Below are 56797 nucleotides of genomic sequence, written 5' to 3'. Positions count from 1 at the left end.
CATCTCAAACTGCTTCAGCTCATCGCGGGAGTAGATAACCAGGCGCTTCACATTTGGGAACCGCTCGTATACCATCTCCACAAACTTTTTCCCAAAAGAGCCTGTGCCGCCCGTAACCAGTATAGCCTTGTTGTTAAGGTCTAATGCCATTTCTTAATTTTTTGCTTTATACGCCGGGCACAAAATAGTCACCCAATCGTGCTGCAAGATACTTATTTTAACGTAAGGGTGCACGGGGCGTTTTAGCTGAGTTGCGCGCAGCAACAAATAAAGGCAGCCTGTATATAGACTGCCTTTGTATGATGGTATTTATACTTGCTGCCGGCCGCTACAGCCCCAGCTCCTTGGCCGAGATCTCCCGCATTTCTATCTGCCTGACCTTACCAGTAACAGTCATAGGGAACTCATCCACAAATTTCCAGTATTTCGGGATCTTGAAGGTGGCAATTTTGCCTTTGCAATACTCACGGATTTCTTCCGGTAAAGGACTGTGCCCGTCCCGCAGCTTAACCCAGGCCATTACTTCTTCGCCATACTTGGCATCCGGCACTCCAATTACCTGTACATCTACGATGGCCCTGTGCGTCATCAAAAACTCTTCTATCTCGCGCGGCGCTATGTTTTCGCCTCCCCTGATGATCAGGTCCTTTATGCGGCCCACAATCTGCACGTAGCCCTCTTCATCCATTACCGCCAGATCGCCGGTGTGCATCCAGCCGTTGCGAATGGCACGGGCAGTGGCCTCGGGCATGTCCCAGTAACCCAGCATGACGGAGTAGCCACGGGTGCAGAGTTCTCCGCGCTGCCCACGCGGCACTACTTGGTCCGTTTCCGGGTCTACGATTTTTACCTCGAGGTGCGGGTGCACGGTGCCGACGGTAGCGACACGTTTCTCCAGCGGGTCGTCTGTGCGGCTTTGGAGCGATACAGGGCTCGTTTCGGTCATGCCGTAGCACACCGTCACCTCGCGCATGTTCATTTTCTGCTGCACTTTTTTCATGGTATCTATCGGGCAGTTCGATCCGGCCATCACGCCGGTGCGCAGTGTGGAGAAATCATACTTGTGGAAGCCCGGGTGGTCCAGCTCCGCAATGAACATGGTGGGCACGCCATACAGGGAGGTGCATTTTTCATCCTGCACGGTTTGCATCACAACCTCAGGGTCGAAGCTCTCGCCGGTTATCACCATGCAGGCGCCGTGTGTGATACAGGCTAAATTGCCGATCACCATGCCGAAGCAATGGTAAAAAGGCACCGGGATGCATACCTTGTCCTGTTCGGTGTACCTCAGGATTTGCCCGATAAAAAAGCCGTTGTTCAGGATGTTGTGGTGCGAGAGCGTGGCGCCCTTCGGAAAGCCGGTAGTGCCGGAGGTGTATTGGATGTTGATCGGGTCGTCGAACTGCAGCGTTTGCTCCCGCTCTTCCAGATCTGCGGTTCTAATGCTGTGGCCTGCACGGAGAAAAGCCTCCCAGTCGCGCTCCAGGATAACCGTCTGCTCCGGGTACTCGCAGTGCGGGCGCACCTGGTCCAGCATCTCCACATAATTGGTGTGGCGGAAGTTGGGGGCGGCAATAAGCAGCTTTATCTGGCTCTGGCGCAGGGCGTACTGCAGGTCCTGTGTTTTGTAGGCCGGGTTGATGTTCACGAGGATGGCGCCCACACGGGCGGTGGCGAACTGGACCAGCACCCACTCATAGCGGTTCGGGGACCAGATGCCGACACGGTCGCCCTTCTGGATGCCGTAGGCGAGGAGGCTTTTCGCCACCTGCTCTACCTGCTCCCAAAGCTCCTGGTAAGTGGCGCGGTAGTTTTGCGTCACCATCACGAGCGCTTCACGGGCTCCGTGCTTTTCAACTGTGTTTCGCAGGCTCTGGCCAATGGTTTCGCCACGGAGAGGCGTGGTGCTGACGCCGTGGCTATAGGAAAGCGTATTCATCATTTAGGTACTGTCGTTATAAACCGTAAATGTTGAAACAATATGCAAATCACTCCACGGAGACAAAGGAAGCCCTACGACTTCAAACTTTTGAGCTGGCCCCTTTGCGAGGGGCAGGCATCCGTGCTAGCCGCTAACAGTCAAAAGGTAACGGAAGGGGTGATTTGCGCCTTTTTACGATTTCAAAGCGAAGTCGGCCAAGCCGGGGCGGGAGGTGCCGTAAAAAAGAAGGCAGGCAGCGCTACTGCGGGTGCAGTAAAGCGCGGCCTGCCAAGTATGTGCTATGGCGTGCCGTAAGTTAGCGCACCAGTTGCTTTACAATTGCGGCCAGTTCCTGCGTGAGCGCCTCCCGGGAGAAGCGGGAGTGGTTGATATACGGCAGGTCCAGGTTCGGGTTAATCTTCCATGCTTTGCTCCACTGGTTCATGTGGTCCAGCATCAGGTCATAGGCGGTGTAGTGAAACAGCCGGCCGGCTCCGCACTCATCTATAATGCGGTCCATGTCTGAGTGAACCGGCCCGAGGGCGACGATCGGCTTGTTGGAGGCCAGGTACTCAAACAGCTTACCCGGTACGTTGGCGTACACATTCTCCACATCGGCGATAGCCAGGAAGAGCACCGTGCTCTCCATCATATACTTAATAGATTCCTGGTGCGGCACATACGGCACAAACTCGGTAATGCCCAGCACCCCCGCCTTCTCGATGCGCTTTTTCATGCCCTCCGATACCTTGCCCACAAACCGCAGCTTATAGTTGATCTCGCTGTGCAGCGATAGCAGGTGCGCCAGTACCTTCAGGAAGACATCAATGTTATAGTTCTCGGTTATCGTGCCGGTGTACGTAATAAGAAACTCATCCTTCGGCGGCTTGCTCTGGAAGGTAAAGTCCGCCGCGTCATACCCGTTCGGGATCACGTGGATTTTGTCCACCGCTATACTTGCCGGCTTGTTCAGGAAGAGGCGCTTGGTGTCCTCGCTTGTCACGATAATGGCGTCGGCCTGCTCCAGCACCTGCCGCTCGTACTTTTCGTCGAGGCGTTTGGCCAGCGCGGTGTGGTACAGCTGGTCGTAGTAGTGGATGTTCGTCCAGGGGTCGCGCAGGTCCGCAATCCAGGGCAGGTTGTACTTCTTCTTTAACTTGAGGCCAATGAGCTGCGTAGAGTGTGGCGGGCTGGTGGTGACAATGGCTTTATACTTGCCGCTCTGCAGCAGCTCGTCCGCCTTCCGCAGCGCATGCTTGTTCCAGCCTACGCGGGCATCGGGTATAAACAGGTTGCCGCGCACGAACTTAAACAGCTTGTCCACCAGGTTGTCCTTTGTTTGCTGGTTGGCAAAACCGCTGTAGGGGATCTCCTTTTTGCCGGAGAGCTTTTTATAGTACTCAAACGGCTCCGAGGTGGCGGTGCGGTGCACCGGCAGCCCTTCCGGCACCTCCTGCACGAAGGTCTCGTCCAGAAGCGGGTAGGAGGCTTGCTTTTCATCAACGGTGAGCACGGTGGGCTGCACGCCAAACTGCGGGAGGTACTTGCAGAACTTCAGCCCACGCTGAACACCCGGCCCCCCGGAAGGCGGCCAGTAATAAGATATATAAAGTAAATCGGTCAGGTCTGTTTCTTTCAAAGCGATTGGCAATAAGCGTTCGTTCTCAAATATAGCGAATAATTGATTTCAATAGAGGATTTACGGGGCAAAGTGGCTGCTGTTGTATTATACTTTGCCCGGAACCAATACCAATCCTGTTTATGTCGTACATTTGAGTAGTAAGTTTGCTGATAATCCGTATTTTTGTAGGTAAATCCAGAAAAAGAGATGTTCGATAATTTAAGTAACAAGTTAGACCGAGCCTTCAAAACGCTGAAAGGCCAGGGAAACATTACCGAGATAAACGTAGCCACAACCATCAAAGAGGTGCGACGCGCCCTGGTAGATGCCGACGTAAACTATAAAGTTGCCAAATCTGTCACCGATAACATCAAAGAGAAGGCGCTGGGCCGTGATGTACTGATCGCGGTGTCGCCGGGCCAGCTGATGGTGAAGATCATGCACGAGGAGCTGACCGAACTGATGGGCGGCGAGAAAAAGGACGTTAACCTGAAAGGTGATCCGGCTGTCATCCTTATTTCCGGTCTTCAGGGTTCTGGTAAGACAACCTTTACCGGCAAACTGGCCAACTACATTAAAAAGCAGGGCCGTTCTGTAATGGTGGCCGCCTGCGACGTGTACCGCCCGGCGGCGATCAACCAGCTGCAGGTGCTGGCCGAGCAGGTAGGGGTAGAGGCCTATACCGAACTGGAGAACAAAAATCCGGTGCAGATTGCCCTGAACGCAATTGAGCACGCCAAGAAAACACATAAGAAAGTCGTTATCATTGACACCGCCGGTCGTCTGGCTGTGGATGAGGCGATGATGAACGAGATCGCCGAGATAAAAAAGGCCATCAACCCAACCGAAACCCTGTTTGTGGTGGACTCCATGACAGGCCAGGATGCGGTGAACACGGCCAAAACCTTTAACGAGCGCATCAACTTCGACGGCGTGGTGCTGACGAAGCTCGACGGTGACTCGCGCGGTGGTGCGGCCCTTTCCATCCGTGCCGTAGTAGAGAAGCCTATCAAGTTTATCTCTACCGGTGAGAAGATGGAGGCCCTCGACCTGTTCTACCCAGACCGTATGGCGCAGCGTATCCTCGGCATGGGTGACGTGATCTCCCTGGTGGAGCGCGCGCAGCAGGCCTTCGATGAGGACGAGGCGAAACGCATCAACAAGAAGATTCGCAAGAACCAGTTTAACTTCGATGACTTCCTGACGCAGCTGGAGCAGATCAAGAAAATGGGTGACATCAAAGACCTGGTAGGTATGATACCGGGTGTTGGTAAGGCCCTGAAGGATGTGGAGATCGATGAAAACGCCTTTAAGCCTATCGAAGCGATTATTAAATCGATGACGAAGGAAGAGCGCGAGAACCCGGACATGATCAGCGGAAGCCGCCGTGCCCGTATCGCCAAAGGAAGCGGAACGGATATTCAGCAGGTGAACAATCTGATGAAGCAGTTCAACGACATGCGCAAAATGATGCGCTCGATGAACAAAATGGCCGGTAAGCGCGGAGGCCTGAGCAACATGGCCAACCTGATGAAGCGCTAAACTTCGGGCTATACGTTAAAAGGCGCGGGCCATACTTCCATGAAGTATGGCCCGCGCCTTTTTTGCCCTTACCGGCAGGTTGTTGAGCGAGGGCCGTTTAAACCTGCGCCGAGAGCTGCATGCGCTCGTTCTCCAGCAGCGCAACCGTTTCCTGGCAATCGGAGATAACCTGTAGCACGAGGGTTTCTACCAGTGCTGCATCCTGGCAGCTGATAGCTTCTTTCAGGCTTTTCAGCCTTCCCAGAAGCGGCTGTGCGGCCACAACAGACACGCTGTCAAAAAGGTCTGCCACAATGTTGGGCAGCAGCTGTAGCTCCCCGCTTTTGAGGCTGTGCTTTAGCTGCTCCACAGCCAGCAGGGTGTTGTGCAGGCAAAGGGTTAGGAGTTCGGCCAGAAAGCCGTTGCGGTCGCTGACCAGCCGTAGCAGGGGCTCCAGGTTTATACCTGGGGCAGCATCTGAGGGTAAAACAATGGCTGTGCTACACTGCGTGAGCCTGTAAATGGTGTCGTAGAGATACTCCGGCTCAAATGGCTTCGATACGTAGGCGTCGGCCCCGGCTGCCAGGCACTTTTCGATCTCGCCTGTTGTGGCGTGGGCCGTGAGAGCGATAATGGGCGTGCGGGCCTTTGGGCCATCCATTTCCCGGATACGGCGCGTGGCCTCATACCCGTCCATCTCCGGCATTTGCATGTCCATCAGGATGAGGTCATACTCCTGCTGCTCGAAAAGCTGGAGCGCCTCCAGCCCGTTAAACACCGTATCCAGGGTAACGCCCCAATCCGACAGCACTGTATATATAAGCAGCTGGTTAATCTCGTTGTCCTCGGCCAGCAGAATGCGCAGCTCCCCGAGAGCGCCTGCCGGTTCGCTTAGAGGCTGCTCCTCGCTTTCCGGCGCCTGTTCCGGAAGCGGTTGCTGCACGCCGAAGGGCAGGGAGAAGGTGAAGGCGCTGCCCACCTTCGGGTGGCTCCGAACGGCCATCGTACCGCCCTGCATCTCCACCAGGTGCTTCGAAATTGAGAGGCCCAGACCGGTGCCGCCATACTTGCGGGTCGTGTCGTTGCTGCCTTGGTTAAAGCTTTCGAAGATTACCTGCAGCTTATCCTCCGCAATACCGATGCCGGTGTCCTCAACCGTGAACTCCAGCATGAGCTTTTCGTCTTTCTGGCCAATTGAGTGGATAAGCAGCTTTATCTCGCCCTGGTCTGTAAACTTGATGGCATTGCCCACCAGGTTCAGCAGCACCTGCTTCAGGCGGAGCGGGTCGCCTATCAACTGCTGCGGAACGCTGGCATCCAGATAGGTCGAGAGCCTGTTGCCCCGCTCTGAGGCGCGCGTTTCCATCAGCAGCACGATGTCCTGCACCAGCTCGGGCAGGCAGAAGGCAATGTGCTCAAAGGTGAATTGCTGCGAGGTGATCTTCGAGAAGTCCAGCAGGTCGTTTATGATCTGCATCAGGTTGTTGGCCGATGTCTGTATCGCCTTCAGGAATTTATGCTGCTCGTCATTGAGCTGCGTTTTCTGCAGCACATTCGTCAAACCGATGATGCCGTTCATGGGCGTGCGTATCTCGTGGCTCATGTTGGCCAGGAACTGCTCCTTCACGCGCACAGACTTTTCGGCTACCTCCTTTGCCTGTGTCAGCTCGCGCTCGTTCTGGATTCGTTCGGTAATATCCAGGGCAAAGCCGGTGACGCCCATCATGCGGCCCGCCGCGTCGTACACCGGTATGTAGTGGGCCTTCAGAAAGTAGCCGTTCGTTTCGTCTACCGACTGGATGGTCTCCCCGTTGAGCGCACGCTTAAAGCGGTTCACGATGCGCGGGTAGTGCTGGAACAGCTCATAGTAGGGCCGCCCGATTAGCTCCTCCTGCTTTACACCGATCAGGTCGTAGGCACGGCCTTGGGCAAAAAGCACCTCTCCGGCAGCATTCGTGCTGTAGAAGGCCATCGGCGAGTTAGAGATAATCAGGTCGAGCTGGTACTGCGTGTCGCGCAGCCGCTGCTCCGACTCCATGCGCTTTAGTTCGGCTTTGCGGAGGCGGATGGCGGAGCGTATGCTGTGGGATACGTTCTGCGGCGTCAGCATGCTTTTCGGCAGGTAGTCTGCGGCGCCCAACCGCATGGCCTGGGCGGCTATTCTTTCATCCCCGTGGGAGGTAACCACCAAAACAGGGGCACTCAACTCTAGTTTACTGATGTGCTCCATCAGCTCCAGGCCGTCCATGTCGGGCAGCATGAAGTCGATAAAGATGCAGTCGAAGGTTTGCGCCAGCAACAGCCTTAAACCGGCCTGCGCGGTATTTGCGGTGTAGGTCTGGGTGCTTAGCCCGGACTTCTGCAGCGATCGCATCAGGGCCATCTGATCTACCTTGTCATCGTCGATGATCAGAATGCTTAATTGCTCCGGGAGGGCGTCTTGTAGTTGGGTAAACGTTTGCACTGCGCTCAGGGTCACTAAGGGTAAAAGAGAGACAAGTATACTTGTACGGTGAAGCTATGGCCGCTCGCAGAGCTTCCAGTAATTGTTCAGGGTGGCGACGGAGGCTATGAACTTCTCGAAGGAGAGGGGTTTTAATATATAGCCTGCCACATTAAAGTTGTAGGCGTTAATCTTGTCGCTGTCCTGGTTAGAGGTGGTCATGACAAAAACACTGGCGCTCTTGAACTTCTCATCCGACCGCAGCTCGCGCAGGAACTCGATGCCGTTCATTTTCGGCATGTTAATGTCCAGGATGATGATGTGGGGAAACGGTACCTGGCCACCGCGCAGCATTTCCAGCGCCTCCTGCCCGTTATGGGCAATAAACAGGGGGTTGGTGATGGTGTTCTTCTTAAAGGCGCGCTGCACGTTCATAATATCTACTTCATCGTCCTCAACGAGCAGGATGTTGATTAGCTTTTCACTCATATGATAATTATTCATGGTAATGTAAATCCTGTTGGTCCGGTTCCGATACTTTGGGCCACGTAAAGCGGACGGTGGTGCCTTTACGGGCGTTTGTCTCCGCTTTGATGGTGCCGCCCGCAAATTGGACGATTTTTTTCGAAATAGCTAAGCCTGCCCCAATAGTATCTACCGAATCTTTGGGTGAGACAGTGTAAAAGAGATTAAACACGCTGCCCAGTGCCTCTTCCGGAATGCCGCAGCCGTCGTCCTCCACCTCGAACACCAGCTGCTGTGCCTGCTCCTGCACACGGACCACAATAGTCGGGTAGTCCTTGTCTGTGAAGGTGGCGGCGTTTTGCAGCAGGCTGCGTAGCACCTGGCGCAGTTTGGCCTTATAGGTAAGCAGCACCGGCAGGCTTGTCGGAAGCTCGAGCTGCACGTGCGCCGGCAACTCATCCTGCAGCTCCTGTAGCAGGCGGGTCAGGTCCGTTACCACCACCTCCAGCTCCATGCGGGTTACGCGGGAGTACTGAAGCAGGGCCTCTATCATGCGCTCCATCCGGGTGGTGCGGTTGCGCAGCAAGTCAATGTTCTGTTTTACATCCGGCGCCAGGTCCGAGCCCAGGTCCTCCTCAATCCAGCTGGAGAGGTTAGAAATGGCGCGTACGGGGGCCTTTAGATCGTGGGAGACAATGTAGGCAAACTCGTCAAACTCTTTCTGTAGCTGTGCGAGCTGCTCAGGGCAGGAGAGGGGCTGGTGTTCCATATGAATAGGGTGTTCTTTTAAACTGGCAAGGCCTGCGGGGCTTTGGTCTTTAACTGCTGGGTTTCTTTTGGCCAGGTAAACACAAACCGGCTTCCTGTCCCTTCCCCGGACTCTACCCGGACACTGCCGCCTTTCTCATCCAAGATCTTTTTTACAATGGCCAGGCCAACGCCTGTGCTCTCTTTGGTGTCGCGGGCTTCCATGGTCTGAAAGATGCCGAAGATCTTCTGGTGATACTCCCGCGCGATGCCGGGGCCGTTATCCTCCACCCAGAACTCGTAGCGGTCAGCCAAGGCACGGCCACCGATGGTTACTTCCGGGTGAGGCTTATCGTTATACTTAATGGCGTTGCTGATCAGGTTGGCGAACACCTGCTGCAGCAGGATGTGCTCAGCCGTGAGCGCTGGCAGCGAGTCTGAAATGTTGACCTGCACATGGCTGGCAGGGGCAAGCGAATCCACCAGCTCCGAAACCAGCTGGAAAGTGGAGAAGTGCTGCTTGGGCAACTCCTGCCGCCCGATGCGGGAGTAATCCAGGATGCCGTTGATGAGGTTTTCCATACGGAGCACGCGCCCGCGCATCAGTTCCAGGTTGCGCAGCACGTCAGGCTCCAGGTCCGTGCCCAGGTCCTCCTCAATCCACTCGGCCAGGCTGTTGATGGCACGCAGGGGCGCTTTCAGGTCGTGCGATACCACGTAGGCAAACTGGTCCAGTTCGCTGTTTGTCTTCTTTAGGTTGTTGAAGCTTGTCTCCAGGTGCTGCGCCATTACGTTCAGCGAGCTCGAAACGATAGAGATCTCGTCGTTGCGCTCATCCTGGATTCTAACGCTGAAGTCCCCTTCAGAAATCTCAGATGCCATGTTGGCCATCGTCAGCAAGCGCTGCCGGATTGCCTTTACCAGCACCTGAATGATGAAGAACCCCACAATGAGGCAGACGACGGTCAGGGCGATGGATAGGTTCTCGGTTAAGCGCAGCGAGCTGTTCATTTCCTTCATCCGGGCTTCCTTCAGGTAGGTCTCCTGTTTCTCAAAGGTAGCTATTTGCTCCCGTACGTTGTCCATGATCTTCCGCCCGATGCCCGCCCGCACCACATTTACACGGAAAGCCTCATAAGCGGCATCTCCTTCCCGCGACAGCAGTGCTTGCCGCTGCAGCTCGATAGCCTGGTAGGCAAAACTGTTGAGCCAGTGGTCGAAGGTCGTGTCGATCGCTGTCAGCCTTTCGACTTGGGTCTGGGTCCGCACGAGCGCCATGAGTTGGGGATAGGTTGCCTCATAGTCACGCTGCCCCTTGTAGAATGGCTCCAGGAAAGCTTCGTTATCTGAAATCTGGAAACCCCGCACACCCGTTTCTGCGTCGATGATGGCCTTTTCAATCACCTCGGAGAGGCGGAGTATTTCGGCTGAATCTATGGCATGGGTAACATCCTCTTTTACTATGGAGGACTGAAGCATAAAAGAGGCCGTGACAAATGTTAAGACTAGCATGATAAAGCCAAAGGCCAGGTAAATTTTGGTAACGAGCTTCATAGAAGTGTGTAAGCGGGAAAACCTTTACAGCCGGGGCGAAGGATGAACCAAGCCTCCGATACCTGTAAAAGCAGTGCAATATAGATTATTGTACTTTTTTTACCAATACCACCTGTTGCAAAAAGCTTTAATAGTGCCCTCTGTTTTCTTTTGCGGCCCATGCGTCAAAGGCTTTCTTCGCCTCCTGCGGGAGTAGTTGCTCTGCCGGAATCCGGCGCGCTTCTGTGGGTTTCTCCAGCTCTTCGTAAATAAAGGCGTCGTCAAAGCCAATGCGGGCGGCATCCTGGTGGGTGTTGCCATAGTATATCTTCTGCAGCCGGGCCCAGTAGATAGCCCCCAGGCACATGGGGCAGGGTTCACAGCTGGTGTAGATGGAGCAGCTGGACAGGTCGTGGGTGCCAAGCACCTGCGAGGCCTTCCGGATGGCGTCCACCTCGGCGTGGGCGGTGGGGTCGTGGCTGGCCAGCACATTGTTAAAGCCGCGTGCTATCACCTCTCCGTCGCGGACTACCACTGCGCCAAAAGGCCCTCCGTGGCCCTCCTGCATTTTCTCTAGCGAAAGGCGGATGGCCTCCCTCATAAACGCCTGCTGCTGCTCTTTTTGCGGTTCCATTGTTTCTTGCAAGATAAATATCTAAATAGTTGAATATGCGTAAAGTATAGCTATGGTTCAATGATACTTCAGCTATGTTGTCCACACTACTCTTGATTCTGACTCTTACTGCGGTTCCAGCCCCAAAGGTTACCGCTATTTTACCTTCAGCAGCCTTGCTGCAGGCCGACTCAGCCTCGCTGCTTGCGAAGACCTGGGTGCTGCGCGAAACACTGCGGCAGCAGGAGGGTAAGCTGGAGCCGGTGCTGCCGGTTGAAGAGATGCGGCTGGCCTTTCGTGCAGACGGAACGTACCGGCTCAGCCGCATAAGCCAAGTGCCAAACGCGGTGAACGGGATAGCGTCGGTGGAAGAGGGGACGTGGACGCTGGAGGCGGAGAGGGGCCTGATCGGGATGCAGACAACACGGGTGGACGGGCGACCTATGCCCCATATGATGCTGTACCGATGGCAGGTTCAGGAGCTTACTCCTGACCAGCTGGTGTTGCAGCAAAGCCGGTTGCAGGGGCAGTACCTGGTGCTGGAGGCTGCTCCGTAAGTGCCAAAAAATAGCTTATACTTCACTTGTGCGGTGTTAATGCATACTCGAAGTATAAGCTACTGCAGTTTTGGCCTTCCGGCGGCGTATCTTGTTACTGAATCATCAGTATGTATAACTATGCAAATAAATAACAGTAACATGTGTTGCTGTTACTTTGTGTACGTGTGGCCTTTTTATTTAGTTAGCATAGGTTAAGTGGTTTGTGTACAGGTGATTAATGTTTGGGTAAGGGAGGCGCATCTAAGGTTTGCTTTCTGCGGTGATACACGCGAAATATCTTATTGGCACCCGTTCCGTATCTAGGAGCTGATGTATCAAAAACTAACAATCACTATGAGAAAAACAACTGAAATAGTAGCGGCTATGCTATTGTGCCTTTGCTTTCTGGCCAGCAGTTGCTCTGCCACAAAAGAGCAGCAACTGGAGGACGAACTGGCAGATTTCAGAACGTGGGTCAGTAACACGACTTCAAATATAGCCGACCGTACTGAGGAAGACTGGGAGCGTGCCCGTGCCGATTTTAAGATGCGCACGCAGGAACTGGACCAGAAGGAAGACCAGTTTTCACAAGAGCTCAAGCAGGACTATCAGAACCTGAAGCAGGAGTTCCAATCAGCCGACGAGGAGTTTCAGCGTAACCTGGATGAGCCTGGGTTGGCGGAATGGGAGCGGGGCCTGCTGGACCGCTGGGCGGATTTCGCCACCATCAACGAAAGCAACGTGCGCGAGGCCTATATCACCTTTATGGAGAATGTGCGGGCCAAAAGCGACAGCTGGAACGACCAGGATTGGGAAATGGCGAAGCGGGTGCTAGAGGAGCTGAACCAGCGCAAGAGCGAGATCAACGGAGACATTCCGACCGATACGGAAGTCAAGATCAAGGCACTGCAGATGGAGTTCCGCACGCTGGAGACAGCTGCTGATGTCACCGATAATAACTAAACGATCACCACACCCTCCTTCGGATCACCATAAAGTATAGCTTGATGGTGAAGATGCCTATAGCTTGAATTCCATGCTAGTATTGCATCCACTTGGTGCCAGTTTGCCGGAGGGATGGGTAAAGGACAGCTAAGAAGGCCTTGCAGCGCACCCGCATAGGTGGGGAGTGCTGCAAGGCTTTTTTTGTAGCCCTGCAGGTGCGGAAACAAGAGCCTGTTGGCCTGCGAAGGATAGGTTTCCAGCACGGCAATGCCTTGCGCAGCGAGCTGGGTGCGCAGCTTTATGGCACGAGCGGTAAGCCCCCCGATAAACATCGGCGACATAGCCTGTACCTCACGGTCTGCCTGGCGGTAGAAGAAGTCAGAGGCGGTGGTAAAAGCCTCCCGGGCATAGACCTTCGGTAAGGAGAGCGGCGCATCCAGGAAGATGACCTTTGGCTGTAGTTCGGCAATCAAGTAAAGCAGCCAGCTGTCCGCGTCCTTCCCCTTTTCGCTTTGCCACAGGCGCAGTGCACCGTCGCGTACCATTGCCACCGCCGTGGTGCCCGCCAGCTTGGCGCCAAAGTCTATCCCCATATGCGTGTCATCCATAGTGCCTTTCTGTTTTTAGCAGTTGTTGAAAGTGTTACTGGGTTCATACGTTTTTATACTTCTTTTCAGCTAATTTGCCGCTTACCTACTAATGATACAGCAACAATGCCCGTACAGCCCGAATTATACCTAGTGAAAGCCTTCACGCAGACACCTGCCGGCGGAAACGCCGCTGGAGTGGTTCTTTATGCAGACTCACTGGCTCAGCACGAGAAACAGCGAATTGCTGCCAGCCTGGGGCTCTCTGAAACAGCCTTCGTGTCTAACTCTGACATAGGGGATGCGAAGGTGGAGTTCTTTACGCCAAACCGCCAGATACCGCACTGCGGACACGCTACGGTGGCGACTTTTGGCCTGTTATCTCAAAAAGGGCTGGTGAATGGCCCCGCTGCGGTAAAGGAGTCGGTGGAGGGGCCGCGTAACATTGAACTGAAAGAAGGAAAGGTGTACCAGGCGCAACTGGCGCCTCGGTACAAGGCTTTGTCCGAGACCAGTGTTTCCGTAGCGGATGTGGCGGCCTCGCTGGGTCTGGAGTCGGGGCAGGAGTTACTGGTGGAACCTGTGCTGGCCCATACGGGCGTGTGGTTTTTACTGGTGCAGGTGCGGGATGAGGGGGTGCTGAGGCAGTTGGAGCCTGTTCAGGAGATGCTGGCCCGGGTTTCGGAGGCCTTGGATCTGGTGGGCTACTACGTCTTCACTACGGCCACAGGCGCTGCCGATGCCACTACGCGAATGTTCGCACCACGCTATGGCATACCTGAAGAGTCAGCCACCGGAATGGCCGCCGGCCCGCTGGCTTGCTATCTCCGCGACGCGCTGCAATACAATAAAACAGAGTTTCTGATCCACCAGGGCTATCTTATGCAGCCGCCGTCGCCTAGCCAGCTGGAGGTGTATCTTACGGTTGATGCAAACGGAAGCATCGCTGCACTGAAAGCAGGCGGGCCAGCCGTCGTGGTGGAGCAGCTAGCGCTCCCCGCTTAGTTCTTGTTAAAGCTCCCGGCCATGTTCCGGTGGAGGGATGCGGGGCTCCAGTAGCCGCTGGCAATAATGCGCCGGATAGAATGAAGAGGTTCCTGCCTGTCCTGGGCTGCTGCAAGCTGGAAGGCGGCCGTCGTGCCCCTGCTTTTAAGCTCCGGAATAGCCTGCGGGTTCCAGAGGCCGAACGGATAGGCAAAGTAGGTAACAGGCTGCCCCACGATTTCTTCGAGTTTCTTTTTAGGCTTTTCTACCTGTGTTACCCAATCCTGCCCTTCGTAATTTTTTACGTTGTGATGATCCCAGGTGTGGCTGCCTATGGTGTGCCCGCGGTCGGCCAGCTCCCTAACCTGAGCGCTACTCATGTAGCGCGGCCTGCCCAACGAAACCGTCATAACAAAGAAAACACCCTTAAAGCCATACTTTTCTAGTTCAGGTGCAGCAACCTCATACTGAGTGAGGTTTGTGTCGTCGAACGTGAGCATGATGGGCTTTTCAGGCAAATAGGCCCCGGTCGTTAGGTAGGCCATTAGCTCATCGGGAGAGACGGTGTGGTAGCCGCTGTCGGCGAGCATTTTGATCTGCTCCCGGAAGCGTTCCTCCGGCACAATGTACGTCTTTGCTAACTCAGAGTCTGTGGCTGTCCAGTCGCGGATCTGATGGTAGCAGAGGATGGGTACTTCGGGCCGGGCTAGTATGGCGGCAGCATCGGCTGCTAGATTTATAGCCTGTGGGGCCAGTGCGGTTTCCTGAACAGGGCTGGCAGCTGTAACTGTATCGGATGGTAACACCGCCGCTGAATCAACCAGTGGTTCAGGGGCAGCGGAGGCAACGTTTGTGGCGGTAGGCTGCGCCGGGTCGCAAGCCGTAAACAGGGTAGCGGCAGCCAAAAGTTTAAGGGTGCAGCGGGTAAAGGATGTAAGCATAAACAGCGAAAGGTTGGCTGCAAAATACGTATTTCTTCGTTGCCGCTAAAATGTTAATTTTTAAATGTTGGCTGACTAAGCTTGAGAGCAACCGGCGTAAGGGCAGTGCCATTTTTAGCAATGCCCTTACACCGGTTAAAAGCAGGTGATGACTTGTCTTTACATGCCGTTTTGCTGCCCTAGCGGCCTGTGTCTTCCGGTATAGTTAAGCCTTGGCCTGGCCAGCTATGTTGCTCATATACTTCTGCCCGGAGCCCGTGTTCAGGAGCAGGATCGTTTCCTGCGGGGCAAGGACACCTGTGCTTAGCAGTTGCCTCGCAGCCATCCATACGGCGGCTCCCTCGGGTGCCACAAAGAGCCCTTCGTGGCTGCCCAACTCCCGTAAACCGTGCAGCATGTCTTCTTCTGTAATACTTACTGCCGTGCCCCCCGATTCGCGCAACACCTGCAGCATCATCTGCTCCCCAATAGGGCGGGGTACCGCCAGTCCGTTGGCAATGGTAGGCTTGCCCACATATTGCTGCGCGTTTGCCTGGTGCCCCAGGTAGGTAGCCACCAGGGGTTGGCAGTTGGCGGCCTGCACAGCTACCATGCGCGGCAGCTTCACATCCTCCTCCAGCCAACCCAGCTCCTGTAGCTCTTTAAAGGCTTTCCAGATGCCGATCAAGCCGGTTCCGCCGCCTGCCGGGTACAGGATCACGTCGGGCAACTGCCAGTTGAGTTGTTCCGCTAGCTCATACCCCATTGTTTTCTTGCCCTCCAGGCGGTACGGCTCTTTCAGCGTTGATACATCCAGGAGGTTGCCGGCTGCATTCAGCTCTTTGGCCTTGGCGGCACAATCGTTTATCAGGCCATCCACCAGTACTACCTCTGCACCATACCAGTAACATTCTTCTCTAAATGCCTCCGGTGTGTGGCGTGGCATCACCACAACGGCCTTCATGCCTGCTTTGGCACAGTAAGCCGCCATCGCTACTCCCGCGTTGCCAGCGGTAGGCACAATGCATCCCTCCGCACCTAGTTCTTTTGCCATGGAGATGGCCATGCTTAAGCCGCGCGCCTTAAAGGAGCCGGTTGGGTTTTGTCCCTCATCCTTTAAGAGCAGGTTGCTGAGGTTATACTTGCGGGCAAGGTTCTGCAGCGCCAGGATAGGGGTAAAGCCCTCCCCCAGGCTCACAATGTTTTCTTCATGCTGCACAGGCAGCAGTTCGCGGTAGCGCCACATGGTCGCCGCCCGCTTGGCAAGCACTTCTTTCGGAAAAGGCGTTTGCAGGTCGTATTGGGCTGCTAGCGGCAGCTGGCAGCAGGGCGAAAAGGTTTGCTTGGTGTGGGCAGAGTGGGTGCTGCCGCAGTTTGAGCAGCTAAGGTGCACCATGCGGCTGGTGCTTTCAGTTAGTGTCTCCATAGTTAAGGTTGTTTACGCCAAATAGCCGCTTAACTATGAATATATCAAATGGTATTTCGGAATAGGCTATTCTGTTTTGGAATAGTGCATTTTGGTGAAGCGCATAAAGTTCTTAAACAGCAGATCGTTTTCGCTGCCCTTGCGCTGGATAAAGTAGAAGGTGCGCCCAACCTGCAGGTCCTTCACCTGCAGCTCCACAAGCTCACCCGAAACCAGCTCCTTTAGCACAGCGGGGCGCGGGAGGAAGGAGAGGCAGGTGTTATCGGCACGAACAAAGTTCTTGAGTGCCTCTGTGCCCCCCAGCCGTATTTTTACGGGGATGTCGTTGAGGCGGATTCCCTTCTGCAGCAGCGCCTCCTCCAGCACGGCGAGCGTGCCGGAACCGTACTCGCGCAGGGCCAGCGGGATGTTGTACAGGTCCTGTTGGTGCAGCTGTTGGTGGCGCAGCGGGTTGCCGGCGGAACATACCGGTATCACCTCATCCTTCATGAAAGGGGTGTAGGTAACATTGCTGACTTTGTTTATGCCCTCAATGATCCCTAGGTCAATCTCATGGTCTACAAGGGCCTTGAGGATGTTCTCCGAGTTCCTGTTCTTCAGCGTGATCTGCACATTGGGGTTCTGCGCCAGGTAGGCGGAGAGCACCGGCGGCAATATATAAAGCGAGATGGTGGTGCTGGAGCCAATAACCATGCGTACCTGGGGGGAAAAGTCCGTGCTTACGCTCTTAAGCTCCTCATACAGCTCGTGCTGCAGTTGCCGGGCCAGCAGCAGCTTGCGGTACAGCAGCGTACCGGCAGGCGTCAGGCTCACGTGGTTGCCGTGCCGGTTAAAAAGCCCGACCTTATAGTACTCCTCCAGCGCCTTTACGTGTTTGCTTATGGCCGACTGGCTGATGAAAAGTGCCTGGCTGGCTTTGGTAAAGCTGAGCAGGCGGGCTACTTCAAAAAATATCTCGTGGCGTTGAGAAAGCATCTGGTGTAGAAATAACATCGGCGGCCCTCTCGCTGCAGAAGGCCGGTTGGAGAACTGGCACTGCACCCTTTCTGCCTGATAAAAGCAAACTTAAGGCGCGACAGCTTCAAAGGCAAGTGCAGTAAAAAGTAGGCGTGCTGGCAGTGGTCTTTTACCTGAACCCTCAGAGGCTGTGTTTATCTTACCAGAGCCTCTGCCTGTGCCTGCATGGCGCGCTGATGGTGGTCGAAGTGGTCCTGCAGAAAGGAGAGGGTTTGCAACATGTTGAGCGGACCCACATAAGGGTGCTTAAAGAGGCATTTGTCCACCAGGTTGGGCGGCAGCTCCGTCAGCACGTCTTCCAGGTTAAAGCGGACCGCATCCCACTGCTGGCGGAGGTGCTGTAGCTGGGCGTAGTCCGGTACAGTGGCAACAGGGGCCGGTGCCTTATACTTGCGGCCCGATATGAGCGCCAGCTTCAGTATAAAAGCTTTAACGGCACAGGAAAAGGTAGAAGGCTCCAGTGTGTCCTGCTGTTGCAGCTTGTGCTGTATGTAGCTCAGCGTTTGCTCGTCTACCAGCACCAGGTGCGCCACATGCTGGTTTATACTCCATTTCCCTTCCGCCGGGGCCGTGTTCAGCTGTTGCTCGTCCAGTGCCTCCAGCTCGTCCAGCAGGCGGTTGCGAGACGCTTCCAGGCGGAGGTATTTGTTTTCCAGTTGTGGGTTCATAAGAATGTTCAGACTATAAACGCTCTGTGTCATGTGTTTTGGCCTCTTCGTCAATACCTAAATCTACGCAACTTTGGCATATATACAATATGGCTGATATCTGGTTTTTTTATAAACGGCTGGTGCTGTGTTTTATGTGTGTTTGCCTGCTTAAATTAAAATGGTATAAGTATAAATTCAGGTTTCAACATTAGCCTTTTGTGCCGAAATTGCAGCCTTAACTTTCGTGTAGATGAACAATGACCCTATAGGCGCGGCTGTGCTGGATTACCTCGCAGGTGCCGAAAATGCCAAGATCACGGTAGAGAACAGCCTGGCAGAGGATGATGAGATGCCGGTACACTACCTTTTCCGTACGGAGGAGGAGATGCCGGAACTGGAGGTGCTTGCCCTGGAGCAGTGCCGGGGCGCAGTGTTGGACGTAGGCGCCGGCGCCGGCTGCCACACACTGGCGCTGCAGCAGCGCGGGGTGGCCGTGGCGGCCCTCGATATCTCTGCTGGCGCTGTGGAGGCAATGCGGCAGCAAGGCGTGCAGCAGGTGCTGCACCAGGATGTGTTTACGCTGGAGGGGCAGCAGTACGATACGCTGCTGATGCTCATGAACGGTATCGGCATTGCGGGCAACCTGCAGGGGCTGGAGTGCTTCCTGGAGCATGCCAAAACGCTCCTGAAACCGGGCGGGCAGATTTTGCTGGAGTCATCTGACATACTGTACATGTATGAGGATGAGGACGGCTCGGTGCTGTTGGACCTGAATGCCGGTTACTATGGCGAGGTGAAGTATAACATGGTGTACAAAGAGCAGCAGAGCGGCTGGTTTAACTGGCTTTTCATTGATCCTGCCATACTGGAGGATTACGCCGGGCTGCACGGGTATACTTTTGAGCTGTTGCTGGAGGGGGAGGCCGGCAATTTCCTGGCGCGCCTGGCGTTGCCGTAGCTTTAAGGTATCGTTGTTTTTCATGTGCCGTAAGAGTACTCTGTATACCTGCAGTTTTGGCTGCAGCTAAAGCAGAACATCAAAGCCATGAACCCGAAAGTAAAACTCACCTGGAACCTGACCAAGCGAACCTTTAAGGAGTTCGTAGACGACGCACCCCTGGACTATGCCGCCATTATCGGCTTTTATACCATCTTCTCCCTCCCGGCTGTGCTCATTATCACCATCCGCATTGCCGGGGCCGCCTTCGGAGAAGAGGCCGTGCGGGGGGAGCTGGCGAAACAGATTGGCGGCATCATAGGCCGAAGCAGCGCGCAGCAGATCCAGAGCATTGTCGAAAACGCCGACCAGTCTTCTGCCACAACGGTCGGCACCATCATAGGCGTGAGCACCATGATTTTTACGGCCACCACGGTTTTCGTGGCGCTGCAGGACTCCCTGAACAAGATATGGGAAGTAAAGGCAAAGCCGGAGCGGGGCTGGGTAAAGCTGGTTGTTGAGCGGGTGCTGTCGCTTGCCATGGTGGTTAGCCTGGGCTTTTTGCTGTTGGTGTCGCTGGCTGTGGATGTGGTGATGGGGCTGATAAACGATTACCTCCGGGAGCAGTTTTCGGGCGTGGCGGTATACCTGATCACAGCAGGAAACGTGGTGGTGTCGGTACTCATCAGCATCGCGATATTTGCCGCTATCTTCAAAGTGCTGCCCGATGCCAAGATCAGGTGGCCCAACGTGTGGGTGGGGGCTACGGTAACGGCTGTGCTGTTTGTGCTGGGCAAGTACGTCCTCAACATCTACTTCCAGCACAACCCGCTTGCCGATACCTACGGGGCCGCTGGCTCCCTGGTGCTGATCCTGGTCTGGGTGTACTATGCCTCTATTATTTTCCTGCTGGGGGCTGAGTTTACCCAGGTTTTCTCAAGGGAGCACGACCGGGGCATCCAGCCGCAGGACAATGCCGTGAAAGTAGAGACGCATGAGGTAGAGAAGGAAGGGTAGGCTACAGCAGCTATGTTTGGTTTCGGTGCAGCAGCAGGTAGAGCTGCCGGGCCTGTAGGAAGTATAAAACGAAAAGCCGCAGCGCTGCACGGGGGCAGGGCTGCGGCTTTTATAGTTTTTGCGCAGGCAGCGGTTACTGCTTCACAAACTGCATTTCGGTATCGATTGCGTTGCCGCCTGTAAAAAGCTGGATCAGTGCCGGGTCAACCCCGAAGATCTCCGCCAGAATGGCGATCTCGCTTGTTTCGAGGGTGGTGGTAACCTCCAGGTCCTCTTCTGTCAGTGTTTCAACGTCCAGCTCGCCAAAGGTGTCAAGCGTGATTTTGCTCTGGTCGCTGTTAAGCTCCCAGGTGCCGTCAAAGCTTTGGGGCTGGCCGCCCGCTGTGAAATTGGCTGTGTAGGTGTTGTCTTCCTCAAAGTCCAGGACCAGCGTCTGGAACGCGTTGGCGTTGTTGCCGATACCGGGTATGTTAGCCGGGTTGGTGCCATTCAGCCTAATTTGGTCTCCCCTCCACTCGCCCGACACAAGCATGTCTGTTTTGTTGGGTGTAGTGTCTTCATCGTCGTCATCATCGCAGGATACGAGCAGGTTCACGCTCAATAAGAGTGAAAAGTACAGGAGGTATTTTCTCAGATGCATGGGATTGATAAGTTTTAAGTATAGCAGGTATAGCGCAGCAACAGCAAAATGGTTTAGGCATTCGGAAACATTTTTGCCCTGGTGCCCGCGGGTTGCTATATTATGTTCACTTCGGGGTGCAGCCTGATGCCGAACTTGTCTTCCACGGACTGGATGACGTCGAAAGCCAGTTGCTGAATGTCTGCGCCCCTGGCCCCACCGTAGTTTACCAGTACCAGTGCCTGGTTTTTATGCACGCCGTAGTTCCCGATTACTTTTCCTTTCCAGCCGCACTGCTCGATCAGCCACCCGGCCGGCACTTTTACTGTGGTGTCGGAAACAGGGTAGGAGGGCATGGCAGGGTACTGCTTTTGCAGCGCCTGGTACTGGGTGAGCTGTATTTCCGGGTTTTTGAAAAAGCTTCCGGCGTTGCCGATTTGCTTTGGGTCCGGGAGCTTGCTCTGGCGGATGTGGCACACTGCCGCGCTGATGTCCTGGATGCTGGGTTGTTGCACCTGCATTTCCTCCAGCGTACTTGAAATAGCGCCGTAGGAGGTGTTCGGCTTGTGGTGCTTGTGCAGCTTAAACGTGACGTGGGTAACGATAAACTGCCCTTTTAGGTCATTCTTAAAGACGCTCTCGCGGTAGCCGAAACGGCAGGCACTGGTGTCAAAAAGCCGTACCTCACCTGTTTCGATGTGCACGGCCTCCAGTTCTTCAAATACATCCTTCAGTTCCACTCCATAGGCGCCGATGTTCTGCAGGGGCGCAGCGCCGACAGTGCCCGGTATCAGCGACAGGTTTTCGATGCCGCCCAGGTTCAGGCGCAACGTGTGCAGAACAAAGTCGTGCCATACTTCGCCGCCGCCAGCCTGCAGGTACACAAAGTCCTCATCCTCGCGCTGCTTCACAATGCCTTTGATGCCGTTCTGCAGTACCACGCCCTCATAGTCTTTGGTCAGGAGCAAATTGCTGCCGCCGCCAAGTATAAGCTTTGGCTCCTGCTGTAGCTCCGGCATTTGCAGCAGCTCCTGCAGTTCCTGCACCGTCTCGAAGCGGGCGAAGAACTTTGCTTTTGCGTCCATGCCAAAGGTGTTGAAGGGCTTTAGAGAGATATTTGTCTGCAGTTTCATAAGCGGGTGTTTTGCTGCAAAGATAGGCTTTTGCGTTTCGAGTTCCGAATGATGCTCGCAGTGCTGCAACGGAGATGCGCTGATTTTTCTACAAACCCTTTAGCTGTACCCCTAAAAAGAGAAATCCCCTCTTGGAGGGGATTTCTCTTTTTAAGATATGTTTCGGGGGCCTTAGTCATCGAAGAATTTCACACGCTTCGACATCACGATCATCACCACCAACGCCACCACGGCTGAAACAAGCCACATGGCAAAGCGCGGGTAGTTCTGGAAGATAAGGTCGCCGATAAGGAAAAGCGTTGAGTAAACCATTACCACGGCGGCAATCCAGGCTACCAGCAGGTGGTATACTTTGGTCTTCGGCTTGGGTAGCCCCAGCGATTTGCGAACAGGCGCCCAGGCACCGTCCGGCTGAATCTTCTCATAAAATGCCTGCAGTTTCTCCTTCGGCGTCGGGCGCGTCACGTATGTGGCCACAATCCAGGCAACCGTGGTAAAGCCCACCGTCAGGAAGAAGCTGTCCGGGAACTCCCAACCGATCACGTACTTTGCCACACCGTAGCCGATGAAAGGGGCAATGGTGGCGGCAATTTCGCTCCAGGCGTTGATGCGCCACCAGTACCAGCGCAGGATAAGCACGAGGCCAAGACCGGCACCCGCCTCCATGATAAACTTCCAGACGGCGGCAATAGAGGTAATCTGCGTGGTTACAGCCAGCGACACGATCATAAGCAGCAGCGTTGTGATACGGGAAGCGGTTACCAGCTCTTTCTGGCCGGCATCCGGCTTAATAAAGCGGGCGTAGAAGTCGTTGATAATATAGCTGGCTCCCCAGTTAAGCTGTGTGGAGATGGTGCTCATGTAGGCGGCAAAGAACGCCACCAGCAGCAGCCCTTTCAGCCCCGGAGGGAGAAAGTCTTTCATGGCCATAACATAGCCCAGCTTTTCGTTTCCGGGCCCCAGGTTAGGGTAAAGCACGACAGCAGCCAGCGCCACCAAAATCCATGGCCAAGGGCGGATGCAGTAGTGGCCGATCTGGAAGAACAGCGTGGCGTACAGGGCATGCTTCTCGTTTTTCGTACTCATCATTCGCTGCGCGATATAACCGCCGCCGCCAGGCTCGTTGCCCGGGTACCAGCTGGCCCACCACTGTGCCGTCGTGAAGGCCAGGAAAGCCCCCAGCGAGAGGGTAAGCGTTTGCCCTATCTCACTGCCGGAGCCTACGTTCGGGAAGTAGTCCAGGGTGGCAGGCGGGAGTTTTTCCTTCAGGCCGGCTATGCCGCCGATCTGCTCAGAATCTATAACCAGGTACGCCAGGATGATACAGCCTACAATAGCGATCACAAACTGGATAACGTCAGTTATCGCCACGCCCAGCAAACCGGACATAGAGGAGTAGGCCACTACGATAACCATGGCAATGCCAACGTAGATCAGCTGCTCTCCCTTTGGTACTTCAAAAAACACCTCAATAATAGACATCAGGGCCACGTTTACCCAGCCAATGATGAGGCTGTTCATGAATATGCCCAGGTAAATGGAGCGAAAGCCGCGCAAAAACGAAGCGGGCTTGCCGGAGTAGCGCAGCTCAATAAACTCCAGGTCGGTAATGATACCGGCACGGCGCCAGAGGCGGGCAAAAAAGAACGTGGTAAGCAGGCCGCCGAGCAGCATGTTCCACCAAAGCCAGTTGCCGGAGATACCGCTTTGCGCTACAAGCTCTGTTACGGCAAGCGGGGTGTCGGCGGCAAAAGTGGTGGCCACCATGGAGGTGCCGGCAATCCACCAGGGCAGGTTACGGCCGCCAAGGAAGAAGTTGGCCATACTGCCACTGGCCTTGCCTGTGTAGCTAATACCAATTACAAGGGTAATGAGGGCGAAAGCGCCCATCACGATCCAGTCAATCAGGTCGAGGTGCATGAGAGTGTTTTAAGGGTGAATATTTTGCGGGCCGCTACTTAACACAGCCTGCTAAAGGCGCACAAAATAAGAAAAGCTCGATATAGTTGAAAGTGAATGGTCAAAGTTATCACGATGAAATAAAAATAGTTTGGGCGGCAGCTGAAAGAAAGCCCTGTGCCATACCGCACGAAATGCTAACTTTGTGGCTTTAGAAAGTAGAAAGTATGGCGAAGAACATTTCGAAAGAGAACTTTAACATCACGGTTACCACACTGGCTGGTTTAGAGGAGGTGCTGGCAGAGGAGCTGCAAGCGCTGGATATGGAGTTTATCAAGGTGGGGAACCGCGCTGTTTCCTGCTCCGGCAACCTGCGTCAGCTTTACGAGGCAAACCTCTGGTGCCGCACCGCGATCCGCGTGCTCAAGCCCATCCGCAACTTTAAGGCCCGCGATGAGAAAGATCTTTACGAGCAGGTGCAAAAAACAGACTGGACCGAGATCATGGACCTGGGCATGACCTTCGCCATCGATGCGGTGGTGAGCCATTCTACTTTCGAGCACTCGCTGTATGTGTCGCAGCTTGCTAAGGATGCCATCGTGGACCAGTTCCGCAAGAAAACGGGCGAGCGCCCCTCCGTGGACCGTGTTCGGCCTGACGTGCGCCTGAACCTGCACATGCACGAGAACATGGTTACGCTGTCGCTGGACTCCTCCGGCGACTCGCTGCACCGGCGCGGTTACCGCCTGCAGACGAACGTAGCACCCCTGAACGAGGTGTTGGCTGCCGGTATCATCGCGCTTTCGGGCTGGGACCGCAAGTCCACGTTTATCGACCCGATGTGCGGCTCCGGTACTTTCCTGATCGAGGCGGCGCTGATGGCGCAGAACATGGCCCCCGGCCTTTTCCGCCGCGACCCCTATGGCTTTGAGAAGTGGAAAGACTACAATGAGGCCCTTTTCGAAATGGTTTGGACCACGGCCGAGGCCAAGGCGAAAACTGTAGCACAGGCCGAGATTATCGGGTATGACCTGGATGCGGATTACATAGAAGCAGCCCGCGGAAACATTGAAAACGCCGGCCTGCAAAACATCATCAAACTGGAGCAGGCTAACTTTTTCCAGACCAGCTCTCCTTCAGAGCAGGGCGTTGTGGTGATGAACCCGCCTTACAACGAGCGTATACAATCCGACGATATCAACCTGCTTTACAAAAACATAGGCGATACGCTTAAGCAGAACTACCAGGGGTACGATGCCTTTGTGTTTACAGGCAACCTGGAGGCCGCCAAAAATGTGGGCCTGCGCACCTCGCGCCGTGTGCCGCTTTACAATGGCTCTATTGAGTGCCGTTTGCTGAAGTATGAACTATACAGGGGCAGCCGCAAAGGAGGGGAGAAGTAAGGTTTCAATCTTGTTTTAAGACGGCTGTGCCTCTTGTTTGGTGGCCTGTTTGTTTCGCCGAAGCCCGCAGTAAAGCGAGGGCTGGGCGGAGCATTGCTTAAACCAAGTAGATGGAGCGTGCCAAGGGTAAATGTTTCGTAGCTGTACTTGCAGGCACTACTTTTTCGCTTTGCTCAGGCTGTTTAGCTTTATATAATACTCGTCGAGCAAATCATAGATCGCCTTCTGGTCTTTGCCAGAGAATTTAGTATCCCAATCGGTGTTTACTATAAAGTATCGGCCCATTCTTCTGTCTTTGAAAAACCAAATCACAGAGAACATGCCTGGGTCGCCGCCGGTGTGCCCGAAGTTTCCTGTAGAACCGAAGCCCATCGTAATGCCCATGTTGTACTCGTCACTGTACTCACTGGTACTCCTGTCAATGAAGTTCTCTGCCGCAAGCTGTGGTGTAAAGTACTCTTTGTAGCTCTGCCGGGAAAGGATGGTTCCCTTGCCAAAGTACCCTTTCAGGAGTTCCAGAACGTACTTGCTCATGTCTGAACCCGTGGTTAGCAATCCGCCGTCAGGGTAACCAATAAGAGAGTAGTAGGGGTAGGGGGTTGTTTTGTTCTGATAAGTGGGGGAGTAGGAAGAGAAATCAATGGCCTTGAAACTCCAGCCCGATGAATGCATCTCCAAAGGGCGTAAGATGTACTGTGTCGTAAAGGCATCATAAGTCATACCTGTCGCTTTCTCCAAGACCAATGCGGCGAGTGAGGTCCCAACATTTGAGTACGCATACAAGCTCCCGGGTTTACTGTTGGAGAACCCTTCTCTGGCGTACCAGTCTCCATCGGTAGCAAGCAGGTGTTTCAGGAAGTCTTCTAAGGAGGTTTTAGCTGATGGAGGGTTAAACCTTGTTGGCGAAATATCGATGTTAAGATTGCGAGCCAGGTTTACGGTGTCTTTCAGGACCACGTTTCTGGAAAGGTAATCTTCTGTATCTACAATAGAAGACGTATGCGTGACCAGGTGCCGGATGGTGATGGGTACGTCTGGGTATTCTGGATTGCTTACGTTGAAGGAGAGAAAGGTATTGACCGGATCATCTAAGGTGAGTTTGCCTAGTTCCTGCGCTTTGAGAATGGCAAGACCAAGGACGGTCTTAGAGACAGAGGCAACATTTTGAACGGTGTTTTCTGTGTACTTGGCGTTTGTGTTGCTATTCGTAACCCCGAATCCGTTTTGGTACAGCACTTCTTCGTCGTTTACTAAAGCTACGCCAAAGCCGTTAAAACTTGCTGTTTTACTTATCTGAGTCAACTTTTCCGTTAACTCATTTTGGGTTTGCACAAACTCCTCTGAATGTAAGTTCTTCGTTGTACTGCAGGAGCTAAGTATAAAAGCAACAAGTCCAAGTGAAAGTAATCTCTTCATATTCTACGGCTTACTAAACATTTTATTTTGAATTAAACCCTTTTGGGTGCTGTGCCTAAAGGTAGCTGTGCAATGAAAGTATTTTCATTTTCTTAACGGCAAACGGCTAGTACAACCAATGGGTGAAACCATTGGCCGAAGGGTGGTGATTAGCTGCTACTTTCACTAGTTTATCTTCTTGGTCCAGTAAAGGGTTAACATTTTCTAATTTCCCCTTTCACATTGCTGTGAACGTTTTTGCTAAAGAGTGCGCAAATGAGCTTTAGGCTTTTAGAATAGTTAATGCCTTAGCAGTTAGATACATGTTGCGAACTTATGCAGGCTGTGACTTCACCAGTTTTCCTGAAGCCACTTGGGATAAATAAATTCCACGGAAAGATGAGTACATAGAACAGCTAAAAAGCTCAGAGCAACTGCAAATTGCCAAAGAGGGAAATAAAACTTCAAGTCATGTGCTATAGCAAACAGTAACACTGGCGTAAACGCGAAGGAGAAGGCAACACACCATAGAAAAGTATAGGAGGGAGCCTTTCTCCTGCCTAAGTTGAAATTGGTGTAGGAGTGGTAATACAACATGAAAAACGCACAATAGAGAAAGAAAGGGTTATGGTAGTAGTTCACGAAAAAAGTAACTCCTGCAGCACAAAAAACTACAAACCCCAGAAACAAGATGTTTCTTCTATGTAGCAAACGGTGATAGATTCTTATTAGGCAAGAGCAAACGAGAGCCATTGCAATGGAGATACTACTTAAATACAGCCATCCAAAAATAAAGTCCATTTTGCTGTGTGTAACAAGACTAAGCGTTACTATACCTCGTCTCCTGGTGAGAACCTGATTTTTGACAGCATGTATCCTCCAGCTACGGAGGCCAGTGTAATTAATGGAAAGTATAATACAAGGACTGCCTGATTTACTGTCTGGCCTAGTTGAACTTTAGAGAACACATCCTTCAGGAAACAGTAGATTATACTTATATGAATAATTGTTCCTAACAACATGGTGAAGCTCAAAAACTTGTAAGGGTTAACGTTTACGCTTCTGTAAACAAGTATCAGGTGCCATATCAGGAAGCCAAGGAGTAAAAACGGAAGTTGAATCACCAAAAACAAAAGCGCGGCTGCCATTTAACCTCCTTTTTCATAAGTATAACAATATTCAATGATTTTTGCTACAGTGCGTTTACATCGCACTATCGGTCTGTTGGGCGTAGTAGTTCTATCTCTCGAAAAACATGGTCACCCATCTTCTCTAAATCTCCTGTGTCAGTATTAGTTAAAATTATCACACCATTTTTAAATTCATTATCCATTAGCAAAAGTGAATTGAATCCGTTGATACTGCCTCGTCGTTCCAAGACTGGTTTGGAGAATGTTTTATTGTTCAAGTAGAATCCTATTGTTGGATAGCCTCTGGCATACTCGATGAACGCACCTGTCTGAGGTTTAGTAAGAAAAGAGGCTGTAGTTTTAGCGGAGAGCAGTTTGTTTGTTTTTAACCCTTGCACGAATCTGTACAAATCATCTGTTGTGGAGTACACCGCTCCAGCGCCAGTATAATTTGATAAGTAAATCAACGGATCATTATAAAGTGTGTCTTTCTTGCTGCCTGAGCCAAAGGTATAGTTGTGGTAGCCATAAGCTAGGTTTGGGATAACTTCGGACTCCACTATTACGCCAGTGTTTCCCATTCGTAATGGCTCCAGAATATTTGACCTCAACAGTTCGGCAAAGGGCCTTTGAGACACGATTTCCAAGATTCGTGACAAAACGATATAGTCAACGTTGTTGTAATTGAAAGACGAAACTGTTCCTGCGTCTTTCCTTGTTACATACTTTTTTAGATAATCTTCTGTAGAGGCTTGAGAGGTGTACGCCTGCAGTGGTTCATTCTTCAAACCTGAATGATGGGTAAGTAGATCTAGTATTGTTATGTTCTGGCAATCAGGAGGTAAGTCAGGCAAATAGGTTGAGATTCTGTCTTCAAGCTTTAGAAGTGATTTTTCATACATCTGCAGCGCGAGTACGGCTGTAAATGTCTTCGTCATGGAGGCAATGGGAATGCGCGTCTGACCTGTTATGGGAACAGCAAACTGCATGTTTGCACTTCCTTTGTTTATTTTAGAAACAACTCTTCCATCCTTTATAGCCAAAAGAGCACCGTTGAATCTTCCTGCTTCATATTCCGCATCTATAATGCTTTCAATTTTCCCTTGTGAATAGGTGATGTGCGAAATTAGAAAGAAGGCTAGCAGTATAAGTTGTTTCATACTTTGCTGTAAAGGTTGTTTCCGTAGAGCCTAACGTGCTGCGATTTGTAGTGGCGTAGCTATGCTAAAGGGATGAAAAAGTTTACTTTTTGTCTCGTTTAGCTAGTAGCCTTTTGGAGGCAAAATTTTAGATAATTGATCTAAAAAATACTTTACCATCAGAAACAACACCATCAACGATGAGATTTACAACTAATGTGCTGTCAGTTAAAGTAACGATTTTCATCTGCCTCTGTACAGGCCTTTCAGTTTCCTTAATCGTTATGACACTATCGTTCAGCTCCCAAATTGCCTTCCGCTCCACGGGAAGCGAAATACCAATAAAGGATCGCTCCACATCCATGTAGACGAGCTTATGGCCTGGCATAAAATCATACTTATTCACTTGCATCATTAAATCCGCTTGGGCATCAAAAGCTATCCTGTCCTTCTCGGACATGGTTGCATAATTTGATGAATTCCTGATTTTTTCCAGAGCCTCACTCTTTGTTAGTTTCCATGAACCAATGAGAGTTGGAGGGTGCTGCTGTGCAGACAGAGAAATAAAAAGAACCAGCAGTATCATTGGCGTGATTAAGGTCTTTTTCATTTTTATATAAACTGTATGGTTCGGTAAAAACTTTAACTCATTGTATAAGATAAGCTTTTAGTCGGCTGAAGTTATGTAATATGGATCAACGGTCTCGTGTAAACAACGTGCTAGGCCGTCGGCCGAAGCATGATGTTTACACAGTGTTAGCCAATGTTTTTATTTGATTTTTTTCAAATTGTAATATTGGGCCAATACCACTGTATCTGGTTCTGAAGTAGTAAGACCGTCTTTGAAGTAGATAATATTATTCTTTTCCTTAATAATCAAAGAGTCAGGTGAGATTTTTTCTATCACAAATGACTTCAGATATTTTGGCTCCGATACATTAATGAAACTTAGCTCTTTATTTTCATTATCGCTTGTCAGTAGATTGAGACTATAGAACCGCTCAACCCCTTTATAAACATTTAACTGCTCTCCTTGAAAATCAAACCTTATGGAATCAACGGTTTCTTTGATTTTATTTTTCGTTAAAGCTGTTGCTAAATCTTCGTTGGCTGTTGCTTCTTGTTGAATCTTTATTTCGCGTTCTTCAATGTAAGAGCCGCTCCAACTTCCTTGCAAGTCTATTTTTATATCTTCGGTTGGGGTCGATGATGTACAGCTACCTGTTATCATCGAAAACAGTAGAATAATTGCGTTGAAATTTTTCATTTAAATATTGGATAATCACTGTATAAAAGGAACTCTTCCGGTTATCTGCCTAATGTGTGGAGGTCGGAGCTACAAGCTTAAGTGCTTGTTTAATTAATAGAAGGTATGTAAAAAACTTAATATTTCAAAACAGCCAGTGAGAGATGTCTCTAAAGGGAAGCCAATATAAAACAGCAGCGGGAGCACCTTTTGTGGATGCTCCCGCTGCTGTTTTATGCCGCTAAGAAAAGACTAAAGCCTTCTGATCTGTGCGCCAAGAGCGTTTAAGCGGCCGTCAATGTTCTGATAGCCCCGATCAATCTGCTCTACGTTGTCGATGATGCTCTTCCCTTCGGCTGATAAGGCGGCGATGAGTAGCGCTACACCGGCACGGATGTCGGGAGAGGTCATGCGGATGCCACGCAGTGGGATCTGCTTGTTTAGGCCGATCACAGTAGCGCGGTGCGGGTCACAAAGTATGATTTGGGCGCCCATGTCAATGAGCTTATCAACAAAGAACAGGCGGCTTTCAAACATCTTTTGGTGGATGAGCACGGTGCCTTTGGCCTGCGTGGCAACCACCAGCGCCACACTCAGCAGGTCCGGGGTTAGCCCCGGCCAGGTATGGTCCGATATGTTCAGGATGCTGCCGTCGATATAGGTGTCAACCTCATAGCGGTCCTGCTCGGGAATAAAGATGTCATCGCCGCGGAACTCCATTTTAATGCCCAGGCGCTGAAACGTATCCGGAATCAGGCCAAGCTCAGGTATCTGGCAGTTCTTGATGGTGATTTCGGAGCCCGTCATGGCGGCTAAACCTATGAAGGAGCCGATCTCAATCATGTCTGGCAGCATGCGGTGCTCAGTGCCTCCGAGCTTCTCCACGCCCTCAATTACCAGCAGGTTAGAGCCTGTGCCGCTGATTTTGGCACCCATGCGAATGAGCATGCGGCAAAGCTGCTGCACATAAGGCTCGCAGGCGGCATTGTAGATGGTGGTAACCCCCTCGGCCAGCACGGCAGCCATCAGGATATTGGCCGTTCCGGTTACTGAGGCTTCGTCCAGCAGCATATAAGCGCCTTTCAGCCGCTCTGCAGTGGCGCTGTAGAAAATATCCGGCGTGTCATAGTTAAACTTGGCGCCGAGCTTTTCCAGACCGATAAAGTGCGTGTCCAGCCGGCGGCGGCCAATCTTATCGCCACCCGGCTTTGGCATTTTAGCTTCGCCAAAGCGTGCCAGCAGCGGTCCTACAATCATCACGGAGCCACGGATAGCGCGGCCCTGCTCCACAAACTTTTCGGTTTGCAGGTACTCAAGGTTAACATCGTCTGCCTGAAAAACATAGGTGTCCGGGGCCGTGCGGCTCACCTTTACGCCCATATCCCCAAGCAGCTCGATCAATTTATTTACATCCCGAATGTCTGGTACATTGGAGATCGTGACAGGTTCAGCGGTTAGCAGCACAGCGCACAGAATCTGCAGGGCTTCGTTTTTTGCCCCCTGCGGATATATCTCACCCTTCAGCTTGTTGCCGCCTATTACTTCAAAAGAAGCCATGTATTACTTATTTCTTTGATTAGAAGAACGATTATTATTTTTCTTGTTGCGCGGGCTTTGGTTCTGCTGAGAGCGCTGGAAGCTGTTGTTGTCCTGCTGCCTGCCCGGGTTAGACTCAAACAGGTTGTTGCTCTCGATGTAGTGCAGGTCCATGTCCAGCTGGCCGTTGGAGATCTGGCGGATATCCCCCAGGATCACATCGTCCGTAATGTTCTCTTTGTTGTACGACTTGTAGAGCGTTTTCATGAGCTTGCCGATAGAGATAATCGCCGCCTCGCGCTCTTTCTCGTCTTCCAGCTCAGTGGCGCGCTGCACCAGCAGCTCCACATTTTTGCCGTAATGCTTAAAGTTCGGCGTATCCAGCGGGTACTCCATTTTCTGCGGCTTGTCGTTCAGGTACTCCATGGCGCTAAGCTTGTAGGGCGCATCAACGTCCAGGTTGGAGCCAGCCATTACAAACAGGTGGTTCCACAGCTTTTGTTGGTAATCCTGGGTGTCGCGCAGCTGGGGGTTCAGCTTTGCCATCAGGTTGATGAGCAGCTGCGACAGCCTGGTGCGTTCATCACGGTCTTCCAGTTTGGTAATATAGTTTACCAGGTCCTGCACGTTGCGGCCGTACTCGCGCAGCAGAAGGTCTTGTTTAAAAGAGGTACTAGCTTCCATTATCGTTGTTGAGTGTAGTCAAAATTAGAGATTAGAAATTATAAATTACGTAAGCCCTATATTAAAAGATGATAAAGCCCTCGCTTTACCCTATAAAAGCTGCAAAGTATGCGTGCAGCGGAGCACAACGCTCTTCAATTTCTAATTTTTAATTCAGAATTTCTAATTAATCGTTAGTTGTGTATACGCAGCTTGGCAAAGCTCAGCAACAGTGTTTTTTCGCCTACCTCATCAAAGTTGATAATGGCCTTGGTGCTGTTGCCCTGCGTGTCCATCTTTGTGACTACGCCAAAGCCAAACTTAGGATGCTCTACCTTCATGCCAGCGGCCAGGGTGGAGGTGTCGTCTGGTTTAAAGTCGGCAGGTGCGGTGTAGTTGCTGGCTACCTGCTTGCGTGGTGCCGGTGTTACCAGGTTGCTCTTGCGCTGCAGTACGCGGTCAAACACGTTCCCCCCGGTGTTGCTCTCCCCATACTTGAAGTTGATGAACTTCGGGTCTATCTCGTCCAGGAAGCGGCTTTTCTCGCAGGCGCGCAGGTTGCCCCACTGGTAGCGGCTGGTGGCGTAGGTTAAGTACAGTTTCTTCTCGGCACGGGTAATAGCCACGTAAAACAGCCGGCGCTCCTCCTCCAGGTCTGCCCGGGAGTTGAGCATCATCTGGCTCGGGAAGAGGTTCTCTTCCATCCCCACGATAAACACGTTCTTAAACTCCAGGCCCTTGGCCGAGTGTATGGTCATCAGGGTAACGAACTCCCCATCGTCATCGGCCTTGGTGTCGGCATCCGTGATGAGGGCGATGTCCTGCAGGAAGGCATCAAGGCTCTTGTCGTCCTTCTCCGGGTCGTCCACATACTCTTTGATACCATTCAGGAGCTCCTGTATGTTTTCGTAGCGGGCCAGCCCCTCCACGGTCTTATCCTGGTGCAGTTCGTCCACAATGCCGGAGTGCTTGGCAATGTGCTTGGCCACATCAAAGGCATCCGAATTCTGCGCGATTCGGGCAAAATCCTTGATCATGATAGAGAAGTTCTCTATGGCCGTGCCCACGCGGTTGCCCAAAAACTGGCCGGCGTTCTGCACTACCTCCCAAACGGAGTGGTTTGTTTCGTTGGCCGTAACAAACAGCTTTTGTTCCGTTGTCTCGCCAATGCCGCGCTTCGGGTAATTGATCACACGGCGCAGTGCCTGCTCATCGTTCGGGTTTACCGTCAGGCGCAGGTACGCTATCAGGTCCTTGATCTCCTTGCGTTGGTAGAAGGAGAGGCCGCCGATGATCTTATACTTGATGTTCATGCGGCGCAGCGCCTCCTCCATGGCTCTCGACTGCGCGTTGGTGCGGTAAAGTATGGCAAAGTCGTCGTAGGAGAGGTGGTTGCTCATCTTCTCCTCGAAGATCGTTGTCGCCACCAGTTTGCCTTCCTCGTTGTCGGAGTTGGCCTTGATCACCTCGATCAGCGGGCCCTGCTCATTGTCGGTAAAGACCTCTTTGCGCAGCTGTGCCTGGTTGTGCTTGATCACGGAGTTGGCCGCGTGCACAATGTTTTTGGTAGAGCGGTAGTTCTGCTCCAGCTTAAACACTTGCAGCTCCGGGTAGTCGCGCTCAAAGTTGAGGATGTTCTGGATGTCAGCGCCGCGGAAGGCGTAGATCGACTGTGCGTCGTCGCCTACCACCACGATGTTCTGGTTCTTGGCAGCCAGTTTACGGGTGATCAGGTACTGGGAGTAGTTGGTATCCTGGTACTCGTCCACCATCACGTAGTGGAAGATGTGCTGGTACTTGTTCAGGGCGTCCGGGTGGTCTTTGAAGAGCACATTGGTGTTGAACAGCAGGTCGTCAAAGTCCATGGCGCCCGCACGGAAGCAGCGGCTCTGGTACATCTCGTAGATCTTGCCGATTTTAGGGCGCATGGCAGCTTCGTCGTCGGCCTGTATTACCGGGTCGTTGATGTACTGCTTTACCGAGATCAGCTTGTTTTTGGCAGACGAGATGCGGCCGAGCACCACGTTCGGCTTGTACAGCTTGTCATCCAGGTTCATCTCCTTCACAATGTTGCGAATGAGCGTTTTGGAGTCGTCCGAGTCGTAGATGGTGAAGCTCTTCGGGTAGCCGATCTTGTCGGCTTCGGCCCGGAGGATGCGTGAGAACACCGAGTGGAAGGTTCCCATCCAGATGTTCTTGGCCTCGTTGCCGATCACCTTCTCAATACGGTGGCGCATTTCTTTGGCCGCCTTGTTGGTAAAGGTCAGGGCCAGTATGTTAAACGGGTCCACACCCTGGCTGATGAGGTGGGCGATACGATAGGTAAGTACTCTTGTTTTACCCGATCCTGCGCCCGCAATAATCATGGCCGGTCCGTTGGTGTGCAGTACCGCCGCCCGCTGCGACTCGTTCAGTAAGCTTATATAATCCATTTCTTCTCTTCCGCGTGCTTAAAAATCTATGCAATTTACGAATTCAATTCCTTTTTCAGAACGGGAGCCGCTTTAAGTTCCGCCAGGGGCACCGCCCGCACTGCAGAATCGCTCCTCAGGATGAACACCTTTGGCGGGCAAAGCGTTTAGTTGGCAGCAGAACTATAACAATTATCGTAACTTGGCGCTGCGGAGCCGTTTTGGTAGCATTTTTGATTAAAAAGGTTGAAGTGCTTTACTTTGCAGCCTCACCAAGGCTTTATTTGACGAACCCTGATGCAGTATACCAGATCATACCACGTGCCGAAAATGAAGAAGTTCCTGCTGTTGCTCCTGTTGGGCGGCATCAGCCAGGTAGGAGTGGCACAGACAGCCCCTGCCAAAAAAGCGGCGCCGAAGACACAGAAGGCGCAGCCGGCGGCGAAGAAGCCCGCCGCGCCCCAGGCAAAGCCGGTGGCCACGGCAAGCGCCAAGCAGCTTTCCCCGGCACCGGCGCCCGTTATCAGGCGGGTGTGGCGCACACCTGCCATGGATGAGGCCATGTATTATTATACCTCGCTGGACTTCCAGAAGGCGCAGGACAAGTTTAACGAGGCAGCCCGTCAGGGCGACCACGACGCTTACTATTTTCTGGGCCGCATGCAGCAGTACCGCGAGTTGAAGTATGATTCGGTGGTGATAGACACCCTGCAACAGGTGCAGCACGCCGAGAAGTTCTTCGCCGCCAACCGCGACTCTGCCCGCTACTACTACCAAACGGCGCTGGACAGCGGCAGCGTACTGGGGCACCTGGGCATGGCCGAGCTGATGACACTGCACACGGAAGACGATAAACAGCGCTTTTTGCAGCACATGCGCACGGCAGCCATGGTTATCCGGGAGAAGGCGGTAGAGGGCGATGCCTTCTGTAACCGCATCCTGGGCAGCATGTACTATACCGGCTTTGGGGAATTGCAGGACTATGCCCTGGCCCATAATTACCTGTTCCGTGCCGCGCAGGCCAATGATGCCGTTTCCTACACGTCCCTGGCCAACCTCTACCTGAACGGGGAGGGAGTGGGCAAAGACCTGGAGAAGGCCGTTTACTGGCTGAATAAAGGCGTTGCGGCCGGCGATCGGGAGGCGATTTATACCTTGGCGCTGCTTCACGAAGAAGGCACGCTGGGCGAGATTAAAATTGATGAGGCCCGCAGGCTCTACCGCCAGGCGGTGGCCAAGGGAAGCGTGAACGCCTATGAGCAGCTGCGCTACATAAACGAGACGCCAAACCAGAAAGTGGTGGTGGCCGCCGTGAACCGTGACCCCGACATGCTCAAGCGTGCCATAGCCGCCGGAGGCGATGTTAACACGCAGGCTGTGCCGAATGAGTATGATGCGAACCTGCAAAAGCGAACGCCGCTCATGCACGCGATTTATGTGCCGATGCTGCTGGAGGGCTATGGGGTAATTTACGAGCCGGAGGTGCGCCTGAAAACTACCAGCCTTCTCCTGGCTAACGGGGCGGACGTGAATGCGCAGGATTTAAACGGGCAGACGGCACTGCATTACGTTGTGCGAAGCTCCCGCATAAAAACAGAGTTCTACGAGCAGGAGCAGGTTCAGCTGATTGACACCCTTATCGCGAATGGCGCCAACCCAAACATCAAGGACAACGAAGGCAACACCGTGCTGGCGCAGGCCCTGCACTCCACCATCGGGCAGCATATTGGCATACTGGAGCTGGAGAAGCTGCTTCAGGCCGGCGCCGACCCAAATGTTCAGAATAATGCTGGCAAAACGCCGCTGATGCTGGCCTGTGAGATTGACGCCAACTTCGAGATTATACTTGCGCTGCTGCAGGCCGGTGCCGATGCCAGCCTGAAAGACAGCACCGGCAAGGCCGCCATAGACTATACCAAGCACGAAAACGTGCAGAACATACTACTGGCTTCCGGCTCGCCCAGGAGGCAGCAGTAAGTGCGGCTACTGAAATAAAACAGAAAAGAGGCGCCCCGGAGCGCCTCTTTTTTTGCTGGTCTGCATGGCCGGGCGTCAGACAACCGAAGGCATTCTGCGTTTTAAACTATTTTCTGTCTACCTTTGTCTCCCTTATAGCTTGTGCGGCAGTAAAAGCATGGCTTTGCGCGCGGCTGCTATACCTTAAGCGTAACCAAACATGATAGTCCTTCAGAATACCGTAATCAGCGACGATGTGCGCGACCAGTTTTTTGTGTGTAATATTGAGAAGTGCAAAGGCGCCTGCTGTGTAGAAGGCGACCTGGGAGCACCTCTGGAAGAGGAAGAGCTGACGATACTGGAGGAAAGCTATGCGCAGATCAAGCCGTACATGTCTGAAACCGGGCTGAAGGCGGTGGAAGAGCAGGGGCTCTACATCAAGGATTGGGAAGGCGACTTTTCTACGCCTACCATCGGCAACCGGGAGTGCGCCTACGCCATCTATGACGAGGACAACAGCCTGAAGTGCGCCATTGAGCAGGCTTACTACGATGGGAAGATCAGCTGGAAGAAACCGATCTCCTGCCATCTGTACCCTATCCGCATTACCAAGTATGACGGCTTCGAAGCCCTGAACTATGACCGCTGGGGCATCTGCAGCTCCGCCTGTAGTTTTGGCCAGGACCTGGGCGTGCGCGTATATCAATTCCTGAAAGAGCCGCTTATCCTGAAGTACGGGGAGGATTGGTACAAGGAGCTGGAGCAACTGATGGAGAGTGAGAAGTAAAACGTACTTTTACCAAGCTCCCTGCGGGCTTTAACCCTTCAGCTTATGCCGTTTGACACGAAGTATGACTCCGGTTTCTATCGGATTGCAGTAGACGAATCACAGGATTTACTGAGAGCCGAGTGGCTGAGGACGGTAAATAAGGACGAACTGGTTGAGGGCGGCACGAAGCTGTACGAGATTTTGCGCGAAACGGGCATAACGCTGGTCATGGCAGACGCCCGTGTGCTCACGGCACTACCCTCCGACGCGAAAGACTGGATGGCCTCCACCTTCTATGAATTGCTCTCCCAAACAGGACTTAAAATGATGGCAAGGGTAGTACCCTCTGCCATCTTCTCGAAAATTGCCCTTGAATCGGTCGTGACCAGAGCCGAGGCATTGGGTGTGACAAAATTCGAGGTAAAGAATTTTACTGACCCCAAAGATGCCTTAAGCTGGCTTCTGGCCTAAACTTCGCCGCTTTCGCACCATTCTATAAACTGCCGCCCCACCGCCGGCAGTTTTTTTATTATATTTTTTCTTGTGTGATAAACAACATGTTACGGCTTTTTCGTATACTTACGAAAAGTTCGTAACAAATGGAGCGATTAACACAACCCGAAGAAGAAGCCATGCAGGTGCTCTGGCAGCTAAATGGTGGCTTCACAAAAGAGATACTGGAAAGGCTGCCCGAGCCGAAGCCGCCGTACACCACCCTGGCTTCCACGGTTAAGAACCTGGAGCGCAAAGGCTATGTGCAGGGCGAGAAGCTGGGGAACTCTTACCGGTACTCCCCACTGGTAAAGGCAGAGGACTACCGGAAAGAGTTTATGCGCAGTTTTGTGGGCAGCTACTTCCGAAACTCCTACAAAGACGTGGTGTCTTTCTTTGCCAAAGAGCAAAAGGTCAGCGCTGAGGAGCTAAAAGAGATCATCGCGATGATCGAGAAAGGGAAGGGGGGCTGATATGCCGGCTGCTGTTCTTTACCTGCTCAAAGCTAACCTGGCGTTGCTGCTATTCTATGTGGCTTACAGGTTGCTGCTACGCCATCTCACCTTCTACACCTACAACAGGATTTACCTGCTGGCAGCCTTGCTGCTGTCGTCCTTGTTTCCGCTGCTCGACCTGTCTCCGCTTTATGCGCAGCCTTCGCAGTTGGGCGCAGAGCTACTCATCCTACTCCCCAACTGGCCCGCTGCCAGTGCTGCTACAGCGCAGGTACAGGAGCATGATTACTGGCAGTGGCTGCTGCTGGGCTATGGGGCAGGGGTGCTGGTGCTGCTGGGCAAGTTTATACTTGAGCTGGCGTCGCTGTGGCGTCTGCACCGCCATGCAGCCCCCAGCGTGTGGCAGGGGCAAACCTACCGGCAGTTGTCGGGGCAGGTTAGTCCCTTCTCTTTCTGGCACACCGTTTACCTGAACCCCCAACTGCACACCGAGCAGGAGCTGGAGGCGCTGCTGCTCCATGAGCAGGCGCACACACGGCAGCTGCACACGCTGGATGTGTTACTGGGGCAAATGGCAAAAGCAGTTTATTGGTGCAACCCGGCCGCCTGGCTCCTGCAGCAGGATATTCGCCAGAACCTGGAGTTTATCGCAGACCAGCAGGTGTTGCAGCGGGGCGTGCCTTCCAAAACATACCAATACAGCCTGGTGCGGGCAGGCTTGCTGCCTCCCGATAGCAACCTGGTCATGTGTTTCAGTTTCAACCATATAAAAAGCAGAATTATGATGATGAACAAAGAAAAGTCAAACCCACTGAACAAACTCAAGTACCTGCTGTTGCCACCGGCTGTGGCGGTAATGGTGCTCCTCACCACTACCTCGAAAGCCGAGGTGGAGCAGGCAGCGCAAAGCCTTGTCCGTAGTGGCGCCGCGCAAACCGCCGGCACAACTGCAAGTAAGGGTAGTGGCACATCCACTGGGCTGCTGCAGGAGGGGCTAGTCTACTTTGTAGACGGAAAGCGCACGGATGCCGGCAGCGTAAAGAGCCTGGACCCTAACCAGATTGAGAAGGTGGATGTGCTGAAAGGGGAAAAGGCGCAACGGCTTGTAGCAGGTGGAGACGTAACTGGTGTTGTGGTGATCACCACAAAGGGCGGTAAAGACTCAGCCGAAGCGAAAGCACTGCAGGAAAAAATCAATAAGGTTAACACAGGAGCGGGTGGCTCTGCCAGTGTCTCGGTTGAGAGCACCTCCGGGGTAAGCGGTTTTTTTGAGGCAGGCAAGGATGCCCTGTACTTCCTGAACGGCAAAGAAATCAGCTATCAGAAAATGCTCGCTGTGGACCCGGGAACCATCACCTCCATTGAGGTGTCTAAGAGCACCGATGCGGTAGAGAAGTACGGGGAGAAGGGCAGGAACGGCGTCGTGCATATTTCCACGAAATAAACCAACCAGCGGAGACTGTCAAAAAGAAGCCCCGGCATGCGTTGCCGGGGCTTCTTTTTGCTGTTATGCCTGCTACAGTTATTCGCTGTTTCTTTGTGCGGGTGTTATTTATACATCAGCAGCAGCTGGTTGGCAAGTTTGGCGCCACGGGCCTTTGCAAAAACAGCCCACTTCTTCGCTTCCTCCAACTTGCCCTTCTGTTCATACGCCACGGCCAGGTTATGTGCGGCCTTGCCGCTCAGGCTTTTACTCTCAGAGGTGGTCAGGGGCTGTAGATGTTCGATTGCCTCATCCCAGTGGCGCTGGTGCATCAGCAGCACGGCTGGCGAGAGGGCGCTGTTGGTGTAGAGCGTGCGGGTAAACGTGCCGGAGCGCGGGTACAGGCGCGACCAGTAAGCAGCCCCGATCTGGTGGCTCAGGGCGTTTACCGTTTCGATGGCGTTGGCGTAAGAGGGGCCGATGGCCAGTAGCCCGCTTATCACGGTGCGGGAGTCATACGGCTCCTGGCGGGTGATGGTGCTGCGGTCTAGCAGCAGGCCGGTGCTGTCGAACATAGCCCAGGTTGCGGTGGTTTGCAGGGTGTAGTGGGCGATTTTTTCTACCTCCTGGTTTTCGTCCTGCACCCGCTCCACCTCCTTATCAAAGCTCACGTTAAAGTTCTCCAACACCAGGAGCAGGTGGTGGGGGTGGCGCATGTAGAGGTCCTGCACATGCTGCGGCTGCAAATCACCCGTCACGCCTTGGAACAGGCTGTCCTCGTGCACCAGTACAAAGCTATCATCATTCTCCACGGCGTGCAGCACGCCTTCGTAGGCATGGTAAGCCCCCTCGGCGATGGCCTGTGCCTTGCCTTGCCGGTTTATGTCGAGGGCGGCAGGGTCAAAGCCATTGATCACGGCTACCTTCCACTGCTCCGGGCTTACCTTTACCTCCGGCGCCATGGTGGTGTCGAAATATAGGTTACTGGTGCAACCAACCTGTGCCAAAGCAAGGGCACAGTAAACCATGGGGAGGAGCAACTTTTTCATCATGCGCTGTAGAGTACCTTTAGGAGTTGTAGGGCCCTAATATACTTTGATTTTAGCATTATGGGATAATGTATGCCATCGCCGGGCCATAAAAAAAGGGCTTCTGCCAATTAATGACATAAGCCCTTTCAAGAGTGGGTGTGTTGGTTCTACTCAATAGCGCCGAAGTCGAAGTCTTCGAGGTATTTTGTCGTGAAGTTACCTTCTTTAAAGCCCGGATCGTCCATCAGTTTCAGGTGGAAAGGCACAGTTGTTTTAATGCCTTCGATCACGAACTCGCTCAGGGCGCGCTTCATTTTCACCAGAGCCTCCTCACGCGTCTGCGCGCTCACGATCAGCTTGGCGATCATGGAATCGTAGTTCGGCGGAATGATGTAGCCGGAGTACACGTGTGAGTCTACACGCACACCGTGGCCACCTGGCGTGTGCAGCGTGGTGATCTTACCCGGGCTAGGGCGGAAGTTGTTTTTAGGGTCCTCCGCGTTGATGCGGCACTCGATGGCGTGCATCTTAGGGTAATAGTTCTTGCCCGTGATTTTGTGGCCTGCTGCTACCTTGATTTGCTCTTTGATCAGGTCGTAGTCAATCACCTCTTCGGTAATCGGGTGCTCCACCTGGATACGCGTGTTCATCTCCATAAAGTAGAAGTCACGGTTCTTGTCCACGAGGAACTCAATGGTGCCTACCCCTTCGTAGTTGATGGCTTTGGCACCCGCAATGGCAGCCTGGCCCATTTTCTCGCGCAGCTCATCTGTGATGAACGGAGAAGGTGTCTCTTCCACCAGTTTCTGGTGGCGGCGCTGGATAGAGCAGTCACGCTCTGAAAGGTGCGCTACCTGCCCGTGCTGGTCTCCGATCAGCTGAATCTCGATGTGGCGCGGCTCTACCACGAATTTCTCCAGGTACAGGCCATCGTTGCCAAAGGCTGCCTTAGACTCGGTACGCGCGTCATTCCAGGCCTTCTCAAACTCAGAGGCATCCTTTACGATACGCATACCACGGCCACCGCCACCGGCAGTTGCCTTCAGTATAACAGGGTATTGAATCTTGCTGGCAATCTTCAGGCCTTCCTCCACAGACTTCAGGAGTCCGTCAGAGCCTGGGATGGTTGGCACACCGGCTTTTTTCATGGTGTCCTTGGCAGATGCCTTGTCGCCCATCTGGTTGATCATCTCCGGAGAGGCGCCGATGAACTTGATGCCGTTCTCGGCACAGATGCGCGAAAACTCCGCGTTCTCAGAAAGGAAGCCGTAGCCAGGGTGAATCGCGTCAGCGTTTGTTATCTCTGCCGCCGCAATAATGTTTGGGATGTTGAGGTAAGACTGCGCACTTGGGGCAGGGCCAATACAAACGGCTTCGTCCGCAAAGCGCACGTGCAGGCTTTCCTTGTCGGCAGTAGAATAAACGGCCACCGTTTTGATGCCCATCTCCTTACAGGTGCGGATAATGCGCAGGGCAATCTCACCACGGTTGGCAATCAGTATCTTTTTAAACATGCTTGTCGAATTAAAAATTAGGAGTTAGGAATTAGAAATAGCAAGTATGAGGAAGCCGTGTACCGGTGCTTCCTCTACTACTAATTTTTAATTTATAACTTCTAATTAAGATGGATCTACCAGGAACAGTGGCTGGTCATACTCCACAGGAGAGGCATTGTCTACCAACACCTTCACAATTTTGCCCGATACTTCTGACTCAATCTCATTGAAAAGCTTCATGGCCTCAATGATGCAGATTACCTGGCCTTTTTTCACTTCGTCGCCTACGTTTACAAACACAGGCGTGTCTGGGCTGGAGGCGCGGTAGAACGTACCGATCATCGGCGCCTTGATGGCAACATACTTGCTGTCGTCAGAGGCTGGGGCAGGCGCAGCGGCAGGAGCCGGGGCAGCAGCAGGCGCAGGTGCAGCCTGTGGCGCGGCAACAGGAGCAGGGGCGGCTGCATGGGCAGCGCCGGAGTCCTTCACATACGTTACCTTCTGGTCCGGATCGCGCTTAACCGAGATCTTAAATTCTTCTGTTTCGATGTTAACTTTATTCAGGCCGGATTTGGCGATAAAGTCGATGAGGTCCTGGATTTCTTTCGCTTTCATGTTTTATTTAACTCTTTCTGCGTATGAGTACGTACGAGTGTCTACTTTAATTTTTTCGTCCTGGCCAATGAACAACGGCACCTGGATGGTCGCGCCTGTCTCCACGATGGCTGGCTTAGAGGCGTTCGTGGCTGTGTCGCCTTTCAGGCCTGGTTCAGTATACGTAATGGTCAGTTCAACAAACGGAGGGATTTCGCAAGTTAATGGCGTCTCTGTCTCGGCGTGGAAAAGGATGGTTACTTCCTGTCCTTCTTTCATCAGGTCCGCAAAGGGCACCATCGCATCCTCTAAAGAAACCTGCTCAAACGTGTTTAGGTCCATAAAGTGGTAGCCTAAGTCGTCTTTGAATATGAACTGGTGCGGGCGCTGCTCCACACGGGCAGTGGTGATCTTGTGTCCTGCTGAGAAAGTATTGTCCAGCACTTTGCCAGTTCTTACGTTCTTCAGCTTTGTTCTAACAAACGCAGGGCCTTTGCCTGGTTTTACGTGCTGGAAATCAGTTACCACGTAAAGGTCGTTGTTGTATTCAAGTACAACGCCGTTTTTAATATCAGCAGTGGTTGCCATACAATTAACTTATTTGTATCCTTAATAAGGGAGTAAAACTATGCTTGATTTTGTTGTCTTGCAAACCAAAGTTAGTTAATCTGCTGAAAATCTCACTCAGATTTCCCCTGCCCGTAACAATTAGCCGCTCAGTTATACCTGTTTAACCTGTTATTTTTGGCCCAGGTTGCGCTGGTGCATTTCACCTGTGTTGCGGCGCTGTTTTTTCATGTTTAAACGTAGAAGGGGCCATGGCCACTAGCAGAGCCACCGTGCCGAAAGTATAAACGGACAGGCTCTCCAGCAGACGGTATAAATCAGCCCCTCCAAATCCCGGATATTGATGCCTATGAGTACACAGCCTGCGGCCGTTAATACTTTTGCCATCCGGTAAATTTCACTGCCGTGCAGTATTCGCGCTGCGGTTCTGTAGTAAACCTCTGGTCGTGTAACCAGCACCTGACGTTTATGATTTCGCCAGCTAACAGCAGGATACCTGCCAGGTGGATGCCATAGGCGCAGGAAAACCTGGCAGAGATGCATCTATGAAATAGGTGTTTTTTTAATTGCTCCATTAAGTAATCAACCTGCAGCATAAAGGAGATGGAGAAATCCGGGGCCAAAGGTTTGGAGTAAATTAGCTACCACTGCAAAACAAAGTAAGCTGATACTAAAATGTTGCTACTATCAATGCCGCCACAGCCCGTTACACCTATTATGCTTACCAAGGCTTTTTATCAGCGGCTTTTACTTTAGGTTTGCAGTGTTTTAATCAAAATCTGCTGCGCAGCAGTATACTGCAACCATGATACAACCTGATTTAGCCTCTGTAAAAGCTCTGCTCGATGATCGGGTAGAAAAGTACAACCAGCCTGACTTTATACCCCATGACCCGGTGTCGATACCACACCGTTTCACAAAGAAGCAGGACATCGAGATCAGCGGCTTTTTTGCGGCCATACTTGCCTGGGGGCAGCGCAAGACCATCATCAACAACTGCCTCAAACTGATGGACCTCATGGATAACGCCCCGCACGACTTTATACTTCACCACCGGGAGCAGGACCTGCAGCGCTTCCTCGGCTTTAAGCACCGCACCTTTAACGAAACCGACCTGCTTTACCTCCTGCACTTCTTCCGTTGGTACTACGCCCGGCACGAGAGCCTGGAGACGGCCTTTGTGGGGGAGCGTCAGCAGTTAAGCACGCAGAAGGAGCGGCTGGAGCATTTCCATAACCTGGTGTTCAGCTTGGAGGATGCCCCTCAGCGCACGCGCAAGCACGTGGCCACGCCCGCCCGAAAATCTGCCTGCAAACGCCTGAACATGTACCTGCGCTGGATGGTGCGCCGGGATAACGGTGGTGTTGACTTCGGCATCTGGCAGGCGCTGCCGATGAGCGACCTGGTTTGCCCCTGCGATGTGCATGTGGAGCGGGTGGCGCGCCGCCTTGGCCTGATCACCAGACCGGGGATGGACTGGCAGACGGCCGAAGAGCTTACGGCGCACCTGCGAACCTTCGACCCCGCTGACCCTGTGAAGTATGACTATGCGTTGTTCGGCTTAGGGGTGGAGGAGAAGTTCTAGCTTCCGGTAACGTGGCGGAGGCGGGCCGGCATGTAAAGGTTCGTCTTTTTGAAACCCTTCTCGCTCATATTTTTGCCTTCCTGCTGGCGCACCTTGGCGTGCAGCGGCTGTGCTGTGGCCGGTAAGCCTTGCCTTGGCTGTCTTCACCTGCCGGAGGCGTGGCGTGGCTTTACGCAAAGCGGGCGCCTTGCCATAGTTAAAAATCAGGCATGGTTGTTTAAACGCTAAGATGCAACTCAAACGTAGCCGCGGCCTTGGTGTTAGCTGCTCGCTCAGCTCCTGCTATGCTCGCCGTGCCCTTTAATTTAGCTGGTCTTTTTGTAGACGAATCCGCTGTGTTTTCTGCCGCTGAAAGCACAGCCTGGAGCACTCGTGCCAGCTGCTGCTGTGGCTGTTTTTCACCCTTGCCGGAGATTAATTTCAACTTTTTTTCCGGTCCTTTTTACAGCGTTCTTTTGAGGTGGGCAGGCATTGTACTTTATGTGCGATATCATAACGTTGTGGGTGTAATAATAGGATTATGCAAGGGTGATGGAAACGGGCCTGAATAGGGGTAAATGGCGTTTAAATCATGTAGTTCAAATTGTTGCGATTTTTAATGACAGTTTAAATTTTGTACTTTTGTATTCGAAACTCAAGTTGTTTAACTCAGTATCCACTGAATATATCAATAGAAACAGATAGAATGCAGACAGATAACGTAGCTATCCTGGGAGCAGGAAACCTCGGAAAATCAATTGCGGAAGGACTACTTAGAAATGGCCAGTATGAGCCGGAAAACCTCTATGTCACCAGGAGAAACACGAAGTCATTACAGCACCTGAAAGATCAGGGGGTGCAGGTCACTAGCGACAACACATTTGCCGTTAGAAACGCACGCTTTGTGCTGCTCTGCGTACAGCCGGCGCACCTCGAAAATGTACTAAAGGAAATCATGCCGGTGCTGGACCCTGAAAAGCACGTGTTGCTGAGCGTTATTGCCGGTGTTACCATCGATTATATCACAGAGATTGTAGGTGACTTTGCCGTAGTTCGCAGCATGCCGAATACGGCCATTGCCGTGCAGCAGTCCATGACGTGCCTTGCCTTTAACGATAAAGCGAGCCTGGTGGAAGACCAGGTGAAGGAGATCTTTAACTGCGTAGGGGAGACTCTGGTGATTGAGGAGGAGCTGATGGCCGGCGCCACCGTGCTTTGCTCCAGCGGCATCGCCTTTAACATGCGCTTTATCCGTGCCGTAACGCAGGGTGGTATTCAGCTTGGCCTGGATGCCGAAGATGCGCAGAAGATTGCCGTGCAGGTAAGCAAAGGTGCCTCTACCTTGCTCACCATCAATAAATCGCACCCGGAGCAGGAAATCGACAAGGTGACCACGCCGGAAGGCTGCACCATTACAGGCCTTAACGAGATGGAGCACCAGGGCCTGAGCTCTGCTGTTATCAAGGGCCTGGTGGGGTCTTACAAAAGAATCCTCGACCTGAAGGAGCAGCGCGAGAAAGAGTCCGTGTAATACGGGAGATAAAAAGGAATGCTGTTCTGTGGCAGGCTCGGAGACATGGCTCTCCGGTGAAGACTGCCGCAGAACAGCATCTTTTTTTGTGCCTACCACGTGGCGCAGGCGTTTGCTGTGTTCCTCCCAACGGGCAGTGTGCGCAGCGTTTACCCGCCTAAAAAGGAGCATTGCCATTACAGCGCGGCAGCACAGGCTGCCGCCGCTGCTAAACGATTGTTTAACAAACCCAAAACAGTATGAATTATCAGCCACAGCTAGTTGTCGTAAAAATCGGCTCCAACGTGCTAACCCAGGAGGATGGCTCGCCGGACAGACAACGCATGGCTTCTCTTGTCAAACAAATGGCTTTTCTGAAGGAGCAGGGCATCCAGGTGGTGCTGGTTTCGTCGGGGGCAGTGGCCTTTGCAAGAAACAACGTAAAGATAGAAGACAAAACAGAGTCTGTGGTCAGAAAGCAGATTCTCGCCTCCGTAGGGCAAATAGATATTGTACAGTCCTATAAGGAGCTGTTTCAGGAGGAGGGGCATCAGATTGCCCAGATCGTGGTAACGCCGCAGGATTTTCTCTCGCGCCGCCACTACCTCAACATCAAAGACTGCCTGCTCGGCCTGCTCAACCACGGCATTATCCCGATCATTAACGAGAATGACGCCGTGGCCGTAACCGAGCTGATGTTTACCGATAACGACGAGCTGGCAAGTATGACTGCCGCCATGATTGACGCAGACACACTGCTCCTGCTCACCAACGTGGACGGCATCTACAAAGGCCACCCGAGCGACCCCGGTTCCCAGCTGATCGAGCGCGTTGGCCGCCGGGCGTCCGGCGTGAGCCGCTATATCGCTACCTCCAAATCTACCTTTGGGCGCGGCGGCATGGGCAGTAAAATGAAAATGGCCAAAAAAGCGGCTTACCTGGGCATACACGTGTATATCGCCAACGGTAACCGCGACAATGTGCTCCTGGACTTTTATAACGGGCAGCTGAAGGCGACCTATTTTGAGCCGGAGTCCTCGAAGCCGAACCCTAAGAAGTGGGTGGCGCACAGCGATAACTACACCAAGGGAGAGGTTATCGTGAACGAAGGTGCCAAAGAGGCGCTGCATGCCGATGAGGCCGCCAGTCTGCTGCCGGTTGGTGTGGTGGGCATCACAGGCAACTTCTCGAAAGGCGACATTATCCGCATCAAGGATGAAAACGGTGAGAAACTGGGCCTCGGCAAGGCTGAGTACGGCTCCAAGAAAGCCACAGACCGCATCGGGCTGAGCAACCAGAAGCCGATCATCCATTATAATTATTTGTACTTATTTAAATACCATACCCTATAAACTATGGCTTTGCAACAGGTTTTTAACAGTGTAAAACAAGCAAGCAGAAAACTAAACTTACTGTCAGAAGATAAAGTGAAGCAGGTGCTGGAGGACCTGGCTGCCAAAGCCGTTGCGGCTACAGGCACCATCCTGGCGGCAAACCAGCAGGACCTGGACCGGATGGAAACCAGCGACCCCAAGTATGACCGGCTGAAACTGACCGAAGAGCGCATAGAAGGCATTGCCGCCGATATCCGCAACGTGGCCAGCCTTCCTTCGCCGCTGGGCAAGGTGCTCTCGGAGCGCCACCTGGACAACGGGCTGGAGATGAAGAAGGTGTCGGTGCCGCTTGGCGTTATCGGCATCATCTATGAGGCGCGGCCAAACGTTACCTTCGATGTGTTTAGCCTGTGCCTGCGCTCCGGCAATGCCCTGCTGCTGAAAGGCGGCAGCGATGCCAAAGACTCCAACGCTGCCATCGTGCAGCTGATCCATGAGGTGCTGGAGCAAAACGGCGTGGATAAGAACATTGTGCAGCTGCTGCCACCGGACCGCTCTTCGACGCAGGAGATGCTGCACGCGGTGGGCTATGTAGATATTATCATCCCGCGCGGAAGCCAGGGGCTCATCAACTATGTGCGCGAAAACTCCAAGGTGCCTGTCATTGAAACCGGTGCCGGCATCGTGCATACGTACTTTGATGAGTTTGCAGACCTCGCCAGCGGGAAAGACATTGTGGTGAACGCCAAGACGCGCCGCGTGAGTGTTTGCAACGCGCTGGATTGCCTCGTGATACATGAGGACCGCCTGCCGGATTTAGCCGAGATCGGCAAAGGCCTGGCCGAGAAAGGGGTGGAGCTGTTTGCTGATGCTCCGGCCTATGCTGCTTTAAAAGATACCTACCCAAGCGAAAAGCTTCAGGAGGCAACAGAGGAGCATTTCGGTACGGAGTTCCTGTCGCTGAAGCTTGCCGTGAAAACAGTGGGTGGCCTGGAGGAGGCGATAGCGCATATCAACGCCAACACTTCGCAGCACAGCGAGGCGATTATTTCGGAAAACGAGGCGCACGTGGACCACTTCCTTAAGGCTGTGGATGCCGCCGCTGTTTACGCCAACACGTCCACTGCCTTTACGGATGGGGCGCAGTTCGGATTGGGAGCCGAAATCGGCATCAGCACGCAAAAGCTGCACGCCCGCGGCCCCATGGCCCTGGACGAGCTGACGAGCTATAAGTGGGTGGTGAAAGGAAAAGGTCAGATCAGAGCCTAGGTTCGCACCATACTTGTAAACACAGAAGAGCCGCTGCCATGGCAGCGGCTCTTCTGTGTTTTATACGTTGTACTTGCTTACTGGTCCCACCAGAGCGGGTCTGCCAGATCAGTTATCTCCGGCGTGTTCGGGTTTTTGGAGGTTTCCCCGGTAGGGTAGGCTACCCGGCGGATAAAGGTTGGCAGGGCGGCGTTTTCAGGAAGTGTAAAGCCTGCGTATTGGTAGTCGAAGCGGCGGGCGTCGTTCCAGGCTTCCGGGTTCAAGTAGGTGATAACATACTTCTCCCGGAAGATATCGGCAAGCGTCAGGTTGGCGGCACCCACAGCCACGGCAGGGTTTGTAAGGTACTCCTGCACCTCGGCCGGGTCTACCTCAAGCAGCTCCATACTTGCCCTTATGCCCTCCAGGTACGCCTCGTACGCTCTTTCTGTTTGCCCTGCCCGCAAAGCGGCTTCCGCCTCAATCATTTTCACCTCGGGGTACGATACGATGATCAAAGGAGACTCGTCGCCGGTTAGGGGGGAGTTGCGGGAGATGTAGTTTTCATCCTGCACGGTGCTGCTGCCCGGCGGCACGTTGCCAGCGCCGTTAGGGGTGCCCACGAAGTCTCCGTTCACAGTCGGGTCGGTGATTTGCGTCAGGCGCGGGTCTACAAAGCCATAGGTGGTGCCGTCGAGGTGCTCTATCAGCTGCTCTGAGAGCCAGCCGCCCAGCAACAGGTTCTCGTTATCCAGGGCAACCTGAGCCCAGGGGTTTCGTGTGGCAAAAACAGCCATGTCGGCATTGTCGGCGTTGGAGGTGTAGGAGTTCTCTACGGCAGCGAGCACAGCCTGCGGGTCGTAGGCTGCCGTTCCGGTGAGCTTGTTCAGCTGCCGTGCCTTCAGGGCATAGGCGGTTTTAACCCAGTTGTCCTTGCTGCCGCCGTGTATCAGGTCGCTGACCGGGTCCAGTATCACGCTGGACTCGGTCTTGCTCAGCTCTGCAACAGCTTCGTCCAGCAGCCGCAGTGATTCCTGGTGCAGCTCCTCTGCCGAGTCGAAGGAAGGGGTGAGGGTCGTGTTTATGAAAGCCTCTGAGTAAGGGGCGTCTCCCCACAGGTCCGCTACCAGGCTGAGGTGGTAGGCCAGCAGAATGTCGGCTACCCCCACGTAATCAGAGGCCCCCTCCGCTACGGCTTTTTGGCGCATGTCGTAAATATCGGCCATCGCCAGGTACAGCTGGTCCCATGTGGTGGTGTAGTCGGCTATCTCGTAGGTGTCTGTAGCGCTTCCCTGGGTAGAGCTGGCCAGGTACTGCGCAAAGTACGAGGTGATGGAGGCCACGCGGTAGCTGTTCATGGCTGTTTTGTGCGTGGTGGTGGAGAGCAGGGTGCGCAGAGGCGGGTCAGTGACCAGGTTGGGGTTATCCTCCAGGTCAAAATAATCCTCACAGCTCTGCAGGCCACTCACTGCCCCAACCATCATCAGGGCGAACATGTATTGAAGAATCTTTTTCATACCGCTGTAGTTTAAAATCCAACATTAAGGGTGAACAGGTAGCTTCTGACCGCCGGGTAGGTAAAGCCGGAGAAGCCGTCTACGTTGCTTCCGCTGGGGGAGAAGCTGGTTTCAGGGTCGTAGCCCTTGTAGTCCGTGGAGAGCCACAGGTTGTTGCCGGTGAGCGAAACAGAGGCATTCCTGATAAAGATGCTCTCAAACCACTTTTGCGGCAGGCTGTAGTTGAGGGTGAGCGAGCGCAGGCGCACCCAGGAAGCATCCTCCACAAAGTTCTCCGACACGCCACGGTAGTAGTTTCGGTAGTAGCCGTTTCCGTAGTCCACGCCGTCGGGCCCTACACCCTGGCCCAGCCATACTTCTTTTGTGTTTGGTGTGCCGTCTTCCAGCACCCCGGGGAACACGACCGTCTGGTTGCGGTTCTCGGTGTACTCCGCAATGCCAAAGGCGGCAAAGAAGTTATCCATCTGGTTATACTTCTCCTGGCCCACGCGGGCATCCAGCAAAGCGGTCAGGCTAAGGTTCTTGTAGGTGAAGGTGTTCGTGAAGCCGCCGATCCAGTCGGGCTGTGAGTTGCCGAGAATCTTTTGGCTGGCCAGAGGGGCCCGTACCGGAAACCCGTTTTCGCCGATAACGATTGGCCGCGACTCATCCACAAAGCGCGGGTCCTCCTCCTCGCCGGGGCCGTAGTAGCGTTTCCAGTGCGTGCCGTAAATGTTGCCGTAGGGCTGCCCCTCTACCAGCTTCAGGGTTACTGTGGAGCCTACGTAGCCAAACTGCGAGGCGTACACAATCTCATCGAGCCCTTCGGGTATCTCCAGTATCTTGTTGTCGTTGGCTGAGAAGATGAGCTTGGTATCCCAGGTAAAGTTGTTCGTGCGCACGGGTGTGGCGTTTAAAACGAGCTCTATGCCTTTGTTGCGCATTTCGCCGGCGTTTATCGCTGATAGTATATAGCCTGTGGTGTTGGCAACGTTAATGTTCAGGATCTGGTCTTTGCTGATGGAGTAGTAATAGGTAACATCGAAGCCGATGCGGTTATCCAGAAAGGCCATCTCAAGCCCTGCCTCAAAGGTGTTGGTGTATTCCGGCTTTAGTCCGGGGTTGCCCAGCAGCTCATCCCTGGTTACACCCGTATAGCCTGTCGGCAGCGTGGGGTAAGGAGCAAAGCCGGATGAGATGGAGTAGGGCTGGGCGTCTTTACCCATTTGTGCGTAGGACAAGCGCAGCTTGCTCTGGTTAATGAACGCGGGCAGCTCCAGGTGCTCTGAGAACAGGTAGCTTATACTTGCCGAAGGATAGAAGAAAGACCTGTTGGAGCTCGCCAGGGAGGAGGTGATGTCGTTTCTGCCGGTCAGGGTCAAAAACAGGAAATCCTTGTAGTCGAGTGAGGCCTCTGCGAAGATACCCATCAGGCGGTACTCTATTTCTTCTTCCTCAGTAGAAAGGAACCTGGCGTTGGAGAGCCTGAAGTAGTCGAACACGGCCAGTTCTTCGCCTACCACACCGAAGCTTTTCGCCTGCCTGTCGTAGAGGTCGTGGCCCAGCCGCAGCGTACCTGAGAAGTCTTCTCCAAAGTCTTTGTTTAGGGTGGCGATAAAGGTAGAGTTGATTGCCCTGAACCGGGTGGTGTACTCGTGCACGAAGCCAAGGTCATTGTCCTCCAGTACCTGTTCGTCTGGCAAGCCACGTGGTCCGGGAGCGGTCCGGGTGCGGTCGTCGCTGTAGGTATCCAGGCCGATGCGGTAGGAGAAGGTTAGCCAGTCGGTGGGGGTATAGCCGAAGGTAAGGCCGCCAATAAAGCGGTTTACCTCATCCTCCAGCTGGTTGGTTGCCGCCGCGTATATCGGGTTGTCGTTGCCGTAGGTGTTCATCGTGCCGTCGGGCTTCACGTAGTCGGTAACGTCCCAGCGCGGCGACCAATAGCTAAGCATCTCGTTAAAGCGGTCGGCGTTGTAGCGGTTGCCGCCGGAGTTAATGTAGTTGAAGTTGCCGCCAATCTTTATCTTGTCGCTTACTCTTGCTTCTGCGTTGAGGCGGGCAGACACGTTCTGGTAATCGGTAAAAGGCAGCACGCCTTCGTGGGTCAGGTGGGAGAGGGAGGTGAAAAAGCTAAGGGCCTCTCCGCCGCCGGAGAAGGAGATCGTGTTCCGGAACTGGTGGCCTCGCTCGTAAGCGTCCTCGATGTGGTTGTACAGCTCATCGGGGTGCGTGGGGTCCAGCTGGCGCGCCTCCGCCACGGTAGGGCCCCAGGAGGGCCAGAAGCTGGTGGGGTCGTACTCCCCGGCGTATCCTTGCGTGTAGGTGTCCTGTATGTCCGGAAACTTGTTTACCTCCTCTATGCCGGCGGTGGAGGTAAAGTTTACCCGCATCTCGCCCTGCCGCCCGGATTTGGTGGTGATTACCACGACGCCGTTGACGCCCTGCAAGCCGTAAAGGGCAGTAGCCGCACCACCTCTGAGGATGTTTATACTCTCAATGTCGTTCGGGTTTAAGTCGGCCAGGCGGTTGCTCATGCCCCTTAGCTCAGTTCCCTGGCCGAAAGTGGAGGTGGAGTTGTCCATCAGGATGCCGTCAATAACAAAGAGGGGCTGGTTGGGCCGGGTAGGGTCGATGGAGTTGATCCCCCTGATCTGTATGCTGGTGCCCTGGCCCGGTGCGCCGCCTGTACTTGAAATGGTCACACCCGCCACTTTTCCCTGCATCGCGTTAAGCACGTTGGGCTGGCGGTTTTGCACCAGCTCCTCCGTCTCTACCTGCTGTGAGGCGTAGCCAATGGCTTTCTTCTCCCGGGTAATACCAAGGGCGGTAACCACCACCTCGTCCAGTTGCTGTGAGTCGGTGCTTAGCTGCACGTTGAGCACGCGCTGGCTGCCCACCGGCACCTCGCGCGACTGGTAGCCCAGAAAACGGAACACAAGCGTGGCATTATCGTCCGGCACCCTGATCTGGTAATCGCCGTTGGCGTCGGTGGTGGTGCCCGTGGTGGTGCCTTTCACAATAACGCTCACCCCAGGCAGGGCCATGCCTTCTGCTGCGCCTGTCACTTTGCCGCTCACCAGGTCTTCCTGGGCAAGGGCACGCGTGGCCCAGCATACCTGCAATAGCAAAACAAGTAAGGTAAAACTGTTTCTCATAATAAATCCGTTAGATTAGGTTTGAAACAATATGTATCACTGGTAAAGCTTTTATAGCTCTTTAATGCAGGCTAGGGCTGTGTTGCGCGATGCTCGGGCATACCTTAAGCCCTTCTTCCTCAAGCTGGCGGGGTATGCGCATCAGGGGCATCTACAGCAGGTGCAGCAGTTGTTATACTATGCGTTCGTTTATATTTAATTGGAATATTAATGTATTATAGTGGTAACTTTAAATAAGGTTGCATATACGGGGATATATTTATCTGCATACATCCGTATTTACACCTAGAGGCTATTGCAGCCCCTGCTACATGCCGTAGCCACGCACAAAGGCTCCATCAGACAGCCGAAAGAGTGCCTGCAGAAAGGGGGAGGAGCCGCTCAATGGCAGGTTTATACTTGTCCTGTTCTCCTGCCACTTTGGTGCATAAAAAGTTAGAGATGAAAAGAATACGAATAATAACGGTTATGCTGCTTTTACTTTCGTAGCCTATGGCCAAGAACAGCCAAGGGTTCTGGAGAAGTATGAAAGGCACGCTAGAACAGGAAACCTCCTGACGCGCTGGTAGCATAACTTAGCTGGAACAGCTACTGTTGGGAAAGAGCGTCTAACATTGTATGATGACCAAACCTATAGGTATGTGTACAAAGGGGGCGAATGTGCAACGTTTGACGAAGACGAAGGTGGTAGCTGGGCAAAGGAAGGAGGCTATTTGTTGCTGAACGGTGAGCAGCGTTACCTCATAGAAGATGATAAGCTTTACTTGCCCGGCAAACCTGTCAATAAGAAAGCGTGGCTAATGAAAAGAGAAAAATAAGACGTACGTGCCACAGCAAAACCCACTAAATAGCTGCGCCCCCTCACCGGTAAGCCGGTGAAGGGGAGCGCTGAAGTATAAAAGCGAGTGTTACAGGAAAAGGCTACGCCCGCGGAGGGATGGAATAGGTGCCCACGGCATGCGCCACAGGTTCCTCCTCACCGTCTGAGTAGATCGTAACTTCGCCCACAACCAAGCGTTTGCCAACTTTCAACAGGCTGCACGCGCCGATAAGGTCGCGGGTGGGGGAGGGCTTGCGCAGGAAGTTCATGGTAAGGTTGGTGGTGACGGTGAGCGCCTCCAAACCGATTTCACCAAGTATGGCCACGTATAGGGCCACGTCGGCCACTGCCATCATCACGGGGCCAGACACCGTGCCGCCCGGCCTGAGCTCCGCATGGCCCACCTTGTGCCGCACCGTGGCCGCTTTGTCGCCCACGGCCTCCACGGTTACCTTTGTCTGCGGGAACTCCCGGATCAGGAAATCTGCTATGTCGTCTTTTAGCGCCATGTGTGCATGGGGTTTGGCAGTGCAGCAGCTGTTACTCTACCAGCTGCCGGTATAGTTTGTCAAGTGTTTGCTGTGGGTCTGCGCACAGGCCCGGGTGAACCGGTGAGGTCTGCACCACGGTACTACGGGTAGCGGTGAGCCAGCGGAAGCGTGAGGCTACCGGTAAACTCCCAATCGTGCCGCCTTCCCGGCGGCCCGCACAAATGCGCTCGAAGGCGCGGAGCCGCTCCTGCAGTTCCCCCATATCCACTTTATCGGAAAAAGAACACAGCCGCTGCTCGTTCAGCGCATATACCGTTTTAAGAAATCCCTGGGCGGCGCAATACAGTATCACGCCCACGTTGATAAACTCCTCCCGCTCCACGCACGGCACCACGCGAATAACGGCGTACTCAAATAAGTGCTTTTCTTGCATGCTGTGCTTCTTTTATAAATACATCTGTATGGGCGAGGCGTGTCTCCAGAAACTTGGTGTAAACCTCGCGGTGTTCGCTCACCGACTCAAACGGTGAGTCGATGGTCTGCAGCCACTCATCCGGAATAAGGGCGACAATGGCCTGGATGCGCTCCGGCGTTAGGATGCTGCGAAACGCAGCGTCCACGGCTTCCAGCTCGGTGGCCTGCGGCAGCAGCACGTGGTCTTTTACCTGCACAAAGGGGCGCTTGGCCTGCTCTTCCCAGTTGTACCCGGCATGGTGAAAGTAAAGCGACGCGCCGTGGTCTATCAGCCAGAGTTCCTTGTGCCACATCAGCATGTTGGTGTTGCGGGGCGTGCGGTCCACGTTCGTCACAAGGCAATCGAGCCAGACGATCTGCGAGGCAAGCGTTGCGTCTACAGTCGTAACCAGGGCATCGAAGGTGATGGCGCCCGACAGGTAGTGCAGCGCCAGGTTCAGGCCCTCGCTGGCCCGGAGCAGGTCCTGAATCTCCTCGTCGGGTTCGGTGCGGCCAAAGGCTTCGTCGAGCGTGGCAAACACCAGCTCCGGCACTTTAAAGCCGAGCGTGCGGGCGATCTCGCCGGAAATGAGTTCGGCGATGAGGGCTTTGATGCCCTGGCCTGCGCCCCTAAACTTGAGCACGTACAGAAACTCGTCGTCCGCCTCGACAAGGGCGGGCAGGGAGCCGCCCTCGCGCAGGGGGGTGACGTAGCGCGTCACCTCGACGGTCCGAAGCTCTGGTGGGTTATATTTCATAGATCAGAATACTAATTTAGCGGCCTATGGTTACTTTGCAGGCTGCGCCTTGCCTAACGCTTTCTGCATACAAACGCTGCTCTCCACGCCCGCGTACTGCCCATAGTTTGGGATGCGGGTATAGCCGCACGTTTTATACAGTGCAATGGCCTCCTGCTGCTTTACGCCCGTTTCCAGGATGCAGGAAGTATAGCCCAGCTCCAGTGCCCACTTTTCCAGCTCAGCCAGGGCCTGCCGGGCAATCCCCCGCCCCCGGTGCTGCTCCCGCACAAACATGCGCTTGACCTCGGCAGTATCGGTTGTATAGGCTTTGATCGCCCCACAGCCAACAGCGGCGCCATCCTTATAGGCCACCACCACATGGTGTATCTTGTCGAGCTTGTTAAACTGGGCAAAGAAGGCGTGCTCGTCGCCGTCCTTCTCCCGGAGGTCCTGGTCGAGCAGTGCCACCAGTGCGTGGAAGTCCGGGTTGTCTGAATCAGTTCTGGAAAGGGTAGCCATCTGGTGCTGCTGTTACGTGAGCTTGTGCTTCGCAGGGCAAGTATAAGCAAGAATTTGCAAAACTGCCGCTAAATATCCGCCCGGTGTGCCACAGCTGCCGCTGCTAAGGTGCGAACGGGGTTATACTTTTATCCGTTTCCAGGTGCCGCGCCGGAACAGCCAGCCGCTGACGAGCGCGTGAAAGGAGTGGCAGAAGGCAATGGCGATGAATATGCCCGTGGCCC

At 53.4% G+C, this 56797-nt stretch carries 52 protein-coding genes (2 of these 52 only partly in view); 17 read left to right on the top strand and 35 right to left on the bottom strand.

Features of this window, described 5'->3' with window-relative positions; all coding sequences use genetic code 11:
* The 3 genes from pseB to CA264_RS07970 form a co-directional block, all read right to left on the bottom strand.
* Positions 1-150 carry the start of a UDP-N-acetylglucosamine 4,6-dehydratase (inverting) gene (gene pseB / locus CA264_RS07985; RefSeq protein ID WP_025606143.1) on the bottom strand. It extends 870 nt beyond the left edge of the window, so the window shows 150 of its 1020 coding nt (coding positions 1-150); its start codon is at positions 148-150; its stop codon lies beyond the left edge, outside the window.
* A gap of 178 nt (positions 151-328) precedes the next feature.
* Positions 329-1942 (bottom strand): AMP-binding protein, encoded by a 1614-nt coding sequence (locus CA264_RS07980; protein WP_036775784.1) that lies wholly within the window; start codon positions 1940-1942, stop codon positions 329-331.
* A gap of 295 nt (positions 1943-2237) precedes the next feature.
* Positions 2238-3560, bottom strand: coding sequence for a glycosyltransferase family 4 protein (locus tag CA264_RS07970; RefSeq protein WP_025606141.1), 1323 nt, complete (start codon positions 3558-3560; stop codon positions 2238-2240).
* 189 nt (positions 3561-3749) lie between these two features.
* Between CA264_RS07970 and ffh the strand changes: the two genes are divergently transcribed.
* Complete coding sequence (ffh, locus tag CA264_RS07965; protein WP_025606139.1) at positions 3750-5084, top strand: signal recognition particle protein; 1335 nt, start codon at positions 3750-3752, stop codon at positions 5082-5084.
* A gap of 97 nt (positions 5085-5181) precedes the next feature.
* Here the strand turns inward: ffh and CA264_RS07960 are convergent, their stop codons facing one another.
* The 5 genes from CA264_RS07960 to CA264_RS07940 all read right to left on the bottom strand — a co-directional run bounded on the left by CA264_RS07960 (position 5182) and on the right by CA264_RS07940 (position 10885).
* Entirely contained in the window at positions 5182-7542 is a 2361-nt protein-coding gene (locus tag CA264_RS07960) for a hybrid sensor histidine kinase/response regulator (RefSeq protein ID WP_025606137.1), read from the bottom strand.
* A 39-nt stretch (positions 7543-7581) separates the two neighbouring features.
* Positions 7582-7995: a response regulator gene (locus CA264_RS07955; protein WP_025606136.1), complete on the bottom strand. Its 414-nt coding sequence runs from the start codon at positions 7993-7995 to the stop codon at positions 7582-7584.
* Between the two features lie 7 nt (positions 7996-8002).
* A complete protein-coding gene (locus CA264_RS07950; protein WP_025606134.1) occupies positions 8003-8740 on the bottom strand; it encodes a sensor histidine kinase in 738 nt (245 codons plus the stop codon).
* Positions 8741-8757: 17 nt separating this feature from the next.
* Positions 8758-10272 (bottom strand): sensor histidine kinase, encoded by a 1515-nt coding sequence (locus tag CA264_RS07945; protein ID WP_025606132.1) that lies wholly within the window; start codon positions 10270-10272, stop codon positions 8758-8760.
* A gap of 127 nt (positions 10273-10399) precedes the next feature.
* Complete coding sequence (locus CA264_RS07940) at positions 10400-10885, bottom strand: nucleoside deaminase (RefSeq protein WP_036775864.1); 486 nt, start codon at positions 10883-10885, stop codon at positions 10400-10402.
* 155 nt (positions 10886-11040) lie between these two features.
* Between CA264_RS07940 and CA264_RS07935 the strand changes: the two genes are divergently transcribed.
* Positions 11041-11421 carry a hypothetical protein gene (locus CA264_RS07935; RefSeq protein WP_025606128.1) on the top strand — a complete coding sequence of 127 codons (381 nt, stop codon included), beginning with the start codon at positions 11041-11043 and terminating at the stop codon, positions 11419-11421.
* A gap of 336 nt (positions 11422-11757) precedes the next feature.
* Positions 11758-12366, top strand: coding sequence for a hypothetical protein (locus tag CA264_RS07930; protein WP_036775780.1), 609 nt, complete (start codon positions 11758-11760; stop codon positions 12364-12366).
* On the opposite strand, the gene CA264_RS07925 is transcribed toward CA264_RS07930, so the two are convergent.
* Positions 12363-12956 (bottom strand): DUF429 domain-containing protein, encoded by a 594-nt coding sequence (locus CA264_RS07925; protein WP_025606125.1) that lies wholly within the window; start codon positions 12954-12956, stop codon positions 12363-12365. The genes CA264_RS07930 and CA264_RS07925 overlap by 4 nt on opposite strands.
* A gap of 105 nt (positions 12957-13061) precedes the next feature.
* Here CA264_RS07925 and CA264_RS07920 point away from each other — a divergent pair, with 105 nt between their 5' ends.
* Positions 13062-13940: a PhzF family phenazine biosynthesis protein gene (locus tag CA264_RS07920; RefSeq protein WP_036775776.1), complete on the top strand. Its 879-nt coding sequence runs from the start codon at positions 13062-13064 to the stop codon at positions 13938-13940.
* Here the strand turns inward: CA264_RS07920 and CA264_RS07915 are convergent.
* The 4 genes from CA264_RS07915 to CA264_RS07900 form a co-directional block, all read right to left on the bottom strand.
* A complete protein-coding gene (locus CA264_RS07915; protein WP_025606121.1) occupies positions 13937-14860 on the bottom strand; it encodes a polysaccharide deacetylase family protein in 924 nt (307 codons plus the stop codon). The two genes, CA264_RS07920 and CA264_RS07915, sit on opposite strands and share 4 nt — an antisense overlap.
* A gap of 205 nt (positions 14861-15065) precedes the next feature.
* Positions 15066-16265 (bottom strand): threonine synthase, encoded by a 1200-nt coding sequence (locus CA264_RS07910; RefSeq protein ID WP_025606120.1) that lies wholly within the window; start codon positions 16263-16265, stop codon positions 15066-15068.
* Positions 16266-16331: 66 nt separating this feature from the next.
* Positions 16332-17240 carry a LysR family transcriptional regulator gene (locus CA264_RS07905; protein WP_025606119.1) on the bottom strand — a complete coding sequence of 303 codons (909 nt, stop codon included), beginning with the start codon at positions 17238-17240 and terminating at the stop codon, positions 16332-16334.
* Positions 17241-17416: 176 nt separating this feature from the next.
* Entirely contained in the window at positions 17417-17950 is a 534-nt protein-coding gene (locus CA264_RS07900; RefSeq protein ID WP_025606117.1) for a DinB family protein, read from the bottom strand.
* Positions 17951-18182: 232 nt separating this feature from the next.
* Here CA264_RS07900 and CA264_RS07895 point away from each other — a divergent pair, with 232 nt between their 5' ends.
* Both CA264_RS07895 and CA264_RS07890 read left to right on the top strand, forming a co-directional pair.
* Positions 18183-18890 carry a class I SAM-dependent methyltransferase gene (locus CA264_RS07895; protein WP_025606115.1) on the top strand — a complete coding sequence of 236 codons (708 nt, stop codon included), beginning with the start codon at positions 18183-18185 and terminating at the stop codon, positions 18888-18890.
* An 87-nt stretch (positions 18891-18977) separates the two neighbouring features.
* Positions 18978-19886 (top strand): YihY/virulence factor BrkB family protein, encoded by a 909-nt coding sequence (locus CA264_RS07890; protein WP_025606113.1) that lies wholly within the window; start codon positions 18978-18980, stop codon positions 19884-19886.
* A 133-nt stretch (positions 19887-20019) separates the two neighbouring features.
* Here CA264_RS07890 and CA264_RS07885 read toward each other — a convergent pair whose 3' ends face one another.
* The 3 genes from CA264_RS07885 to CA264_RS07875 form a co-directional block, all read right to left on the bottom strand.
* Positions 20020-20526: a lipocalin family protein gene (locus CA264_RS07885; protein ID WP_025606111.1), complete on the bottom strand. Its 507-nt coding sequence runs from the start codon at positions 20524-20526 to the stop codon at positions 20020-20022.
* A 95-nt stretch (positions 20527-20621) separates the two neighbouring features.
* Complete coding sequence (gene murB / locus CA264_RS07880; RefSeq protein ID WP_025606109.1) at positions 20622-21638, bottom strand: UDP-N-acetylmuramate dehydrogenase; 1017 nt, start codon at positions 21636-21638, stop codon at positions 20622-20624.
* 171 nt (positions 21639-21809) lie between these two features.
* Positions 21810-23558, bottom strand: a complete 1749-nt coding sequence (locus tag CA264_RS07875) for a sodium:solute symporter family protein (protein WP_025606107.1) — start codon at positions 23556-23558, stop codon at positions 21810-21812.
* Positions 23559-23764: 206 nt separating this feature from the next.
* Here CA264_RS07875 and CA264_RS07870 point away from each other — a divergent pair, with 206 nt between their 5' ends.
* Positions 23765-24940, top strand: a complete 1176-nt coding sequence (locus CA264_RS07870) for a THUMP domain-containing class I SAM-dependent RNA methyltransferase (RefSeq protein ID WP_025606106.1) — start codon at positions 23765-23767, stop codon at positions 24938-24940.
* Positions 24941-25096: 156 nt separating this feature from the next.
* Here the strand turns inward: CA264_RS07870 and CA264_RS07865 are convergent, their stop codons facing one another.
* The 8 genes from CA264_RS07865 to CA264_RS07830 all read right to left on the bottom strand — a co-directional run bounded on the left by CA264_RS07865 (position 25097) and on the right by CA264_RS07830 (position 34481).
* On the bottom strand, positions 25097-26356 hold the full coding sequence (locus tag CA264_RS07865; RefSeq protein ID WP_025606104.1) for a serine hydrolase domain-containing protein: 1260 nt from the start codon (positions 26354-26356) through the stop codon (positions 25097-25099).
* 809 nt (positions 26357-27165) lie between these two features.
* Positions 27166-27483 carry a hypothetical protein gene (locus tag CA264_RS07860; protein ID WP_025606100.1) on the bottom strand — a complete coding sequence of 106 codons (318 nt, stop codon included), beginning with the start codon at positions 27481-27483 and terminating at the stop codon, positions 27166-27168.
* A gap of 65 nt (positions 27484-27548) precedes the next feature.
* Positions 27549-28625: a serine hydrolase domain-containing protein gene (locus CA264_RS07855; protein WP_025606098.1), complete on the bottom strand. Its 1077-nt coding sequence runs from the start codon at positions 28623-28625 to the stop codon at positions 27549-27551.
* Between the two features lie 127 nt (positions 28626-28752).
* Complete coding sequence (locus tag CA264_RS07850) at positions 28753-29214, bottom strand: lipocalin-like domain-containing protein (protein ID WP_025606096.1); 462 nt, start codon at positions 29212-29214, stop codon at positions 28753-28755.
* Between the two features lie 159 nt (positions 29215-29373).
* Positions 29374-29871: a hypothetical protein gene (locus CA264_RS07845; protein WP_025606094.1), complete on the bottom strand. Its 498-nt coding sequence runs from the start codon at positions 29869-29871 to the stop codon at positions 29374-29376.
* Positions 29872-30102: 231 nt separating this feature from the next.
* Positions 30103-31407 carry a UDP-N-acetylglucosamine 1-carboxyvinyltransferase gene (murA, locus tag CA264_RS07840; RefSeq protein WP_025606092.1) on the bottom strand — a complete coding sequence of 435 codons (1305 nt, stop codon included), beginning with the start codon at positions 31405-31407 and terminating at the stop codon, positions 30103-30105.
* A gap of 3 nt (positions 31408-31410) precedes the next feature.
* A complete protein-coding gene (locus CA264_RS07835) occupies positions 31411-32070 on the bottom strand; it encodes a DUF4290 domain-containing protein (protein WP_025606090.1) in 660 nt (219 codons plus the stop codon).
* 173 nt (positions 32071-32243) lie between these two features.
* The gene (locus CA264_RS07830) at positions 32244-34481 is read right to left on the bottom strand and encodes an ATP-dependent helicase (protein WP_025606088.1); all 2238 of its coding nucleotides are present in this window, start codon (positions 34479-34481) and stop codon (positions 32244-32246) included.
* Between the two features lie 276 nt (positions 34482-34757).
* Here CA264_RS07830 and CA264_RS07825 point away from each other — a divergent pair, with 276 nt between their 5' ends.
* From CA264_RS07825 to CA264_RS07805, 5 genes are all read left to right on the top strand, one after another.
* Positions 34758-36437 (top strand): ankyrin repeat domain-containing protein, encoded by a 1680-nt coding sequence (locus CA264_RS07825; protein ID WP_237151196.1) that lies wholly within the window; start codon positions 34758-34760, stop codon positions 36435-36437.
* A gap of 199 nt (positions 36438-36636) precedes the next feature.
* Positions 36637-37203: a DUF3109 family protein gene (locus CA264_RS07820; protein WP_025606085.1), complete on the top strand. Its 567-nt coding sequence runs from the start codon at positions 36637-36639 to the stop codon at positions 37201-37203.
* A gap of 45 nt (positions 37204-37248) precedes the next feature.
* The gene (locus CA264_RS07815) at positions 37249-37656 is read left to right on the top strand and encodes a hypothetical protein (protein WP_025606084.1); all 408 of its coding nucleotides are present in this window, start codon (positions 37249-37251) and stop codon (positions 37654-37656) included.
* Between the two features lie 128 nt (positions 37657-37784).
* Positions 37785-38150: a BlaI/MecI/CopY family transcriptional regulator gene (locus CA264_RS07810; RefSeq protein ID WP_025606083.1), complete on the top strand. Its 366-nt coding sequence runs from the start codon at positions 37785-37787 to the stop codon at positions 38148-38150.
* Position 38151: 1 nt separating this feature from the next.
* The gene (locus tag CA264_RS07805; RefSeq protein ID WP_036775769.1) at positions 38152-39576 is read left to right on the top strand and encodes a M56 family metallopeptidase; all 1425 of its coding nucleotides are present in this window, start codon (positions 38152-38154) and stop codon (positions 39574-39576) included.
* Positions 39577-39680: 104 nt separating this feature from the next.
* Here the strand turns inward: CA264_RS07805 and CA264_RS07800 are convergent, their stop codons facing one another.
* From CA264_RS07800 to efp, 4 genes are all read right to left on the bottom strand, one after another.
* Complete coding sequence (locus CA264_RS07800) at positions 39681-40607, bottom strand: DUF6340 family protein (RefSeq protein ID WP_025606079.1); 927 nt, start codon at positions 40605-40607, stop codon at positions 39681-39683.
* A 146-nt stretch (positions 40608-40753) separates the two neighbouring features.
* Entirely contained in the window at positions 40754-42100 is a 1347-nt protein-coding gene (gene accC / locus CA264_RS07795) for an acetyl-CoA carboxylase biotin carboxylase subunit (RefSeq protein WP_025606077.1), read from the bottom strand.
* Between the two features lie 105 nt (positions 42101-42205).
* Positions 42206-42697, bottom strand: coding sequence for an acetyl-CoA carboxylase biotin carboxyl carrier protein (gene accB / locus CA264_RS07790; RefSeq protein ID WP_025606075.1), 492 nt, complete (start codon positions 42695-42697; stop codon positions 42206-42208).
* A 3-nt stretch (positions 42698-42700) separates the two neighbouring features.
* Complete coding sequence (gene efp / locus CA264_RS07785; protein ID WP_025606073.1) at positions 42701-43264, bottom strand: elongation factor P; 564 nt, start codon at positions 43262-43264, stop codon at positions 42701-42703.
* Positions 43265-44048: 784 nt separating this feature from the next.
* Between efp and CA264_RS07775 the strand changes: the two genes are divergently transcribed.
* From CA264_RS07775 to CA264_RS07755, 4 genes are all read left to right on the top strand, one after another.
* On the top strand, positions 44049-44828 hold the full coding sequence (locus CA264_RS07775; RefSeq protein WP_036775766.1) for a TIGR02757 family protein: 780 nt from the start codon (positions 44049-44051) through the stop codon (positions 44826-44828).
* Positions 44829-45513: 685 nt separating this feature from the next.
* Positions 45514-46338 carry a pyrroline-5-carboxylate reductase gene (proC, locus tag CA264_RS07765; protein ID WP_025606065.1) on the top strand — a complete coding sequence of 275 codons (825 nt, stop codon included), beginning with the start codon at positions 45514-45516 and terminating at the stop codon, positions 46336-46338.
* 239 nt (positions 46339-46577) lie between these two features.
* The gene (proB, locus tag CA264_RS07760; RefSeq protein ID WP_025606064.1) at positions 46578-47669 is read left to right on the top strand and encodes a glutamate 5-kinase; all 1092 of its coding nucleotides are present in this window, start codon (positions 46578-46580) and stop codon (positions 47667-47669) included.
* 3 nt (positions 47670-47672) lie between these two features.
* Positions 47673-48920, top strand: coding sequence for a glutamate-5-semialdehyde dehydrogenase (locus CA264_RS07755; protein WP_025606063.1), 1248 nt, complete (start codon positions 47673-47675; stop codon positions 48918-48920).
* Between the two features lie 77 nt (positions 48921-48997).
* Here the strand turns inward: CA264_RS07755 and CA264_RS07750 are convergent, their stop codons facing one another.
* Together CA264_RS07750 and CA264_RS07745 are read right to left on the bottom strand one after the other, a co-directional pair.
* On the bottom strand, positions 48998-50416 hold the full coding sequence (locus CA264_RS07750) for a SusD/RagB family nutrient-binding outer membrane lipoprotein (protein WP_025606062.1): 1419 nt from the start codon (positions 50414-50416) through the stop codon (positions 48998-49000).
* 11 nt (positions 50417-50427) lie between these two features.
* On the bottom strand, positions 50428-53550 hold the full coding sequence (locus tag CA264_RS07745; protein WP_025606061.1) for a SusC/RagA family TonB-linked outer membrane protein: 3123 nt from the start codon (positions 53548-53550) through the stop codon (positions 50428-50430).
* A gap of 614 nt (positions 53551-54164) precedes the next feature.
* Here CA264_RS07745 and CA264_RS07735 point away from each other — a divergent pair.
* A complete protein-coding gene (locus CA264_RS07735) occupies positions 54165-54368 on the top strand; it encodes a hypothetical protein (protein WP_025606058.1) in 204 nt (67 codons plus the stop codon).
* A gap of 103 nt (positions 54369-54471) precedes the next feature.
* On the opposite strand, the gene CA264_RS07730 is transcribed toward CA264_RS07735, so the two are convergent.
* The 5 genes from CA264_RS07730 to CA264_RS07710 all read right to left on the bottom strand — a co-directional run.
* A complete protein-coding gene (locus CA264_RS07730; RefSeq protein WP_025606056.1) occupies positions 54472-54879 on the bottom strand; it encodes a PaaI family thioesterase in 408 nt (135 codons plus the stop codon).
* Between the two features lie 31 nt (positions 54880-54910).
* Positions 54911-55294 (bottom strand): DUF3037 domain-containing protein, encoded by a 384-nt coding sequence (locus tag CA264_RS07725; RefSeq protein WP_025606054.1) that lies wholly within the window; start codon positions 55292-55294, stop codon positions 54911-54913.
* The gene (locus CA264_RS07720; protein ID WP_025606053.1) at positions 55272-56072 is read right to left on the bottom strand and encodes a HipA family kinase; all 801 of its coding nucleotides are present in this window, start codon (positions 56070-56072) and stop codon (positions 55272-55274) included. Before CA264_RS07720 ends, CA264_RS07725 begins: the two co-directional genes overlap by 23 nt.
* Positions 56073-56102: 30 nt before the next feature.
* Entirely contained in the window at positions 56103-56573 is a 471-nt protein-coding gene (locus CA264_RS07715; protein WP_025606052.1) for a GNAT family N-acetyltransferase, read from the bottom strand.
* A 120-nt stretch (positions 56574-56693) separates the two neighbouring features.
* Positions 56694-56797, bottom strand: the end of a protein-coding gene (locus CA264_RS07710) for an MATE family efflux transporter (protein WP_025606050.1). It continues 1291 nt past the right edge of the window; the window shows 104 of its 1395 coding nt (coding positions 1292-1395); its start codon lies beyond the right edge, outside the window — the gene reads right to left on this strand; it ends in the stop codon at positions 56694-56696.

Origin of the sequence: Pontibacter actiniarum, assembly GCF_003585765.1 — a bacterium.
GTDB classification, from domain to species: domain Bacteria; phylum Bacteroidota; class Bacteroidia; order Cytophagales; family Hymenobacteraceae; genus Pontibacter; species Pontibacter actiniarum.
Note: the sequence above shows the minus strand (reverse complement) of the source record. Positions and strands in the feature narration are given on the sequence as shown.

What these genes read in the sequence shown, in the direction of transcription:
- CA264_RS07980 (WP_036775784.1), bottom strand. Translation starts at nt 1,942, where the DNA reads ATGATGAATACGCTTTCCTATAGCCACGGCGTCAGCACCACGCCTCTC.
- ffh (WP_025606139.1), top strand. Translation starts at nt 3,750, where the DNA reads ATGTTCGATAATTTAAGTAACAAGTTAGACCGAGCCTTCAAAACGCTG.
- CA264_RS07955 (WP_025606136.1), bottom strand. Translation starts at nt 7,995, where the DNA reads ATGAGTGAAAAGCTAATCAACATCCTGCTCGTTGAGGACGATGAAGTA.
- CA264_RS07950 (WP_025606134.1), bottom strand. Translation starts at nt 8,740, where the DNA reads ATGGAACACCAGCCCCTCTCCTGCCCTGAGCAGCTCGCACAGCTACAG.
- CA264_RS07945 (WP_025606132.1), bottom strand. Translation starts at nt 10,272, where the DNA reads ATGAAGCTCGTTACCAAAATTTACCTGGCCTTTGGCTTTATCATGCTA.
- CA264_RS07940 (WP_036775864.1), bottom strand. Translation starts at nt 10,885, where the DNA reads ATGGAACCGCAAAAAGAGCAGCAGCAGGCGTTTATGAGGGAGGCCATC.
- CA264_RS07930 (WP_036775780.1), top strand. Translation starts at nt 11,758, where the DNA reads ATGAGAAAAACAACTGAAATAGTAGCGGCTATGCTATTGTGCCTTTGC.
- CA264_RS07925 (WP_025606125.1), bottom strand. Translation starts at nt 12,956, where the DNA reads ATGGATGACACGCATATGGGGATAGACTTTGGCGCCAAGCTGGCGGGC.
- CA264_RS07920 (WP_036775776.1), top strand. Translation starts at nt 13,062, where the DNA reads ATGCCCGTACAGCCCGAATTATACCTAGTGAAAGCCTTCACGCAGACA.
- CA264_RS07915 (WP_025606121.1), bottom strand. Translation starts at nt 14,860, where the DNA reads ATGCTTACATCCTTTACCCGCTGCACCCTTAAACTTTTGGCTGCCGCT.
- CA264_RS07910 (WP_025606120.1), bottom strand. Translation starts at nt 16,265, where the DNA reads ATGGAGACACTAACTGAAAGCACCAGCCGCATGGTGCACCTTAGCTGC.
- CA264_RS07905 (WP_025606119.1), bottom strand. Translation starts at nt 17,240, where the DNA reads ATGCTTTCTCAACGCCACGAGATATTTTTTGAAGTAGCCCGCCTGCTC.
- CA264_RS07900 (WP_025606117.1), bottom strand. Translation starts at nt 17,950, where the DNA reads ATGAACCCACAACTGGAAAACAAATACCTCCGCCTGGAAGCGTCTCGC.
- CA264_RS07895 (WP_025606115.1), top strand. Translation starts at nt 18,183, where the DNA reads ATGAACAATGACCCTATAGGCGCGGCTGTGCTGGATTACCTCGCAGGT.
- CA264_RS07890 (WP_025606113.1), top strand. Translation starts at nt 18,978, where the DNA reads ATGAACCCGAAAGTAAAACTCACCTGGAACCTGACCAAGCGAACCTTT.
- CA264_RS07885 (WP_025606111.1), bottom strand. Translation starts at nt 20,526, where the DNA reads ATGCATCTGAGAAAATACCTCCTGTACTTTTCACTCTTATTGAGCGTG.
- murB (WP_025606109.1), bottom strand. Translation starts at nt 21,638, where the DNA reads ATGAAACTGCAGACAAATATCTCTCTAAAGCCCTTCAACACCTTTGGC.
- CA264_RS07875 (WP_025606107.1), bottom strand. Translation starts at nt 23,558, where the DNA reads ATGCACCTCGACCTGATTGACTGGATCGTGATGGGCGCTTTCGCCCTC.
- CA264_RS07870 (WP_025606106.1), top strand. Translation starts at nt 23,765, where the DNA reads ATGGCGAAGAACATTTCGAAAGAGAACTTTAACATCACGGTTACCACA.
- CA264_RS07865 (WP_025606104.1), bottom strand. Translation starts at nt 26,356, where the DNA reads ATGAAGAGATTACTTTCACTTGGACTTGTTGCTTTTATACTTAGCTCC.
- CA264_RS07860 (WP_025606100.1), bottom strand. Translation starts at nt 27,483, where the DNA reads ATGGCAGCCGCGCTTTTGTTTTTGGTGATTCAACTTCCGTTTTTACTC.
- CA264_RS07855 (WP_025606098.1), bottom strand. Translation starts at nt 28,625, where the DNA reads ATGAAACAACTTATACTGCTAGCCTTCTTTCTAATTTCGCACATCACC.
- CA264_RS07850 (WP_025606096.1), bottom strand. Translation starts at nt 29,214, where the DNA reads ATGAAAAAGACCTTAATCACGCCAATGATACTGCTGGTTCTTTTTATT.
- CA264_RS07845 (WP_025606094.1), bottom strand. Translation starts at nt 29,871, where the DNA reads ATGAAAAATTTCAACGCAATTATTCTACTGTTTTCGATGATAACAGGT.
- murA (WP_025606092.1), bottom strand. Translation starts at nt 31,407, where the DNA reads ATGGCTTCTTTTGAAGTAATAGGCGGCAACAAGCTGAAGGGTGAGATA.
- CA264_RS07835 (WP_025606090.1), bottom strand. Translation starts at nt 32,070, where the DNA reads ATGGAAGCTAGTACCTCTTTTAAACAAGACCTTCTGCTGCGCGAGTAC.
- CA264_RS07830 (WP_025606088.1), bottom strand. Translation starts at nt 34,481, where the DNA reads ATGGATTATATAAGCTTACTGAACGAGTCGCAGCGGGCGGCGGTACTG.
- CA264_RS07825 (WP_237151196.1), top strand. Translation starts at nt 34,758, where the DNA reads ATGCAGTATACCAGATCATACCACGTGCCGAAAATGAAGAAGTTCCTG.
- CA264_RS07820 (WP_025606085.1), top strand. Translation starts at nt 36,637, where the DNA reads ATGATAGTCCTTCAGAATACCGTAATCAGCGACGATGTGCGCGACCAG.
- CA264_RS07815 (WP_025606084.1), top strand. Translation starts at nt 37,249, where the DNA reads ATGCCGTTTGACACGAAGTATGACTCCGGTTTCTATCGGATTGCAGTA.
- CA264_RS07810 (WP_025606083.1), top strand. Translation starts at nt 37,785, where the DNA reads ATGGAGCGATTAACACAACCCGAAGAAGAAGCCATGCAGGTGCTCTGG.
- CA264_RS07805 (WP_036775769.1), top strand. Translation starts at nt 38,152, where the DNA reads ATGCCGGCTGCTGTTCTTTACCTGCTCAAAGCTAACCTGGCGTTGCTG.
- CA264_RS07800 (WP_025606079.1), bottom strand. Translation starts at nt 40,607, where the DNA reads ATGATGAAAAAGTTGCTCCTCCCCATGGTTTACTGTGCCCTTGCTTTG.
- accC (WP_025606077.1), bottom strand. Translation starts at nt 42,100, where the DNA reads ATGTTTAAAAAGATACTGATTGCCAACCGTGGTGAGATTGCCCTGCGC.
- accB (WP_025606075.1), bottom strand. Translation starts at nt 42,697, where the DNA reads ATGAAAGCGAAAGAAATCCAGGACCTCATCGACTTTATCGCCAAATCC.
- efp (WP_025606073.1), bottom strand. Translation starts at nt 43,264, where the DNA reads ATGGCAACCACTGCTGATATTAAAAACGGCGTTGTACTTGAATACAAC.
- CA264_RS07775 (WP_036775766.1), top strand. Translation starts at nt 44,049, where the DNA reads ATGATACAACCTGATTTAGCCTCTGTAAAAGCTCTGCTCGATGATCGG.
- proC (WP_025606065.1), top strand. Translation starts at nt 45,514, where the DNA reads ATGCAGACAGATAACGTAGCTATCCTGGGAGCAGGAAACCTCGGAAAA.
- proB (WP_025606064.1), top strand. Translation starts at nt 46,578, where the DNA reads ATGAATTATCAGCCACAGCTAGTTGTCGTAAAAATCGGCTCCAACGTG.
- CA264_RS07755 (WP_025606063.1), top strand. Translation starts at nt 47,673, where the DNA reads ATGGCTTTGCAACAGGTTTTTAACAGTGTAAAACAAGCAAGCAGAAAA.
- CA264_RS07750 (WP_025606062.1), bottom strand. Translation starts at nt 50,416, where the DNA reads ATGAAAAAGATTCTTCAATACATGTTCGCCCTGATGATGGTTGGGGCA.
- CA264_RS07745 (WP_025606061.1), bottom strand. Translation starts at nt 53,550, where the DNA reads ATGAGAAACAGTTTTACCTTACTTGTTTTGCTATTGCAGGTATGCTGG.
- CA264_RS07730 (WP_025606056.1), bottom strand. Translation starts at nt 54,879, where the DNA reads ATGGCGCTAAAAGACGACATAGCAGATTTCCTGATCCGGGAGTTCCCG.
- CA264_RS07725 (WP_025606054.1), bottom strand. Translation starts at nt 55,294, where the DNA reads ATGCAAGAAAAGCACTTATTTGAGTACGCCGTTATTCGCGTGGTGCCG.
- CA264_RS07720 (WP_025606053.1), bottom strand. Translation starts at nt 56,072, where the DNA reads ATGAAATATAACCCACCAGAGCTTCGGACCGTCGAGGTGACGCGCTAC.
- CA264_RS07715 (WP_025606052.1), bottom strand. Translation starts at nt 56,573, where the DNA reads ATGGCTACCCTTTCCAGAACTGATTCAGACAACCCGGACTTCCACGCA.